This window comes from Paenibacillus macerans (assembly GCF_050565405.1).
GTDB classification, from domain to species: domain Bacteria; phylum Bacillota; class Bacilli; order Paenibacillales; family Paenibacillaceae; genus Fontibacillus; species Fontibacillus macerans_B.
Window position 1 is genome coordinate 1 of the sequence record NZ_JBNYYG010000028.1, and the last position, 57,539, is coordinate 57,539.

Below are 57,539 nucleotides of genomic sequence, written 5' to 3' on the forward strand. Positions count from 1 at the left end.
CGGGGAAGCGGTGGGCGAAACGATGTTCTACGGAGCAGGCGCGGGGGAAATGCCGACGGCTACTTCCAGCCAGGCGTGAAGCCGCCCGGCTCGCTCGGCCATGCCAACGCCCGCGGCGCTGGAGCTGCCCGGCGCTGGAACGCGGCGGAGCCGTTCCAGCGTTTTCGCTTCGCCGCGCAGCCACGCGAGCGGCAGCTGCGGCGTCAGCGTCCGCTCCAGGGAGCCGATGCCGATCACCTCGGCTCCCCCACATCCCGCTTGCTGCCGCAACCGGCAAAACGAATCCAGGCTAGGCTCAGCAAGCCCGGCCTGTACTTCCCTTGGGGCCGGCTGCACCGGCCCCGCCGCCACGCCGATTGGTTCCGCGCCTGCCGGCTCCCCAACCTCCTCCATTCGCTCCTCGGCTGACGCGGTTTCCACGGCCGAGTTGCGTTCCTCAGCAGCGAATGCCTTGCCGATCAACGCCAGTATCGTTTCTCCCGCCGTATCGTCTTCCACGATCGGCAGCGTAAGCCGCTCGCTTAGCGCGAGCAGCGCCAGCTTGCGCGGCCGGCTCCACACCCGGCCGGACGGGCCCGAGCCATGCGGCGTCACGTACACCAAGGCCGGCTGCCCCCCGGCCGTTTTGCATTTTCGCCGCAGATCGTCCGGCAGCATGCCGTCCCGGTCGCACGCTACCGGGACCGCCCGGATGCCGCGGCGGCGCATCAGCTCCAGCGCCTCCGGAGAGGCGGGCGTCTCGACGAGCACCGCCCCGCCGCCGGGCACCAGCGCCCGCAGCAGCAGGTCCAGCGCCCCGTCGGCGCTTTCGGCCAGCAGCAACTGCTGCGGGTCCGTCCCCCCGACTTCGCTTTCGCGATACGCTGCCGCGAGCCAAACCAGCAGCGGGATATCCCCGTCTATCTCCTTCTTCTTACCAGGCAGCGAATCGGCTTGGCCTGCTGCCGATTCCTTCGTGCCAACTCCTTCGGTCGGCGCGACGGCGTCTCCCGGCGGTTCCGCTTTCCCCTTTTTCCCTTCGCTCTGCCTTTCGCTATTTCCGCCACCGGCCGCTCCATTCTCCCGCTCCGGCGGCCAACCGCCTCCGTCCCCCTGCGGGCCAGCCAACGAAATCAAGCTTCCGTCCCGCTGCCGGGTTTCGATCTCCCGGGCAAAGGCCGGCGGAAGCCGGCGCTTCAGCATCTCCAACCCCGTATCCACATGCGCACCCCGTTTCCTTTATATGTTACGGTGATTGTACCTCAGGACAAATTTGCCAGACAACGGGGACCGAGTCGAACCGCGAAATGCAGAATTTGGCGAAGGCCCGCCGAATCTATCGATTTTGCCAACAATATGTCGCCGTGATAGAATGGGAACTGCATATAATAGAGGTTGCTCAAAAAGTCATCTTTCCATCACGCGGCAAAGCATGAAGAGAATTCGGCGGCGAATCTTGAATTCACCCGGGACTTCCGGTGCTCACGTAGGTCTGCCTACGCTCCGCTCCAGAAGTCCCTAGCTTCATCCAACCTTCTTGGTGCTGAAAACCCGACTTTTTGATCTTCCATCTAAACGGTTGCTCAAAAAGCCCGACTTTTTGAACACGCACTACTAGTTTTGAGGTGATTAACCATGTCTTATTCTACGGAGCCTGCAACCGTCAACGAACCGATGCGCAGCAGGAAAACGCGGAGGCCTTCCGTAGCCATGATTCTGCTCATCTGGTTTCTCTTGATCGGCGCCGGAATCACCGCTGCCTATTTCTATAGCGATCATCTGAAGCACTCGATGGTCGAGCAGCTCGATGCCAAATGGCAAAGCGAAACGGCGTTGATGAAAGCGGATTACACGGCCCAGCTAACCGCCTTGTCCGAAGAAGTGACGGCGCTGCAAAGCAAGGTGGATACGTTCAACGAATTGCTGGAGTTTACCAAAGACAACAGCACCGAAAAAACGGACAACAGCAATAAATTATATTCGCAGCTGAATGAGGTCAAGCAGCAGTTGGCCAAACTGCAGAAGCAGATGGACTTATTGAAATGATCACGCCGGCCAAACAAATCAACCGTTTTTTCCTGCTGGCCACCGGCCCTTTGCTTGGCTTGCTGATCGCCATGCTGATCAGCGGAGCCGCCATTGAATGGAACAGCGTGCGGGACAAGCTGACGCCTGAGGCCGAGATTTTGCAGACGACCGCCAGCATTTCCAAAGGCCTCGAGCAGGCCAAAGCGAACGCCAAAACGACTTTATCCTCGATTCGCCAAACGGCCGAATTGTACCGTAAAACGACGACGACGATGAGTTCCATCGTCCACACGGCAACGACGGCGGCCGGTCGGCCCGAATCGATATACAATCGCCGGATTACGTCCAGGTTGGGAACGGCTTACGAAACGATTCAAAGCGATCGCATCCGCATCGAACTATACAAAATCAACCCCGGCAATTATCGCGGATACGCGATGAAGATCCGGTTGAAATCCCCGGATGCCATGAAAATGACGCTGGGCAAGGATAAGCTGGGCGGCGCGGAGACGACGAAGCAAGCCGTGCAGCGGTACGGCGCGGTTGCCGGCATCAATGCCGGAGGTTTCGCCGATTCCCGGGGGAAGCGTTATCCGCTCAGCACCACGGTGTTAAACGGCCAATATCTAAACGGCTTCGAGCCGACCTATAAAGACCTGTTTTTCGTAGGACTGGGCAAGTCCGGCAAACTGATCGGCGGCAAGTTCCAGCGTAAAGCGGATTTAGACCGGCTGCAGCCGCAATTCGGCGCTTCCTTCGTACCCATCCTGCTGCAGAACGGCCAGAGAACGGCGATTCCGCCCAAATGGCAGTCCTCCCCGCTGCGCGCGCCCCGCACGGTGATCGGAAATTACAAAGATGATCAGTTGCTCGTGCTCGTCGTCGACGGCGACGATGAAAACGGGCGTTCCGGGGCAACCTTGGCCGAGCTCCAGAACAAGCTCTGGAAAATGGGCGTGCAGGATGCCTACAATTTGGACGGCGGGGGCTCTTCGTCCCTGGTGGTCAATGGCCGAGTCGTGAACGATCCTTCCGACGGTGCGCTCCGCCCGGTACCTACCCATTTCCTGTTTTTTAGATAGCGTGCCTTTCGCCTCCCGCTCCCAATTCGTCTATGAGATATATCATATAAATGATTTATTTTTGGGGAATAGGCGGGTATAATATAGAGAAGGAGTACAACGTGGAGGTGTTGGCTTTGTCTTTCTCTTTAACGTTTTGGATCATTGCCTTGGTGCTGGCCCTGTTTTTGTGCGGTATTTTGACGGCATCCTACAACGATGATAAAACTAAAGGTCTGTAAAATAAATAAGCTTCCCTCGCGGGAAGCTTATTTATTATTGCCCATCCGACACCATCACCCTATAACAACCCGGCTCCCCCTATTGGAAAACGGGTAGGTCTGCATCAGGACACTTGACTTTAAACGACTAGGACAGTTGGTTCATTTCGACCAGGCACTGATTGCAAATGGAGCGCTCTTTGAAATCGCTAACGCCTTCCATCGATCCGCAGAACACACATTTCGGCCGGTATCTCTCCAAAATGATGTGATCGCCCTGCACCAAAATCTCGACGGGATCGCCCTCGTTCATTTGATATCTTTTGCGCAGCGATTTGGGCAGCACGATTCTACCCAACTGATCCACTTTACGGACCACACCAGCAGGTTTCATAAAATTGTACACCTCTCCTGAAAAGAATAGTTATGTAAAAATAGAACCAAATACCTAATCTATTATATTTCGCTATCATTTTCAGGATTCCTGCTAAATTTCTACGTTTTTAATTATTTTGGCGGGATTGCCCCCTACCACCGCACCGCTTGGCACATTTTTCGTCACAACCGCCCCGGCCGCAATCACCGCGTTATCGCCGGGTCGTAACTCCGGGCACGATGACGGCCCGGCCGCCAATCCAAACGTTATCGCCTATAGTCACGGGTTTGCCGAACTCCGCGCAGCATTTTCGCTTTTTCCGTTGTACGTTGGTCCATGTATCGAATTTCCTTTGGTTATTCCCCGCCTCACTGCATTCCGGGAAAATCAAGCTGCCGCAGCGCCTCGTAAACGATGATCGCCGCGGAATTGGATAAATTCAAAGAGCGAACCTTGTCGGTCATCGGCATGCGCATCACTGTTTCGGGATGGGCTGCCAGAATCTCCGGCGACAACCCTTTCGTCTCCTTGCCGAATACGAAGAAGTCTCCGTCGCGGTAAGTGAAATCCGTATACCGCTTGCTTGCCTTCGTCGTCGCGAAGAAAAAGCGGCTGCCGGCGTACATCTCCTCAACCTCCTGAAAAGAGTCGTGGTATTCGATATGCACCGCGTACCAATAATCCAGCCCGGCCCGTTTCAGCGTTGCGTCGTCCGTCCGAAACCCCAGAGGGCGCACCAGATGCAGATGAATTCCCGTTGCCGCGCAGGTTCTCGCGATATTTCCCGTATTGGCCGGTATTTCCGGCTCCACCAGTACGATATGTAATGCCATGATGATCGATCTCCTCGTCCAAAAATAAAGTTGCCCGCTAAGACAGCACTTGTTCCATTATAGCAAATTATCCTGGGCAAAAAACCTCCATCCCCGCTTTACTGCAAGCGGAGATGGAGGTTCTGTCGCGTTTCGATGAATCAGGCTTACCCGAACCGAACGATTATCCGTGCGTTTTTTGGAACTGGCTCATAAAATCAACCAGGGCTTTAATGCTGTCATACGGAACCGCGTTATAAATCGAAGCCCGCAAGCCCCCGACGCTGCGGTGTCCTTTAAGGCCTATGAAGCCTTCTTGCTCCGATTCTTTGACGAACAGCTTCTCCAGCTCCTCGGAAGCCAGGCGGAACGTCACGTTCATCGTCGAACGGCTATCCGGAGAGACGCATCCGCGGAAAAATCCGCCGCTGGCATCGATCGCTTGATACAGCAAATCGGCTTTCTCCCGGTTTTTCTTCTCGATCCCTTCGAGAGCGCCTTGTTCCTCGATCCATTTCAGCACTTCGTTAACCATATAAATAGAAAAGGATGGCGGTGTATTGTACAGCGAGTTGTTTTCGGCATGCGTGTCGTACCGGAACATCATCGGCAGATGCTTCGGCGACTCGCGCAGAAGCTCCTCGCGGGCGATGACGACGGTCACGCCGGACGGCCCCAGGTTCTTTTGCGCGCCGGCATAGACCATGCCGAACTGATTCAGGTCAAACGGCCGGCACAAAATATCGCTCGACATGTCCGCGATCAGCGGAACGCTGCCGGTATCCGGAAACTGCTGGAATTGCGTGCCTTCGATCGTTTCATTCGAGGTCAAATGCACGTAGGCCGCATTTTCCGGAAGGCGCAGGTTGCCCACGTCCGGGATCGACATATACTTGTCTTCTTCCGAAGTGGCCGCGACGAACGTCTCGCCGATGAGCTTCGCTTCTTTAATCGCTTTATTCGCCCAACTGCCCGATTTCACGTAACCGGCGGTTTTGCCTACCGTCAGCAGGTTCATCGGCAGCATCGCAAATTGCGTGGACGCTCCGCCCTGCAGGAAGATCACCCGATAGCCCGACGGATTTCCAAGCAGCTTCAGTAAGCGGCTGGCCGCCTCATTATGAACCCCTTCATAAACGGCGCCCCGGTGGGACATCTCCATGATCGACATGCCGGTTCCGCGAAAATCGACAAACTCCGCCTGCGCGCGCTCCAGCACCTCGAGCGGCAACGCGGCCGGGCCTGCATTAAAGTTAAAAGCTCTCTTACTCATTGCTCCCCATCCCTTCCTTTCACGTTTCATGTATGGTTTATCGAAATATAGTTATGGATTATCATAGCAACTATTCGATTCCCCAGCAAGCTGTTATTTCGTAAAAATGCGCTAGTTTACAGAATTGACACATTAACGCTTCATCATAGGAAAGGGACTAAACATTTACTCCACGCTAAACTCATAAATTCGGGTCCAACTCGTTCGTTCGCCCGGCGCCAAATTCACTTCCACGAACATTTCCGGGGAAATGACATGGCCATGCCCCCAGACGGCGGCTGCGGACACGGAAAGCCGGCTCCGTTCGCGCACGACGGCGCCGCTGGGCCGATGCCGCAGCTCCCAAAGCCACGGATATGCCTGCCCGTCAAAGCCCTCCAAACGGAAATAAAAATCCTTGATCGGCCGGCGCTCCCAGGATACTCTGTTTCCTTTGAACGCCAATCCCTCCATCGTCGCCGAATCATCGCTCCAGGGCTTGAAGGCAAATGGAAAATTCAATTCATATTCCGGACCGACCGGCTGATCGTCGATCCCGATAAAATTGTGGCAATACTCATCGGTCGTTATCGGCTTGCTCCCCGTATTTTCCACCGCGTATTCAACCGTCAGCCGGTTGCCGCTGATTTCGATCGTCTTCTGCACCCGAGCGGCATACCCCCGGCATTCCATCGGCAAGGCGGTAAAGCAAATCCGCTGCGGATGCTCCTGCTCTATCTGCGTCTCGAAACGCCGGCAGTCGTATTCCCGATAGAAGCGGTATTCCGCAGCGTCCGGACGCGTCAAAAGCCCGACTCCCAGCTTCGGAAACGGATCGCCGATCTCCGTTTCGCCGTAACCGATCGCTTCTTTGATGCCGAACTCGCTGCATAATCCGCTGCCCCCGGTCCCCGATCCGGGGGTCAAGCTTTCGGGCACGCAGAAACGATGCCCGCCTTCGGCCAGCTTCACCCCGGTGATGAAGCCGGTCCAATCAAATCGCTGTCCCCGGTAAGCTTCGCCCAATTCCGCAATTTCAACGATCAAATGATCGTTTTTCAACTCGAATGCCATTCCGATCCCTTCCTGTCCTTTACACGGCTAGCGTGATTTCTATACGGTGAACGGCTTCGTTAGGCAACGCCTCGATAACCTGGCGCGGAATAAGGCAGCCTTGCCCCTGGATGGTACAGCTCAACGGACTGCCATTCAGGGTAAGGCCGTCGATCCGGTACTCGCCGTAATCGGCAAGCTGCGGGTTTCGATACACGACGTCCAGCTTCCGTCCGGCAAATATCGTGACCACCGCCGCCTCTCCGGCCGCATCGAACTGCCCGCCTGCCAGCTTCGGTTCCAGATGCAAATCCCCATAGTGCCCTTTTACTCCATAAACCTCCGTCAGCAGCGTCAGCAGCAGCCAACTGGCCGATCCCGTTAAATAAGTATACATCCCGCGGCCCCGTTCGTTAATATATTCCGGTACCCCGGGGTACATCCGGCTTTTGGCGAAATCGGCGGACAGCTCGTAGACGGAATCCAGCACCTGCTTGCCCGCCTGGACAAACCCGCGTTTGTACAAGGCGTTGGCGTACATGACCGTCATATGGCTGAACATCGCTCCGTTTTCCTTATGACCGAAAGCAAAACCGAACGCCCGGCCCAAGTTTTGCTGGATCCCGCCAAATCGGGAATTCAACCGATAGCCGATCCGGTCATCCTTTAAGTAACGGTCGACTGCGGACGTGATTCTGCCGACCTGTTCCTCGGTAGCAATCCCGCCCATGATGGCAAAAACCTGGCCCGTCAGCGTCATGCGAACTCCTTCCGGATGATCGCCCTCCACCTGCTCGGCATCATTGTTATAATAGCCGTTAAACCACTCATATCCCTCTTGGCTCCGGATCCACTCCTGCTTCCGCAGATGCCGGACGGCCCATTCGGCCTTCCGCCGCAAATCGGCCGCGACCTCTCGGATATCGAGCTTCAGCTTGCGTCCGCTTACCGCGGGCACGATCGATTCGTAATACCGGTTAAGCAAGGCCTGTTTATCCGCGATGCTATCGTAGGTTACCGGCGCATTCAAGCTGTCGAGCAGAACGGCGATTTCTTCGGCAATCTCGATGACGTCCTCGCCCGAAGTACGCTGCAGATGCTCCAGCAGCCCGGACAGCTCCAGCAGGTTGCTGGCATAAAACGCCGTAAACGCCACGCTTTCCCCCCGGGCCGGCGCCAGATCCAGACCATCGTTCCAGTCCGCCCCTTCCAGCTTGATATTCCCCCGTTCGCCCACATTGAAGAACGGTACGATATTTTGCAGCAGGATATGCTCCAGGATGGTTCCTTCATAAACCCGACCGTCTTTCGTCAACAGCTTGTTGCCCGACTCCGGCGACCAGGCCTCGTCCCGTTCCCGGCAGCGCTTAATGAATACGTCGCGGAAATACGTCTGCGGCTGGCGCAAAAAATCCAGGTCCCCGCTCTGATGAATGTACAGCAGCGTCGTCAGCAGCGGCCATGCGCCGTGGTCCATCCAGACCCGCGGAATATTGTTGCGGTCGGCGATGAATTCGCCCGGCTTCGTGCCGATGATGGTCGCGTTGCTTCCATCGATGCGGACGCCCGCATAGTTATTCAGCAGCAGGTAACGAACCTCCGCGGGCTCCATGACCATCAAAGCGAGGCAATCCTGCCACAGATCCCTCCAGCCCCGGCCGCCCCGCCCATAATCGTGGTAAGGAAGAAACGAGTTGCCGAAGAGCCGCCGCAGAATCGGCTGAAGCGTCACCCACTTCATCCACAGATCTTGCTGTTCGTCCCCGGAGCGAAAAGAAATGGCATCCAGTTTATCGCGCCAATAGGCTTGATTTAGTTCCAGCAGATCATCGAAACGCCGTTCCGTCAAATAATCGGCGGCATACCGCTGCACATCGATCCGGTCGTCGGCGATGACCATGGCGACGATGTACGAAGCCGATGCTCTCGGCTGGAGTTCAATTTGGGCGAATCTAAGTGCCCCTACCGCTTCATAGCCTTCCAGTACGACTCCGGCTTCCGCCTTAGGCATCTCGTTGGCAACGACCGCCTGCGGCCAGTCCAGCGCCCCGCCTTCGCCGATAAAATCCTCGGTCACGGGGAAAAAGCCGACCGGAGCCGTCCCGTTCGCCTCAGCGCCCAACACGCTGTACGCCGCCTTATTGACGCGATGCCCCCGCTCGTCGAACGATAGCGACGGCTGGACTTCCACGCCGTGCGACGCCGTGTAGATCCGGTGCAGCAGGGAGGTCACATGCCGATGATCGCGGAGATCGTCGGCGGAACGGCCGTACAGCGGAATGGCCGCAGTAGGGGTGATGCTCAGCGCCCGGGTTCCGGTGTTGGTCAAGCGGACTTTCATCAGCTCGATCCGGTCGTCGGTGACGGGAACGAAATTGACCGTTTCCGCCCGCAGGCCAAGCGCCGCGTTTTCCCGAATGACGGAGTGCCACAGAAATCCGGCCTCCAAGGTCGTTTTCTCCTTGGACCCGGAGAACAACTCGGCGTTTTGTTTCGCCGAATTGCCGCTGGCCGACCAAGCGCCATATCCGTCGATATAGAGCCAGAAATTCCGTGCCGCTTTGGAATTATGCAACGCTTCCACCGAGATCGGCTCCAGTAAAAACGAGTTATGGCCCGTAGCCGTCTGCCCGTGCAAGTGCGGAGATATCGAGGACATCATCCCGGCCTCGTTCACCAGCGGAAAATATAAGTAACTGTTCAGCTCGGGTTGCTCCAGCCGGAACGCGCCCTCTTTTCCATAAAATCTCCAGCCTTTTGGCTCCATAAACAACATCCTTTCGTTTCCGAGTGATACTCCGAAAATTTTCGTAACTCAAACCTAAACATCTCTCTTCGTCAGCCAAATCCGAAACCGGTTTCGGCAAGTTCATTATGCCTTTTAATATGCCGTTTGTAAAGGTTTTAAGCGTTAAAAAGCTGTCAAAATCTTGACGTTTCGCTTCACGGACGTTATGCTGATTTTACGAAATTTTTTTCGGACAATTAAGCGTCGGATTATTGGAGGATTCCATATGAATATGAAGCAAATAGCGGAGCTTGCCGGTGTATCGGTAGCCACGGTCTCCAAAGTCATACACCACTATAGCGACATTTCCCCGGAAACCCGGGTTAAAGTGCTCGAGGTCATGAAGCAAACCGGCTATATCCCGGCGCATACGGCCAAAACGCTGGCTGCCCAAAAAGCGAAGGTGATCGGCGTGATTTTTGCCGGAAAGCGGAACGTGGACTTTGCCCACCCGTTTTTCGCGGAGGTACTGAATGCCTTTCAAAAACAAATGGGGCTGCTGGGCTACGATCTGCTGTTCTTGAATCACGAAATGCCCGGATGGAGCGACGGCGATTATTTGGCCCGCTGCAGGCAATACCCGGTGGACGGGTGCTTGATCGTGACCGGCCAGGAAGTAGAGCCGACAATTCGCGCGCTGGACCAAAGCGAAATCCCCTGCATCGGCGTCGACATCCCTTTAAGCGGGAGAAGCTCCGGGTATGTTATGTCCGACAACTATAAGATGTCGTTCAAAGCGGTGGAGCATTTTTACCTGCTGGGATATCGGGATCTGGGTTATATCGGCAGCGAACAGGAATCGGAGATATCCAACCTGCGGGAGAGGGGCTACCGGGATGCGCTCGACAGCTTTGGCCTGCAGGTAACGGAGGACTGGTTCGTCAACGGAGAGAACTTCTTTGAAGCCAGCGGATATTCGGCCATGTGCCGCATGCTCCAGGCGGGACAGGTGCCGAGGGCGATCTTCGCCGCATCCGACCTGCTGGCCATCGGCGCTATGCGGGCGCTGCGGGAGCACCGGCTAAGCGTCCCAGAGGACTTCGCCCTGATCGGCTGCGACGACATTGAAGCCTGCAAATACATCACCCCTTCACTGACCACCATCCGCCAGAACAAAGAGAAGCTGGGCCGCCTGGCGGCCTCCTTGCTGTACGATTTGATCCACAACCAGTCGGTAACGAGCAGCGTCGTCGTCGAGCCCGAGCTCGCCGTGCGCGAGTCCTGCGGCAGCGCTCAGTGATCCTGCTGTAGCGGACCCTAGAGACCTTATTCGCCGATGTCCCGGCTATTTCTCAACCTAACGGACTCCAGAGACGTTATTGGTATCGAAACGCTTGATTTTTTGCAGGATTGGGGCAAATAAGGACTTCTGAGTCCGTAACAATTTTGAAGCCCAGATTTTGAATCAGATAAGGTCTCTGGGGTCCGCCAATCGCGTGTTCAACCGCTCAAACAAAAAGCCGTCCCCGGGAGTCATACTCCCAGAGACGGCTTTTGATTATAATCCAGTATAATGGCCGGAACGGCTTACAGATCGTAGTAGAGGCCAAATTCGTAAGGATGTACTCTTACGGCTACGGCTCTGGCTTCAGCGCGTTTCAAGTCTACGAAGTTGTCGATGAAGGCTTTCGTGAATACGCCCCCTGCAGTCAGGAATTCATAGTCGCTTTCCAGCGCGCTCAACGCTTCGTCCAGCGAGCCCGGTACGCTGCGGATGCCGGCTTTTTCTTCGTCGGACAATTCATAGATGTTTTTGTCGAACGGCCCGTAACCCAGTTTCACCGGATCGATTTTGTTCTTGATGCCGTCCAGGCCGGCCATCAGCATGGCGGAGAAGGCCAGATAAGGGTTCGCCGTGGAGTCCGGGGTACGGAACTCGATGCGACAGCCTTTAGGCGTTACCGCCGCTACCGGGATACGTACGGCTGCCGAACGGTTGCCTTTGGAATACACCAGGTTAACCGGAGCTTCGAAGCCGGGCACCAAGCGTTTAAACGAGTTCGTGCTTGGGTTGGTGAACGCGATGATTGCCGGCGCATGGTGCAAAATGCCGCCGATGTAATGCAGCGCAGTTTCGCTCAGGTTGGCGTAGGCGCCTTTTTCGTAGAACAGCGGAGTATCGCCGTTAAAGATCGATTGGTGAACGTGCATCCCGCTGCCGTTGTCGCCAAACAGCGGTTTCGGCATGAAGGTTGCCGTTTTGCCGAATTGCGCGGCGGTGTTATGCACGATATATTTGTAAACCATCAGGTTATCGGCGGTTTTCAGCAGCGTATCGAAACGGAAGTTGATTTCCGCTTGGCCGGAAGTCGCCACTTCGTGATGGTGACGTTCTACGCGAATGCCCGCTTCTTCAAGCAGCCGGCACATTTCGCTGCGGATGTCTTGCTGTTTGTCGGTTGGCGCCACCGGCACGTAACCGCCTTTGACAGGCACCTTGTAGCCCAGGTTGCCGCCCTCTTCGGTGCGGCCCGTATTCCAGCTTGCTTCCTCGGAATCGACGGAGTAGAACGTTTTGTTCATCCCGTTCTCGAAGCGGACGTCGTCAAAAATGAAAAACTCGGATTCAGGAGCAAAAAACGCCGCCGTACCTACGCCGCTTTGTTTCAGGTACTCTTCAGCGCGGACCGCTATGCTGCGAGGGTCGCGCTCATAACGATCGCCGTCCGGCGTGTAAATATCGCAAAACACATTCAACGTCGGATGTGCCGTGAACGGATCTACGAAAACCGCGCCATGGTCAGGCATCATGACCATATCGGATTCTTCGATGCCGCGGAAGCCGGGGATCGAGGAACCGTCGAAAGCAACGCCGTTCACGAAAGTATCTTCATCCACCTCTTTAGCCGGAAGCGTGATATGATGCGCTCGTCCCGACAAATCAACAAAACGAAAATCCACCCATTCGATTTGCTTTTCCTTGATTGTTTTTAAAACGAACTCTGCTGACATACTCTTTCCTCCCCAAATCACGAACATTAAATCTTGTTATTGCGATTAACGTTCATCCTTTAGTATTTATTATGTCGTCATTATAGGACTTTGGAGGTCGAGTCGTCAATACTTATGTAAGGTATTTTTATATCTGATGTAAGGTATTATTACACTGAGTACAAATTAATCGACAAAAAGTGTAAAAGCCCACTCCTCGCATGGCGAGTGGGCTCCAAGGTTTTTGCGGGTCCTAAAAGCGCCGCTAAAACTCTCGTTTTCTTACACCTGAAGTGCGGCTTTCGGGGTATCGAAACGTTTGCCGACGAGCGGAGCCAGTTTCTCCAAATCTTGCAGCAGAGCGGCGAATTGGTCGGGGAACAGAGACTGCACGCCGTCGCCGGTCATCGAGTTGTCCGGATCGGTATGCATCTCGATGATCAGCCCGTCGGCTCCGGCCGCAACGGAGGCTTTCGTCATCGGTTCGACCAGCTCGCGGCGGCCCGTGCCATGGCTAGGGTCCGAAATGACCGGCAAATGGCTCAGGCTTTGCAGCACCGGAATTGCCGACAAATCCAGCGTATTCCGCGTGTACGTTTCAAACGTGCGGATCCCGCGCTCGCACAGCATGACGTTCGGGTTGCCGCCGGCCAGAATGTACTCCGCCGCGTTCAGGAATTCGTCATAGGTGGCGCTGAAGCCGCGTTTCAGCAGCACTGGTTTGTTGCAGGTGCCGAGCTTGCGCAGCAGATCGAAATTCTGCATATTGCGCGTCCCGACCTGCAAAATATCGGCGTATTCAGCGCAGACATCCACATATTCCGGCGTCATCACTTCCGTAATCGTCAACAGGCCGTGCTTCTTGCCTGCCTCCGCCATCATGATAAGCCCTTCCACGCCGATCCCCTGAAAGCTGTACGGACCGGTGCGCGGCTTAAACGCGCCGCCGCGCAGCACCTGGCCGCCGGCCGCCTTTACCAATCGGGCGATCTCGTCGATTTGCTCCGGCGATTCCACCGCGCACGGTCCGCCCATGACGACCAGTTCGCCGCCGCCGATGGTTACGTCTCCGATCGATATAATCGTATTCTCCGGATGAAAATCCCGGCTGGCCAATTTGTATGATTTTGAAATTTTGATGACATTCTCTACATCTTTCATCTGGCGGAGGTGCTCAGCAAGCTTCGGTTCGATCAAGCCGATCAACCCGATCACGGTACGGTCTTTTCCGCGGGACACATGGGTTTGCAGTCCTTCCTTCTCGATCACGGCGATAATTTCCTGTACGCGCTCCTCAGGGGTTTGGTTTGAAGTAATAACGATCATGAATTCTTCATCCTTTCTGTAAAAAAACACTTGATTCACGGGCTAAAAACCAATATTCTAACGTACATGCACTATTTCACTTGAACGCTTGTGTGCTTTTAAGCTTTTATCCACTAAAGCAACTATAGCCGATTATGCCTTTTCCGTCAACCCCAAAGAACACAGGCAAGCGCGGAATATTACAGCGCCTCGGGAACCTTTTTGTCTTCGATACTATCCTTACTCAGATAATCTTAAATAAGTGAACACACGTACCGGCCGGCTGCAGGGGTTTTGTGCGAAAAATCGTACCAAACTCTCTTTAGTGATGAATATGTATAAAAAACCGGAGAGTAGAGCTCTCCGGTCTTTCGCTGAAGATCATCGCTTATCTGCCTACAAATTCCTGCGCCCAGTAGCCGTTGTAATAACCGACGCCGATCAGGTTGTAGTTGGCGTTCAAAATATTGGCCCGGTGGCCTTCGCTGTTCATCCAAGCATTCACGACCTCGGCCGGCGTTTTTTGCCCCATGGCGATGTTCTCGCCGGCATAGCTGTATTTGATGCCGAACTTGGTCATCATGTCAAACGGCGAACCGTATGTTGGGGAAGTATGGCTGAAGTAATTGTTTTGGCTCATATCCTGCGCTTTGGCCAAGGCCATGTTGTTCAGCGCGGCATCGCCGGTCACCGGCTTCAAGCCCTGCTTCGCCCGCTCCTGGTTCACCAGCGTGATCACCTGAGTGGCAAACTGCGACTTGTCTGTCGTCGTGCCGCTTTGCGTATTGCCGGTTTGCGTCGTGCCTTGCGTCGTGCCTTGCGTCGTACCGGTTTGCGCCTTGCCGCCGGTTGAGCCTTGGCTGCCGCTTTGTACCGGTTGCGGTTTATAGTACTGGCTCCAAGGGATCGAATAGTAGTAGTTTGTCCAATTGTTAGCGCCATAAGTTGTATAGGTTGTATAATTTCTGTAGGTTGTCGTCGTATACGAAGCCGCCGAAGCCGAAGCCGGCAGAATTACCGCTGCCGCCAGCATCGCCGTCAAACCGCCGGTTACCAAACGTTTCAATCGAGTTGATTTTTTCATTCTGTCATCTCCTTAGTCGTAGTCTACGCCAGTTACATTTTTGTAACTTTTTCTATAAGGAGTATAACATGAATCGCCTCAAGATGGACCCCGCAAATGTTGGTAATCGGCTTAAAACGTTGATAGGACGCGGCTTTGAGGACGTAGAACAGGTTAAAAAAAAGTAACAGGAACCGCAAGCCTAGCGGTTCCTGTTCTATGAATCCGTAACGATATGAACGCGAAACTTTAGTCTTCCTTGTTTTTCGCTCCGACCTTAACCGGCGGCAGCAGCTTTTGCATATTTACCGTGCGCACGATTTCCCAGGTTGCCGGATCCTCCGGAACATATTGCTCCAGGTAATGGATGATTTCCTTCGTAATCGGCGTCGGCGTGGAGGCGCCCGAAGTCACCGCCACTTTGGCGATGCCGTTCAGCCATTCCCGCTTCAGCTCCGTGATGTCGGCGATCCGGTATGCCTTCACTCCGGCGATCTCCTCCGAAACTTGGGCCAGCCGGTTCGAGTTGTTGCTGCGGGGATCGCCGACGACGATGACCAAATCCGCTTGGCTCGCCTGTTCGGCCACGGCCTGCTGGCGCAATTGGGTCGCCAGGCAGATCTCGTTGTGCACCTCGGCCCCCGGATATTTCTCCAGCAGCTTTTTCATAATATGCTTAATGTCCCATTGGCTCATCGTGGTCTGGTTCGTGATTACGATTTTATCGGCCGTCAGGTTCAGGTCTTCGATTTCCTCTTCCTTCTCGATCAAATGTACCTTGCCTGGAGCAACGCCAACGGCCCCTTCCGGCTCGGGATGGCCTTTTTTGCCGATATAAATGACTTCGTATCCATCTACGACCTTCTCTTCGATCAGCACATGGGTTTTCGTCACGTCCGGACAGGTGGCGTCCACGGTCGTCAATCCCTTGTCGCGGGCCAGCTTGCGGACCTCAGGCGAAACCCCGTGGGCGGTAAAAATCACCGTCCCGCTCTCGACCTGGCTCAAAATATCCAAACGGTTCGGCCCATCCAGCGTAATGATTCCTTCGTCCTCGAACGAATTCGTGACATGGCTGTTGTGCACAATCATGCCGAGTATATAAATCGGCCGCGGCAGATCGAGGTTTTTGGCCGCTTGCCGGGCCAGCACCATCGCATCCACGACACCGTAGCAATAACCGCGCGGCGAAATTTTGATGACTTCCATGATTTCTCATCCCTGCTTTCTCGTCCCCCAGATTTCCTGACGGAGGGGAGCTACTATTAGTAAAAGTTCAAAAAGTCAGGTTTTCAGCACCAAGAAGGTTGGATGAAGCTAGGGCCTGAGTAGCGGAGCGTAGTTGGAGACTACGTGAGCATCGGAAGGCCCGGCTGAATTCAAGATTCGATGTCGAATTCACATCTTAAGATGCTTCGTGATTAAAAGATGACTTTTTGAACAACAACTCTATTATAGCTTATTCGGGCAGGGCGTTAAAGACAGCCGGGAGCCAGATGATAAAGGTCGTACCCTCGCCCCGTTTGGTCAATACTTCCACGGAGCCGTCATGCTCGTCTATAATCCATTTGGCGATGGATAAGCCCAGCCCCGTTCCTTGAATGACCCCGCGGGACGGATCGGCCCTATAAAAGCGCTCGAAAATATGCGGAACCTCGCTGCGGTCCATGCCGATTCCCGTATCGGCGATACGGATGCCGATTTGGCTGCCGGCGCGGGCGGCATCGATCGTCACGCTTCCCTCTTCCGTATACTTAAACGCATTTTCAATGAAAATAAACAGCATCTGCTGCAAATAATCCTTGCTGCCCGCCACCGATACGCCATCAAGCGCATTCAAATCGCCTTGAAGCCACTCCGCCTTCCGCGGCAAGAACTGGGCCCGGCGGATCACTTCCTCCACGACGGGCTGAAGCGGGATCCATTCCTTGCTCAGGGTTTGCCCCGCATCGGCCCGGGCCAAAGACAGCATATCGTTGACTAGCCGGCTCATGCGCTCGGATTCGGCGGCGATGTCGCTGACCGCCTCCAAGGAAAAATTACGCACCCGTTCTTCCTCGATGGCCTCGCGTTTTTCCGTATCGGGATTCCACATCTTCTTCAGCAAATCGACGTTGCCGCGAATCGTGGTGAGCGGCGTCCGAAGCTCATGGGAAGCGTCCGACACGAAGCGGCGCTGCGTGGAATAGGCCTCGTCAAGCTCTCTGTAGAAGCCCTCGGTCCGTTCCAGCATGTGGTTGACGGTGCCGATCAGCCGCCCGATTTCGTCGTTGGGCCCGTCGTAGTCGATCCGCACGCTAAGATCGTTGCCCGTCTGTATCCCATTTGCCGCCTCGATGATTTTACCTATGGGCGCCATCGATTTGCGGGCGAGGAATAGCCCGAGCGAGCTGGCGATAATGATCGTAAACAGCGAACCGAACAGCAGCACGGTTTGCATCTGCTTCATCAGCCGGTCCTCGGCGTTGGTATCCGCGGCCAACTGCAGCAGGCCGATGATCGTGTTTTGCAACACAAGGGGCCTTTCATATAAAATATAAGAATTTCCGTTGATCGTAACGGTTTGAAACTTACCGTTTTTTCCGATATCTTGAATATCCGGTACGGGGAACTTGATATCACGATCCAGGAGACCGGGGGAGCGCCGAATAATCCCCTTTACGTAGTTATTGAGCTGCCAAAATATCCGCGCGTCCTCCAAACGGATGATCTGGTCGGGTTCAAGCTGCATATCCCACCCCTGCGTGAGGGTGATGTTTTGCGTACTGAGAATTTGCTCCGCCTGCTCCACGACCCGCTTCTTCACTTCCTGATACGTGTTGTACCGGACTAAAGCGTATAATGACGCGCTAAACAAAATGAGCGTTACGGCCAAAATCCCGGTATACCATGCTGTCAGCCGGAGCCGGATCGACATATTATGCGTCCCCTCTCAGGATATAACCGGCTCCGCGGATCGTCTGGATGATGCGTTTGCCGCCGTGTTCCTCCGTTTTTTGCCGCAGCATGGCGATGTAAACCTCGAGAACGTTGGATTCCCCGCTGTAATCGTAGCCCCAGATCTTATCCATGATCAGATCCCGGGTCAGCAGCCGTTTCGGATTTTGCATAAATAGATGAAGCAGCTCGAATTCCTTGGCGGTCAATTCCAGGCGCTGCCCGCCCCGAACCACCTCGCGCGAATCCAAATCCATCACGATATCCTCAAAAATCAGCCGCTGGCTGCCCGCTTCCCCGGACGGCTCCTTCCGGCGCAGCAAAGCCCTAACCCGGGCCAGCAGCTCCTCAAGAGCAAACGGCTTGACGAGATAATCGTCCGCCCCCAGGTCCAGCCCCTTGACCCGGTTCTCGACCTCGTCCTTGGCGGTCAGCATCAGCACCGGGACGGTGCTCCCGCCCTCGCGCAGGCGCCGGCATACCTCAAAGCCGTCGATCTTCGGCATCATAACGTCCAGGATGATCAAATCCGGATCGGCGCTCAGCATCATGGACAAGCCCTCCGCCCCGTTATTTGCCGTAAATACGTCGTAGCCTTCAAACGCCAGGCCGCGCCGAAGCATCGACGTGATTTTCTCGTCGTCATCTATCACTAAAATTCCCGATCTCACCGAAAAATCGCTCCTTCTCGAGTTTCTATGCCAATATCCGTTAATCCCATTGTACCAAAAGCACCCGCAATGCCGCATCCGGGTACAAAAAAGGCGGCAGGCTGTAGTCCCTGCCGCCTCTACCGCCTTTCGGCCGGCAAATCAGCGTTTGTTACTGCACGTTGGTAAATTCGTTTTTGTCGCCGATCGTGACTTGCAGCTCGATGTTTTTGCCGTCGCGTACGACGTTCAGCGTCACTTTCGTGCCTACTTGCTGCTTCTGAATGTACTCGATCAGTTTTTCCTTGGTCGCGAATTTGGAGCCGTTCGCCCCGGTAATGATATCGTAAGGACGGAGATCGGCATTATAGGCCGGCGACTTGAAGACGATATCGGTCACGATCGACCCTTCCTTCACATCCGTTTCCATTTGCTTGGCGACCTCTTCGGTCATCGTCATCAGCGTGGCGCCGATAAACGGTACCGGTTTCTGCGGAATTTTCTCGTTGTTTTTCAATTTATCGAGCACTTCGGAAATCGTGCTAGTCGGGATCGCAAACCCGATCCCTTGCGAGTCGGAGCTAACGGCCACATTAATGCCGATGACTTCGCCGTTCAGGTTGAGCAGCGGTCCGCCGGAGTTGCCGGGATTGATCGATGCGTCGGTTTGCAGCAAATGTTCGTATTGGCGGTCTTTTTCGCCGTTCTCGCCGGCGATCGTGATGTCGCGTTCTTTCGCGCTCAGCACCCCGGCCGTTACCGTATGGTCAAAGCCCTGCGGATTGCCGATCGCGACCAGCCATTCGCCGACCTGCGTGTTGTCGGAATTGCCAAGCGGAATCGACGGGAAGTTGCTGTCGCCATCGATTTTCAGGACGGCCAGGTCAAGCTCGTAGCTTTTGCCCAGCACCTTCGCTTCATATGGTTTTTCCGTACCTTGAACCGTTACCTGTACGACGTCCGCATTGTGAACCACGTGTTCGTTGGTCAAAATATAACCGGTTTTGTCGAAGATAAACCCGGAGCCAATCCCTGTCGGCACGAGTTGGCCCGAACCGGAAGAGGAACCGCCGTTGCCTTCGTTCCCGGAACCAAACGCGTCGTCACCGAAGAAATACCGGTAGAACGGGTCGCTGCTGTACGGGTTGGATCCGCTTTGTTGCTTGCTGGAATCCGTCAAGGTTTCGATTTTCACCACGGCCGGCCCCGCCTGATTGACGACATTGGTCACGTCGCCGTCATCCGTTACGGGATATACCGCCGTCGTCGCTTTACCGGTAGATTCGGCGCCGTTGTCCGACGAGCCGCCCGATGCAGGCGCTGACGTGGCCGCGGCTTGATCCGGCGTAAACAGATTCTCGCGGTCCGCGAAGAACATCGCCCCGGTGACGATCAGCATACCGGCTAACACGCCGGCCAAAACCGAACGGAACGAGGAGCGCTTCGGCGGTTTGCTGTACTGCCAGTTGCCCCCGCTTTTCACGGCCGGCGCGTTGCGGCCATCGCCGTTATTGCCGCCGGCCGGTTCCGCCGTGTTCCGGATCAGGTCGTAAGCCGAAGGAATCGGCTTGATCGGTTGCGGTCTGGTGATTTCCACCTCTTCGGGCTGATTGCGTTCGTGGGAAGCCCCCGGATTCGATTCCTCGTTTGGTTTGCCGTAGGATTGGAACGGTCCGTAAGAGTAATAATATGAAGAGCCGGACTCCGGAGATTCCTCACGTTTAGGTTCGTTGTCGTCTTCCCCAAAATATTGGCCTGGTTTGTTTTTGTGATCGTCCATTATGGGTCTGCCTCCTTCCCCTGCGTTCTTCAGGGGTCACTTGTTTTCTTGTTTTCATTGTGTACCAGAAACCTTAAACGTACATTAAAAACAATTAAAAAGGAGATAAAAGCTAGAATTGTAGAGGAGACGCGGCATGCAGGCGATTCGGCGACAGTTTGGAAGACGCTCCTACGAACGCGCCACCCAGCCTTGACGATGCGCGTAAATCGCCAGCTGCGTCCGGTCCTCCAGCTCGCATTTCATCAGCAGATTGCTCACATGCGTTTTGACTGTTTTGATGCTGATATGCAGTTCTTCGGCAATGTCCTTGTTGCTTTTGCCCTCGGCGATCAGCAGCAGCACTTCCTTCTCCCGCTCGGTCATCCCCGAATCGTCGCCCTGCACCGTGCGTTGGCGGAGTCCGCGGGTCAATGCCTGGGCCACGTCGCCGGTCATGACCGGCATGCCGCGATAAGCCCCTTGCAGCGCATAGATGAGTTCTTCCGCCGACACCGTTTTCAGCACATAGCTGACCGCCCCCGCCTCAACCGCCTGCACGACGAGATCATCCTCCAGAAAGCTGGTCAAAATTACGATCTTGATCCCCGGGAAACGGCTGAGTACTTCCTTGGTCGCTTCCGCCCCGTTCATGACCGGCATCATCAGGTCCATCAGTATGATATCCGGCATCCCCTCCGGCAGGCCTTGCCCCAATAAATCCACCGCCGCTTGGCCGTCTCCGGCTTCGGCAATGACCTCAAATCCCGGATCCAGCATTAAATACGTTTTGAGCCCCATTCGCACCATGTCATGATCATCGACGATCATCACCTTGATTTTGCTCATTCGCGGCTTCCCCCTTTACCATCCTCGAATTTCGGAATATGCACCCGAATCGTCGTGCCTGCGCCCGGCTTGCTGATGATCTCCGCGTTGCCGCCCAGCTTTTCGGCACGTTCCTTCATCGTCGTCAGGCCGTACGAGCCCTGTTTCTGATACGTGCTGCTGAAGCCCTGGCCATCATCGCTAATGCTGAGAACCACTTGGCGCGAGCCCTCCCGCAACGATAAACTGACCATGTTCGCGCCCGCATGCTTCACGATATTTGCCATCGCTTCCTGGATAATCAGAAACAGCTGATGCTCCTTAGCTTCCGACATATCGCCCTGAATATCCATGTCTTTGATGCCCTTGAGGCCGTTTTGCCGGCAGTAGTCCGGGAACCATTGGTCCAACGCTTCCGCCAGCGATTTGCCCACCAGCTCCATCGGACGCAGTTGGGCGATCAGCGCCCTCATTTGCTTTTGCGCCGTGTTCGACATTTGGATCAACTGGTTCAGGACGGTTTCCGCCTGGGCTTCATTTTTCTCCAACACCTTGGGCAAGGAAGAGGCCGCCATATGTATGGCAAACAGTTGCTGGCTGACGGTATCGTGGAGGTCGCGGGCGAGGCGCCTTCTTTCCTCCAGCACCGCTTTTTCCGCCGCCTGCTCTTTTTCCACGACTTCCTGCTCGCCAAGCTGCTGCAAGAGCTGCATTTTTTTCTCCATCGTATCCGTCATGTTATTGAATTCCTGATAAACCCCGTTAAAGGTCTGATCCACCGTATCCGGCATCCGCACGGATAAATTCCCTTTGGCCACCTGCAGCATGTTCAAGTGGAGATGATCGATTTTGCCTTGAATCCGCCGTCCGGCGATATAGCCGATAATGAGCGCCAAAACGACGATGCCCGCCATATCGTAAATCCACACCCAAGGATCGTTAACCACGATAACCCCGGTGTTGGTTCCGATATAGAAGGCAACCGCCGTCAAACTACCGGTGAGCAGAAAATAACATAACAGCTCCCATTTCGTATTTTTCAATATCCGCTGCACAATCATCTCGTTTATCCCACCATATTGACTTTGACGTCACCGATAAACACGCTGACGATAAGCTTGATTCGTTTGCTAGCCTCGCCGTAATACGGAGATTCGGCCGATACGCTGCTCATGAATCCACCCTGCTTCTCCGTCAGCACCTTCAAATCGCCGATAAAAGCGCTGGAAGAGGCCACAATGCCGATATCCATATCGTCGGGTATAAACACCTTGACGTCGCCTATGAACGACGATACGTTGATTTTCGTCTCGCCGTAAGGGATTTGCGCCTTCGTCAGGTCGATGATCGTATCGCCGATAAAATGCGAGATATTCATCGGTTTCAATTGGAAATAATCCTGCCCCATATGAACATCGCCGATAAAACCGGATTTCTCAATGACCGAGCCGCGGTCCCCCGGTACGCCCCCATGGTGGAAATGACCGTATTTCGGATGCTCCTGGCGAGGTTTCTCCTGCTTTGGCTCCTGTTTCTTCTCCATGGAACCGAAAATCGAATCCAGCGGAGATTCCATTTCCGGATGGAACGTCGGCGGCGGCGGCGGATCCAGCGGCGGTGTTGGCGGCGGAAAATCCGCATGCCGGTGGCGCCGATGGGGATCGCGCGGCTTAAACAGGACGTACAACCCGCCGATGATCAGCATCAATGGAAGAAAATACCGGAAGAAATCGCCCGGATCCAGCGATACGAAGCCCATATTCCGGGCCAGGAAATACCCGCCGACCAGGATCAAAATGACGCTTCCGATAAAGTTTCCTCCCCGCCAGTTGCCGTTGCTGAGATTAACCAGGCCCCCAAGTATCAAAAATACGGGCCAATACGTCGCGAACATTTCGCCGATGCTGATATCGGTCATGCCCATCTGGTTCAACAGGAAAATAACCCCGATCCCGATCAGCACCATTCCGCCAATAAATCTTCCAAAAAAGCCGTTTCTCATGTTGATTTACCTCCAATGGACTGCCTCTTTACTAATGCCAGTTTACCTGAAGCAAGAGCCGATGAACAGCGCCGCAGGATGGAAAGCTCGATCGGTCCCGGGACCGAGCCACAACCCAAAATATGTAAAAAAAGAAAGAGCATCCGCTTGGGACGCTCTCCGATTTTACTTTATGACTATTGTTGTTTGCCTACAGGAGTCGTTGCATTGCGGGAAGCTTTAGCTTTTTGTGCAACGGTTGCAGTGCTTTCCTCAGCAAATTCCTCGTTGAACTTCTCGTTTGGCGTTTTGTAACCAGGAGAAGCTGCTTTCTTTTGATTTGCCATGAACTTTCACCTCCCTCTCGCATACGCCGCGAACTCGTGTATCGCCGGCGTTTTCCGCGGTCTTCTCTCGATGACCACATAGCTTATTATGCGAACCGGACAGGTGAATTATTCGAAAGATGAACCGATTGTCAAATCGCTTTGTCCCAGAGATTTTCGGGAATTTCCTTGCTGACTTCCATCACTTTGCCAAGCTCCCGCAGCATCGCTTCGGTCAGCTTGCCGTCCCCTTTGCGAACCACCTGAACCTCGACTTCCTTCTTGCCCCATTCCTTATAGACCTGTTTGGTGGTGTCGAAATATAGGTCGATTTTGTGGCCGCGAATAGCCGAGCCTTTATCGGCGACGACCCCGTAACCGTATCCCGGAATATAGAGAATGGTGCCGATCGGGAAAACTTTCAAATCTGCGGCGATCGTCGAAACGGTGTTTTTGTCCCGTCGGACCTTGACACCCGAGTACGTGATGCCGTACTGCGGATGGTTTGGCTTCTTCCCGGTGGATTCATAGCCGGCCGTATATCCGGTGGCGAGCACCTTGACCGTTTCCATCGCTTTTTTCTTGCGTTCAGGCTGGGCCTGTTTATGTTCCGGGATCATCATCACCCGCTGATTGCGTTGCCGCGCAGCCCTTTCAGCCTGCTGCTGTTGAATATGATTTTGCTCCAGCCATTCCGAGAAATTCCGGTACTGCCGATTCGCTTGCATCGTTTGTATATTCGGATTTATGCCATGGGCCGGCAAATCCGCAGCCATCGTAAAAACCAGTAATCCGGCAAGCAAAAACCGCTTACCGATTTTTTGCCACAAAATAATTTGGCGCATGAGAAAACCTCCCCCTTATCCGAAGGTTTTCCACATGCGCCCATTTTTATACGCTAGAGGTAGTCAAAAAGTCAGCTTTTGATCAACGATGCTTACGCAAGGGAGCCATCTCGACGTCGAATCTTAAATTCAGCCGGGCCTTCCGCTGCTCAGTCCCTAGCTTCATCCAACCTTCTCGGTGCTGAAAAGCCAACTTTTTGACCTCTATTTTAACTATATCTCTATATCACGTGATTGCGGATGTCGTTTTGCAGCTCGGCGATCACTTCGTCCACCGGTTTAGCGCCAAGGTCGCCTTCGCCGCGTTTACGGACGGAGACAGTGCCGCTGCTTTGCTCGCTTTCGCCGACGACAAACATGTAAGGCAGCTTCTCAAGCTGAGCTTCGCGAATCTTGTAGCCGAGCTTCTCGTTGCGCAAGTCGCTTTCAGCACGGATGCCGGCAGCACGCATCTTGTCTTCCACCTGGCGCGCATACGCGTCGAAGTTGCCGGATACCGGGATGACCTTCGCTTGTACCGGGGACAACCACAATGGCAGGTTGCCGGCGAAGTTCTCCAGCAGAAAGGCGGTGAACCGTTCCATTGTGCCGAGAATACCGCGGTGCAGGACAACCGGGCGGTGTTTGGCTCCGTCATCGCCGACGTATTCGAGCTCAAAACGTTCCGGAAGCAGGAAGTCGATTTGCACGGTCGACAACGTTTCTTCCTTGCCCAGCGCCGTTTTGATCTGCACGTCGAGCTTCGGTCCGTAGAATGCAGCTTCGCCTTCGGCCTCGAAGAACGGCAGGCCCGCTTCTTCCACAACCTCGCGGAGCATCCGCTGCGCCGCATTCCACATCTCGTCGTTTTGGAAGTACTTCTCCGTATCCTGCGGGTCGCGGTAGGATAGGCGGAACCGGTATTCATGGATGCCGAAGTCGTTGTAGACCTGTTTGATCAGATCAAGCACGCGCGTAAATTCATCTTTGATTTGATCCAAACGGCAGAAGATGTGAGCGTCGTTCAGCGTCATGGAGCGTACGCGATGCAGGCCGGTCAAAGCGCCGGACATTTCGTAACGATGCTGCATGCCCAGCTCGGCGATACGGATCGGCAGATCCCGGTAGCTGCGCATGTCGCTCTTGTATACCATCATATGATGCGGGCAGTTCATCGGGCGAAGCACGAATTCCTCGGTATCGATGGCCATTTTCGGGAACATGTCTTCCTGATAATGCTCCCAGTGTCCGGACGTTTTATACAAGTCCACGTTTCCGAGTACCGGGGTATATACATGCTGGTAGCCCAGCCGTTCTTCGATGTCGACGATGTAGCGTTCCAGCGTACGGCGGACGGTTGCCCCTTTCGGCAGCCAGATCGGCAAGCCTTGTCCCACCAAATTGTTGAACGTAAAAATGTTCAGTTCTTTGCCCAGCTTGCGGTGGTCGCGCTTCTTCGCTTCCTCCAGCAGGTGCAGGTGTTCGTCCAGCTCCGCTTTCTTCATGAACGCGGTGCCGTAAATGCGCTGCAGCATTTTGTTGTCGCTGTTGCCGCGCCAGTACGCGCCGGCTACGCTCAGCAGCTTGAATACTTTGATTTTGCCGGTCGAAGGCACGTGCGGCCCGCGGCACAGGTCGAAAAATTCGCCTTGATCATATATCGAAATGACGCTGTCCTCCGGCAGGTCGCGGATCAACTCCAGCTTATACGGATCGCCCAGTTCCGTAAAGATCGCCGCCGCTTCTTCGCGGCTTACCTCCCGGCGGGTAATCGGCAGGTTTTCGCCGATGATGCGCTCCATTTCTTTTTCGATTTTTTGCAGGTCCTCCGGATTGAGCGGATGCTCCAGATCCATGTCGTAGTAGAACCCGTCTTCGATGACCGGACCGATCCCCAGCTTCACTTCCTTGTTGCCGAACAGGCGTTTTACCGCCTGCGCCATCAGATGGGCGCTGCTGTGCCGCATGATTTCCAGGCCGTCCCGGGAATCCCCCGTAATGATTTCCACTTTGGCGCCGTCTACCAGCTTTGCATTCAAATCGACGGCCACGCCGTTAATTTTCCCGGCCAGCGCATTTTTGCGCAGCCCGCTGCTGATCGAAGCCGCCACATCCTCCAAACTGCTGCCTTCCCCATACTCCCGAACCGAACCGTCCGGCAAGAAAATAGATACTGCCACCTTTTTTCCTCCCTAGAAAATTTTGTTTGGTCACCGGAAGCGGACAAAACAAAAAACGCCCGTCCCGGAAAGGGACGAGCGTAATATACCCGTGGTTCCACCCTCATTCGGCCATCCCGCCGCACGTAGGCTGCTCAACGGATATGACCCTTAATTCGGCATTGGGTAACGGCAATGAACCGGCATTCCTTAATACGCAAGGGTTCGGGAATGCAGCTACAAAGGGGTAAACCAAAATCGAAACCGAAGGGAATTCCAGCCAAGTTCCCTCTCTCTGAGCTGCTCTGCACTCTGGTTCATGTCTTTGTCGACGCTATTTAGAGGTTATTCAAAAAATCATCTTTTGATCACGAAGCAACCCATGAAGCAGATTCGACATCGAATCTTGAATTCAGCCGGGCCTTCTGTTGCTCACGTAGGCTCACCTACGCTCCGCTACTCAGTCCCTAACTTCATTCAACCTTCTTGGTGCTGAAAAGCTGACTTTTTGAATTTTCACTTAAAGTGAAGATTAAACTTGAAAGTTATTATAATGCTAACTTCCCGGATCGTCAAGAAACGGGGGAAATCCCAAGTCGAGACTTGGGGGAAACGCCCGAATGCGAAGGGAGCCCTGCATCCGTCCGATACCGGTTACGTCCCCTGGTCAAGACGCCGGTACTCCTGATGAAACAGCTTGCAATGCGGGCAAAGCAGACATAGCTCCACCCGTTCCCCGAAAATGCGCGAGATCGTCGTGATGACCTGCGCGTCGGGATCCTGGGTATGAATCAGAATGCGGTCCGGCGAAAGGGAAATCAAGGTGCTGACGATAACGTCTTCCATCTCCATTTCCTGATCGGCGATCCGCGCCACCACGCCGCCGGGAGCCGGTGCGTGAATCGTCGTAAACTTCTCGTTCAGGATCGCGAATTCATGCCCTTGTTTATGCATCAAATGAACCAACGGCGTTAACGGCTCCTGGAAATAGACGAAATACTGCAACAGCCCGATGAATTCCTCATACTGCTTGTCAAGCAAATACTCGTCGATGGCGAAATCGATAATTTCGCGAAGCTTGGCTTCGTATTCCTTCAGGCGAAAAACGGCGAATCCGTCCAAATGAAGAATAGGTGATTGGCGCAAATAAGAGCGTATCGCCTCCTGAACCAACGCTTTTCGTTGTTCCTCGGCCCTCCCGCCTTCTTCTTCGTCTTCGGCCAACATCCTGTTCACCAGTTGATTTACGTTTTGCATTTCTTCCTGCGAGGCGAAGCTGTATTCCCGATTCATGATGCGGGTCACAAACTCCTCCTCTTTGACGTCCATAATATATTCGGTTAAGCCCCGCGCTAAAAGGTCGAGCAGTTGTTCTCGGGTTTCTTGATCGCCTGCCGTTTCCGCCCGGCGGCCGACGACGGCCTCCAGCCCCCCGTCAAGAGTAGCGCCGTAACTCAGCTCTACATTGCAGGTATGTAAACGACCTACGGTTTCACGTAAATATGCTTTAAACAGTTCCTCCGACTCGGCGGAACCGATATTGACGCGTATTGTAAAAAAATCCATGAACCTGGCCCCCTTCCGCTTCCTTCTCCAAGTATATGGCGGGAAGGAAACGGATATACGGAAACGGTTCATGGAATGAAAGGCAGCTTTTCCATAAAGCCGCCAGCGGATTTGTTAATTTTGCATAATAAAATCGCGTTCGATCGTGCTCTTCTCGTCGAACATGCGCAAAATTTCGTATTTCGTATTGCGTTGAGCCGGGATTTTGCCCGCTTCGCGGATGATCGACAGAATCGACTCGATATTGACCTTATAGGTTGCTCCGGCGGAAGATACTACGTTCTCCTCGATCATGGTGCTGCCGAAATCGTTGCAGCCGTATTGCAGCGACAGCTTGCCGACTTCCGGTCCCATCGTCACCCAGGAAGACTGGAGGTTTTTGATGTTATCCAACACGATCCGGCTGATCGCCACCGTCTTCAGGTACGATTCCGGCGTTTGCCTTTCGGCTTTCAGATTCGTATTGTCCGGCTGGAACGTCCAGGGAATGAAGGCGAGGAACCCTTCCGAAGAGTAGCCGTTCTGGATGCATTCGTCCTGCGCTTCGCGGACGCGCAGCAAATGCAGGGCCCGTTCTTCCATCGACTCGCCGAATCCGATGACCATCGTGGCGGTCGTGTTCATGCCGATTTTGTGCGCGGTCTGCATCACGTCCATCCAGTCCCTCCAGGAGCCCTTCAAACGGCTGATTTTGCGGCGCGTCCGATCGTCGAGAATTTCCGCTCCGCCTCCGGGCAGCGAATCAAGACCAGCGGCATGGATTTCGTGGATCACTTCCTCCAATGAAAGTCCATCCGAAACTTCCTTCATCTTCATGATTTCGGCCGGGGAGAACGAATGCATCGTGATGTCCGGGAACCGCTCTTTGATCGCTTTGAGTAGGTTCGTATAATAGCTGAAAGGCAAATTCGGATTCGTCCCGCCCTGCATCAAAATTTCCGTGCCGCCCACGTCGATCGTTTCCTGGATTTTCTGAAAAATCGCTTCATCCGGGAGCACATACCCTTCCTCGGAGCCGGGACGGCGGTAAAAGGCGCAAAACCGGCAATAAACATCGCAAATGTTCGTGTAGTTTACGTTGCGTCCGATCACGAACGTCGTAATCGGTTCCGGGTGTTTGCGTTCCATCAGGATATTGGCCGTATGCCCCATTTTCTCCACTTCGTCGGATTCGAACAGCCGGATCGTATCCTCCAGCTCCAGGCGTCCGCCCTGCAGCGCCTTGTCTAATATATCGTCGATTGCAGTCATGTTCACTGCCTCCTTAAAACTATGAATGGGAACCGTAATTCCTGTAAAATTTAAGATGATAATTCAATCGTAACACAATCATGGGCAGAAAAACAGACGGGATCGTCCATTGGCAGCGTCGGATACAACAAAGGAGCCACCTCTGTGGCTCCTATAATATTTGGCTTGTATCAGCTGTTGCGCAGCGCCTCGTCCAAATCGGCGATCAAATCGCCGATGTCTTCAAGGCCCACGGAGAAACGCAGCAGGCCGTCGGTAATGCCCCGCTCTGCGCGGACCTCCTGCGGCATCGAAGCGTGCGACATCATCGCCGGGTAGGAGAGGATGCTCTCGACGGCGCCCAGGCTGACCGCAACGAGCGGCAGCTTCACCAGGTTCAGCAGCCGCTTCGCCCGTTCGCCCGAGCCTACGTCGAAGGAGACGACCGCGCCGTAGCCGGTCGATTGCTTCTCCTGCACCTCGCGGCCGGGATGATCCGGCAGGCCAGGGTAGAATACCGCGTCGATGTCGCTGCGGCTGCTTAACCAATCGGCCAGCTTGCGGGCGCTGACCTCGCTGTGCGCCATCCGCGCGCCCAGCGTTTTCATGCCGCGCATAAGCAGCCACGAATCCTGCGCGCCGAGGACGGTGCCCAGCCCGTTCTGCACGTATTTCAGCTGGCGGGCCAGCTCATCGGTACGGGCAACCGCCAGCCCCGCCAGCACGTCGCTATGCCCGCCGAGGAACTTGGTCGCGCTGTGCAGGACGATGTCGGTGCCCAGTTCGATCGGGCGCTGGTAGTACGGCGTCATGAACGTGTTGTCCACGATGCTAAGCAACCCATGCTCGCGCGCCCAGGCGGAAATATCCGCGATATCGGTGATTTTCAGCGTCGGATTGGAAGGCGTCTCCATATATACGGCTTTCGTATTGGCTTTAAGCGCCGCCTTCACCTGCTCCGGCCGCGTCATGTCGACGAACGTCGCCTCGATGTTCATCCGGCTCAAAATGGTCGTCAATAGTCGGTATGTACCGCCGTACACGTCCTCGGTCACGATGATATGGTCGCCGGCCGACAGCAGCATAAACGTGGTCGAGATCGCCGCCATGCCGCTGGCGAACGCAAACCCCTGCACGCCGCCTTCCAGAACGGCGATATAATCCTCCAGCGCCTGCCGGGTCGGATTGCCGGAGCGGCTGTAATCATGCAGCGGCGGATTGAAAATATCGTGATGGTGGAACGTCGACGCCTGATAAATCGGTACGCTGGACGCGCCCGTCGCGGCGTCCACCTCGTTGCCGAAATGAATCAGTTTCGTTTCGAATTGGTTCTCCCGGTTGTCCTGCGTGCTCATATGCCTTGTCCTCCTTCAATTTCCCGCCGGGCCGATTCGAGCGCGCCGTTCAAATCGGCGATCAAATCGTCCACGTGTTCGATGCCGACGGAGAAACGCAGCAGCCGATCGTCCACGCCGACCGCTTCGCGGATTTCCGCCGGAATGTCGGCATGCGTCTGCACCGCCGGATAAGTCATCAGCGACTCCACGCCGCCCAGGCTCTCCGCAAAGGCGATCAGCTTGAGATGGCGCAGCACCGGCTCCACATAACGGGCATCCGTTACTTTAAACGAGAAAATCCCCGTGTTGCCGCTCGATTGTCGGTTTTGCGTGGCGTAGCCCGGATGATCCTCCAGCCCCGGATAAAACACCTCCGCCACCTGCGGGTGGGTTTGCAAATATCGGGCGATCGCCGTCGCGTTGCTTTGGTGCCGCTCCATCCGCAGCGCCAGCGTCTTCATGCCGCGCATCAGCTGGTAGGAATCGCTTGGGCTCAGCACCGCCCCGATCGAGTTATGCAAAATCCCGATCTCCCGGGACAGCTCCTCCCCTTTGGTGACGATGAGCCCTGCCAACACGTCGTTGTGTCCGCCCAAATATTTGGTGGCGCTGTGCACGACGATATCCGCCCCCAGCTCCAGCGGCCGCTGAAAATACGGCGTCAGCAGCGTATTATCCACGATCGTCAGCAATCCGTGCGTACGCGCCCAGGCCGATACCGCCTCGATATCGGTCACCATCATCAGCGGGTTGGTCGGCGTTTCGATAAACACCGCCTTTGTGTTGGGCTTCCGCACGCTTTCCAGCGCGTCGAGATCGTTCGTATCCACATAGGAGGCCGTCACGCCGAATTTGGACATGATCCGCTCCAGCAGGCGGTAGGTCCCTCCGTACAGGTCCAGCGAAACGACGAGATGGTCCCCCTGCGAAAACAGCGTAAACACCGTTTGCAGCGCGGCCATCCCGGAGCTGCAGGCAAACCCGGCGTCGCCGGATTCCAAAGCCGCCGCCGCATCTTCCAGCACCTTGCGGGTGGGGCTTTTCGTGCGGGCATAATCAAATCCCGTGCTTTGTCCGAGGCGCGGATGACGAAACGCCGTTGCCTGATAAATCGGATAGTTCACCGCTCCGGTGACCGGCTCCTCGATCGAACCGATTTGCGCCAAAATGCTCTCGATGCGCCATTCTTTTCTATGCTCCCCCACCTGCTATCCCTCCACCTTAAATTTCATATACAAAGTCCGCCGTCTGGTCGATATCATATGGCGTTTCTTGATACACATAGTAGTTTAGCCAATTGGAAAATAATAAGTTTGCATGGGCCCGCCAGGAAGATACCGGCGTCCGGGTCGGATCGTCGTTCGGAAAATAGTTGACCGGCAGTTCGATCACCATTCCTTTCGCCGCATCGCGTTCATACTCCCATTTCAGGGACGTCGGGTCGTACTCCGAATGGCCGGTGACGAAAATCTGTTTGCCGTCGCGGCTTGCCACGAGATAGATGCCGGCTTCCTCGGATTCGGCCAAGATTTGCAGCTCCGGCACCCGCTCGATGTCCGACCGCTCCACGTCCGTATGGCGGGAATGCGGCACCTGGAATATTTCGTCAAACCCGCGCAGCAGCTTCACCTTCGGATCGTTGACGGTATGGGGGAAGACGCCGAAGCATTTTTTCTCCAGAGGGATCTTGCGTACGCCGTAATGGTAGTAGAGGCCCGCCTGGGAAGCCCAACAGATGTGCATGGTCGAAGTGACGTGGGTTTTGCTCCAATCGAAAATTTCCTTCAGCTCATCCCAATAGTTCACGTCTTCGAAATCCAGCTGCTCCACCGGAGCTCCCGTCACGATCATCCCGTCGAAACGATGCTTTTTGATTTCGTCGAACGTTTTATAGAACATCTCCAAATGCTCCGCCGGGGTGTTTTTCGAGGTATGGGAGCTCGGATGGAGCAGGACGATTTCGACCTGGAGCGGCGTATTCCCAAGCAAACGCAAGATTTGCGACTCCGTCGTTTCTTTGGTCGGCATCAGGTTCAGGATCGCGATCCGCAGCGGGCGGATGTCTTGATGGTAAGCGCGGCTTTCGTCCATGACGAAAATATTCTCGCTGGTCAGCACTTCCTTCGCCGGCAAATGATCCGGTACTTTAATCGGCATGTGGGCTCACTCCTTGTCATCGATTTTTGGAAATCCTATCGCTTCGAACGGGCCATAACAAGAATGACCTCTCTCACGGGGAGAAAGGTCATTACGTATCCTGTATGCGCCTCTCTCATCTCTCAGAAGCCGCTTCGTAAGCTTATAGCTTACGCGGTTCTGCAAGAATTAGCACCGCTGCGATTATGCATCGCCGGTTGCCGGGTATCATCGGGCTAGTCCCTCCACCTGCTCTTGATAAGATTTCGCTATATTTAATTGGTAAAAAGGATGGGCGTTACGCGCCTACTCCCTGACATCACTTTAATGTATCCGGCGGCATTCCGTCAAGAACCTGAGAGAAAAATCACACGACTTTTCATGGACCGCTTTCGCCCGGTGTACATAGTATACTTTTGGGTTGAAACATTTCATTCGCTGGCGTTATACTAGACAAGTGCCTTTAGGCCCAGACGGGCTGAGGCCGAATGATTGTTCCGTTCAACCTGAAAAATAGCGAGGTGAAACCGAGAATGGAAGGCGACCCGAGTCCGCAGAGGACCACCCAGGAAGACCAATTGCATAGGAAACCGAACCGCTGGGTGCCTGCGGAACGTTCAGGGCACTTTCGTTTCCCGGTGTTTGCATAAACGCCTTATTGGGCGTTCACGAGGACAAACAGCTGGTCTCTTTCCTATGCTCCAACCAAGAGCATACCCTGGCGACAGCGCCCGGGGAAAGGGAGTGAAAGCAAATGAAAATCCGTCATGTCAAAGCCGGCGTGTTCACGACCGTAGAGGATGTGGAATTGACCACCACCGCTCCGGAGGAGGGCTTCTACTGGATCGACGCCGATGTGGACGATCTCGCCCTGCTGCAGCCGTTGTTTTCGCTGCATGATCTGGCCGTGGAGGACTGCTTGACCGAAGAGGAGCAGCGTCCGAAAATCGAGACCTACGACAATCACTATTTCATTGTCGTCAACAGCATCCGTTATGACGATGAAGAAATTTTTCTGCGCGCGTTGAACCTATTTTTGGGACGGCATTATATCATTACGGTTACTAAACAGAAAATCAACGAGCTGCGCGCCGTGAAGCCGATTCTGTGGGAGCAGGAGGTCAGCGAGCCCGACCGGTTCCTGTATCTGCTGATCGACCTCGTGGTCGACAACTATTTCACCGTCGGCGACCGGATCGAAGTGAAGATCGAAAAACTCGAGGAAGACATCCTCATGCATACGAAACGTTCGCACCTGAACGAAATCATCGGGCTGCGAAGCGAAATTTTGTGGCTGAAGAAAGTGCTTGGTCCGCAAAAAGAAGTGATTAACATTTTGAATAAAAAAGATCTCCGGCTGATCGACGACCAGTTGCAAAAATATTTCAGCGACATTTACGAAAATGCCGTAAAGATCTCCGAGAACTTTGACACGTTCCGCGAGCTGGTAGGCAACTTACGCGAGGCCTACCAGGCCGCCATCGCCAACCGGGCCAACGAAATCATGCGCGTGTTTACCGCAATTACGACGATCTTTATTCCGCTGACGCTGATCACCGGCATTTATGGGATGAACTTCGACCATATGCCGGAGATTCATTCGCGTTACGGCTACTTCATCGTCCTTGGCGTGATGTTCGTGCTGGGTTTAGGCATGTTCTATATCTTCCGGAAACGGGATTGGATATGAAGAGGAGAAAGTGCGGCGAAGTCTTGGGGCAGGCCGGTGATTCAGACTTACGATCGCTGTTGCCGACGGATTGCTTTGATTTCCGATCCAAAAGGATGCAATCCGCCGGAAAAGGCGAAACGCTTCGCTTCTTCGATTCTGAATCCCCTCTCTGCCTTGGACTTCAACGCACTTTTCGGAGAGTAAGTTAGGCTAACGCGGGCTGGGTTCGCGTTGGCCTTTTTTGCATGAAGTGACGAGGCTCAGTTCAGTTTTAGCCCTTTCGGGGCAATAACCTGCATTTTTGCAGGTTTTCCCTGGCATTTGCCGGTAACCGGCGCACGGCGGTGCCGCTAATAATCCTGGTTTCGTTAACAGCGCAAAGGAAAAGCGAGGACAGTGGTTGGCTATCCTCATTTCCCCGATTGCGGCACGCCGCGCCTTACCCCGCGTGCCGGGCGCTGTCGCGGTGGCGGCGGTAGCGGATCCGGATGAGGCGAAGCCGTTCGTACAGCATGTCGAGATTGCCGCCGTCCGGCGCTTCGGAGCCGTACACTTTTTGCAGCACCGGCTTCAAAAGTGCGTCCCCCAGCTCTTCGTAGGCTTGCCATACGGCCGTCTGCTCTCCCTCAGGCATTTCCTCCAGCTCGGAATTGACCAAATCGTCGGTGTTGTAGCCCTCCTTCTCCAAATCTTCCAGCAGTTCCACGGCCTCTCTTCGCTCGATGCCGGCCCGGGCGCAAATATCCGCTACCTTCAGCCCTTCGGCCAATGCTTCGAGGACGGCGCGGCGTACGCTGTATTTCTCCATCTCCACGCGGAATTTGGCTTCCTTCTGCTTATATAGCCAGGAACGGAATACTTCGGGATCGGTCGCCCCTTCGACCCAATCCAGCGGGAAATCCCGGGCCCGCTCCCCATTCTTGGTGATTTCCAGAAGCTCGGCGCCATATTCGCTCGCCTTGTTCTCCCCCACGCCCGGCAACTGAAGCAGCTCTTCCACCGTACGCGGCAAAAACACGCTGATCATCCGCAGCAGCCGGTTGCTGGCGATCAAGTATGGAGCCTTGCGCTCCGCCGACGCTTTCTTGCGCCGCCAGGCCGCCAGCTCGTTGTACATCGATTCATTCCCGTTCATCTCACTGTAGCAGAACAGCTTCTGAGCGGCCATGCCGCGCCCGCTCAGCTCCTCTTTCTCGTCCCAGATACCTTCCATCACGGGGCGAAATCCCTCCCCGAGTTTGGACGCCAGGCGATGCCGGTAAATATGAAGCATCTCCGACCAGGAGGCCCCCTCATACCAGAGATCCTCCTGCCCTCCATCGGCGCTCAGCTCGTTCCAACCCATCCGCCATACTCCGTCCTCCTCGCCGATCCATACCTGGGCTCCTTTCAGCATAGCCCCGTCATCCTTCTTCTCCAAACTGTTCAAAAACACGATCCGCATTGATCCTTTCGCCTCCTTTGGTCTTCAGTTACGAAGGAGCTTCAACGTCGCGCAAAACGCAAAAAAGCACCTCTCCGCGACAAGCGCAAGAGAGGTGCTTCCTCCAAACGTATACTGTTATCCCTAATAATACCATGTTCAGGCAAGCTGTCAATGCGGATTTTTCAATGTGCCATGTCCTGCATGTTTCCGGTATAATAAACAAGATAACCAGAGATATTCCCATTTCAGGAGGCATGAAGAATGAGCGATCCCCATAAAGAACTTGATTTCCTGTCCGACAGCACCGAAAGCACTTCCACCCGATTCGTTACGTTTATCGGCGGTTCGCTGAAACGGTTTGACCTGGCCGTCACGACCACCAACCGCTTTTACGGGAAAAAGCTGGTGGCCGATCTGCAGAACGGCCGAACCGCCATTTTAGGCACCGACGATCTGGACGAAGAAGGTTATGTTGAGCATATCTTCAATTTGAATGAAGAGGAAGGCGCGGAGCTGCGCACTTTTCTATATCAAGTCGTCGGTGACCCCTACTTTACCGATTAATGGGCTGAAATCCGTGAGCGACGGAAGGCCCGGCTGAATTCAAGATTCGACGTCGATTACGCTTCCCTTCAAAACATCGCTTAAACCACGCCCAACCAGGCGCTGACACTGGCCATTTCCAGTTCCTCGAACTTAGAAACCACGAGTGCCGGGTTCAGTTCGAACCGGCAGGCATCGACGGGGCATTCCAGCTCGATGTCGCAGCGGATCGTCGCGAGCTGCCGGGAATGGTGCAGCATGTCCAGGTCGGCTTCGATTTTGGCGCGAACCGATTTGGACAGCTGGCCAAGGTTGGCTAGGATGCCTTCCACCGAGCCGTATTCCTGCACCAGCTTCAGCGCCGTTTTCTCCCCGATCCCCCGAACGCCGGGATAGTTGTCGCTCGTATCGCCCATGAGGCCTTTCAGATCGACGATTTGCCCCGGAGCCAGCTGTTTTTCCTCCATCAAAGCCTCCGGCGTGTACACCATGTAGTTGCCGTGGCCTTTTTTCATAATGATCACGCTAGTCCGGTCGCTGACCAGCTGCAGCATGTCATGGTCGCCCGTCAGCACCAGCACGTCCATGTCCCGGCCAAACCGGGCCGCCAGCGTCCCGATGCAATCGTCGGCCTCGTATCCCGGCGAGCTGACGTTCGGGATGCCCAAACTGTCCATCACCTCGCGGATCATCGAAAATTGCGGAATCAGTTCGTCCGGCGCTTCCGAACGATTGCCTTTATACTCGGCAAACTGCTCGGTACGAAACGTTTTGCTGCCCAAATCCCAACAGCAGGCGATATGCGTCGGACCGAACTTTTGCACGGCATCCCAGAAATAACGCATAAACCCGTACACCGCGTTGGTCGGAACGCCGGCTTTCGTGCGCCGGATATATCCCGTAGCCGCCGAGGCGTAAAAAGCGCGGAACATGAGCGCCATGCCGTCCACCAATAAGATCGTATCTTTACTGCTCTGTACCAAATTCACGTTTTTTCATAACCACCTTCCTGCACGCGATCCGATCCGGAGCGCGAAACTTGTTCTACTTGCCCCAAACTCTTTCGTATTCTTCTTCCTTATAACCAACGGTCACGGTTTTTCCGTCAGTGACGATCGGGCGCTTGATCAACATGCCGTACGACGACAGCAGCGCGAGCTGTTCCTCCCCCGTCATCCCCGCCAGCTTGTCCTTGAGGCCTAGTTCTTTATAAACCTCGCCGCTGGTATTAAAAAACTTCTTCAACTCCAGCCCGCTTAACTTCACCAGCTTGTCCAACTCGGCTGCGCTCGGCGGAGTTTCCTTGATATGACGCAGCTCCAGTTCATGCCCTTTTGACTGCAGAGACTTGATCGCAATGCGGCACGTGCCGCATTGCGGATATTGGTAAACAACCAGCTTGCTCACGTTGAAAATCCTCCTAAGCGATTTATGTTCATAACCTGCTGATATATTTTATTGCGGAATCCCAGTCACCGTTGTATTCCTGAACAATAATACTCAAGCAACCCATTTCGAGATGAAGTTGGTTATCATCCCATCTGTCGCTTATTCCGGCAACTACATTTTTGTTAATAAGTTCATCTTTTACGATATTCAGCCGCTCTGCCAGTGTGGGTGCCAAATAGATTTCACCGTCGGGAAAATGATTTGTTTTAATCCATTGCTTTGTGGTTTCCAATCGTTTCGGTGAACGTGCGCCCCTTTGTTCCGCTATTTTCCTGCGTTTAACTTCTCTGACGGAGCAACGCCTCCAACTTCCGCATATCCGCCGGTAAATCCGACGTAAAGGTCAGCGCCTCGCCCGTTAGCGGATGGCAAAAGCCCAACTCGGAAGCGTGCAGCGCCTGGCGGCCGATCGCCCCGTCCCAGGCCGCGACCGCTTCGCGTTCCGCCTCCGACAGCCCCTCGAGTCCCGGCATCCCGTAAAATTTGTCCCCGATCAGCGAATGGCCGATCGAGGTCATATGCACGCGGATCTGGTGCGTACGCCCCGTACCAAGGCGCAGCTCGACCCGGGCTCCCGCCCCCAAACATGCCGAGACGTGGTAAAAGGTCAACGCCGGGTAGCCCGACGGGGTTACGATCCGGCGGTGGGGCTCGGCGGGATCGCGGTCGATCGGCCCATCGATGCTCCCTTCCGTCGCCGCCGGGCAGCCGTGCACCAGCGCCGTATACTTCTTCGTCACTTCCCCGGCGATCAGCTGCTCGGAAATATGCTGATGCACGTAGGCGTTTTTGGCGATGGCGATCAACCCGCTCGTCTCCTGATCCAGACGGTGCACCGGACGGAAACGGTATTGCTCGCCCTTCTCCCGCCAATAGTGCACGACGCCGTTGGCGAGCGTCCCGGTATAGTGGCCGTGCGTCGGATGCACGATCACTCCTGCCGCTTTGTTGACGATCAGCAGCGCTTCATCCTCGTACACGATGTCGAACGGGATCGGCTCCGGCAAAATGTCCGTGGACGTTTCCTTTTCCAGGGACACGCTGACCGTATCCCCGACCTTGACCGGGACGCTGATGAACACCCGCTCGCCGTTGAGCTGCACCCCGCGCTCCGTCAGCTTGATTCGCGACAGCAGCTTGCGGGATACGCCCAACCGGCGCTGCAGCACGCTTTTGACCGTCCAGCCCTCTTCGCTTTCGGTCACCTGATACTCGATCGGATCGTAATATTCGGTCATGATTTGTTGCCAAACACCTTCCTGCTGCGGATGTATTCGATATCCGGTACTTGCCGGCGCGCATTCGCGGTACGGGCGGCAGCGAAGAAATAGTCCGAGAGACGGTTCAAATATTTCAGTACTTCCGGATTGACATCCTTGCCATGACTAAGCGTAATCGCCCGTCGCTCGGCGCGGCGGCACACGGTCCGGCAAATATGCAAGGCCGAAGCCAGCGGCGTCCCGCCCGGCAAAATAAACTTCTCCAGGGGCGGATTTTCCGCCTGATGCAGGTCGATCCAGGCTTCTAAATGCTCCGCGAGCCCCGGCGTCACCTTGTAGCGGCTTTCGGACAGCTTGACGTAAGCGAGATCGGAGCCGCAGTCGAACAATTCCTGCTGAATTTGCAGCAGTTGCTCCCGCATATCGCCGAACGTTTCCTCGTCCGTCAAACCGGCCGCTTGCCCAACGAAGCTGTTCAACTCGTCAATCGATCCGTAAGCCTCGACCCGAACATCGTCCTTATCGACTCTCCCGCCAATGACCGAGGTTTGTCCTTGATCTCCGGTTCGTGTATATATGGGCATAAGCCATCCTCCTAAATTGCATACAGATTTGCATTCCAAAGACCAAACTAAATACCATCTTACCATAAATCGAGGCCGCTCTGGGCATGAACTCATAGCAAAAAGGAGATCCGGAAGATCCCCTTGATAAATCAGGTATAGAGCTAACCCTATTTATTTGTTCTTTTGGTAGACTTTCATGAATTCATTGATCTTGAGGTCCAATAAACTGCTGATTTCAATCACGATATCCGAAGTAAAGGATTTTTCCTGAAGAAAAATCTTCTCCATTTTACGGCGAAGCAGGTGAATCTCGTCCTCCAACGTTACTGCATGTGGTGAATTCGGCCGATTCTCTCCGTCCATCCATTGATTCGTTTCATTGACTTCAGCGATTAAAGTATTTTCGAATGGCAGGTTGTATCCACCACAGCGCAAAAGAAATCCCTCCCTGAGAAACTAAAACCTTCTTCCAAAATCAAATTATACCATGTTATTTGACCATTAATCAATTAGAAAATGAAAGAATTGTTAATTAACTCCATTTCTCTTTTGAGGGGCTGCTTTTAACCCTGCTGCAGTTTGTGGACGAACTGCCCCATGCGGTGCAAAGCCTCATTCAGTTGGTTCACTCCCGTCGCATAGGAGCAGCGGAGGAAGCCCTCGCCTCCGGCGCCGAACACATTGCCGGGAACTGCGGCCACCTTGGCCTCGAGCAGCAGGCGCTGAGCGAACTCGTCCGAGCCGAGTCCCGTCGACGCGATGCTCGGAAAAGCGTAGAAAGCCCCCTGCGGCTCATGACAGGTCAGGCCGATATCCCGTAAACCCTGGACGATCAACCGCCGGCGCTGGTTGTAGGATTCGACCATTTGGTCTTTCTCCTCGAGCCCGTTCTTCAAGGCTTCGAGGGCGGCGACCTGGCCCATAACCGGAGCGCACATGACGGTATACTGATGAATTTTGAGCATGGCATAAATCAGATCCGGATGCCCGCAAGCATAACCCATTCGCCAGCCCGTCATGGCAAATGCTTTGGAGAACCCGTTCACGAGAATCGTGCGATCCTGCATTCCCGGAATCGCCGCGAAGCTGACGTGCTTCTGCCCGTAAGTCAGTTCCGAATAGATTTCGTCGGAGATGACGATCAAATCGTTCTCCTCCACGACCTTGGCAATGGGCAGCCAGTCCTCGTAAGTCATGATACCGCCCGTTGGATTGCTTGGATAATTTAAAATAAGGACCTTCGACTTCGGCGTAATTTTGGCTTTCAGGTCTTCGGCCTGCAGCTTGAAGTCTTGGCTTGCGTACGTTTCAACCTCAACCGGCACCCCGCCTCCGATCGAAGCGATCGGCGAATACGAGATATAGCAAGGAACCGGCACGAGGATCTCGTCGCCCGGTTCGATCAGCGCCCGCAAGGCGAGGTCGATCGCTTCGCTGCCGCCCACCGTCACGAGAATTTCATCCTTCAGGTTATATTTCACGTCATAGCTGGTATACAAATACTCGGCGATCGCTTCCCGCAGCTCGGGAGTTCCCGCATTGGACGTATAGCTGGTATAGCCGCGCTCCAGCGAATAGACGCAGGCCTCCCGCACATGCCAAGGCGTGATAAAATCCGGTTCGCCTACGCCAAGCGTAATAATATCTTTGCTCCCGCTGGCCAAATCGAAGAACCGGCGAATGCCGGAGGGCTGGATTTCCCTGACCCGGGGAGCCAAATACGACGTCATCGTTTTCCCTGATTGTTCGGCACGCTGTGATTGAATGCTCATAGCCATTACTTCCTTTACGGAGAGATCAACAAGCGGCGGTCCTCTTCGGGATCTTCAAAAATAACGCCGTCCTGCTTGTATTTTTTGAGAATAAAATGGGTTTTCGTCGACAACACCGATTCCAGCGTGGACAATTTGTCGGAGACGAAGCTTGCCACATCCTTCAGGTTTCGGCCTTCTACCTCCACGAGCAGATCGTAGGCCCCCGACATCAGATAAACGGACTTTACCTGAGGGAACAGGTAGACCCGCTCCGCGATCGCTTCAAAGCCCCGTCCCCGTTCAGGCGTGATTTGCACCTCGATCAGCGCGGTTACTTTCTCGTCGTCCAGTTTGCCGGAATTGATCACCGTCGCGTATTTTACGATCACATGGTCTTCTTCCATTTCCTTGATCGCTTCCGCCACTTCCTCCGCCGCAACGCCTACGAGCGTCGCCAATAATTCCGCATCGCGGCGAGCGTCCTCTTTCAGGAGGTCCAGCAGTTTGAGCTTCAGTTCGCTAAGTTGTTTCATCCCTCATCCTCCAGCGTTTGCTTCCATTTGGAATAAATTTAATACCTATATTACATGAATTTGCGGCGTCTGCATAGAAAAACCGTCCATTCCAGGGAAGCTTTCGGGAACGGACGGTCTTGCGGCGGCAGACGCTTATGCCTGCGTTCTGGCGGCCAAGACAGTGCTCAATTATAGTAAGGGGGCTGCACGTTCGGCTGATGGGCGGCCACGTTCGCCGGATGCGCATGGGCGTTCCATCTTGCCGTCAGCTGCTGGGTAAACCGATGCACCTCTTGCTGCGTTTGTTCCGCTTCCTGAATTTTTTTGTCCAGAAACTGACGTGGGGCCGGTTCCGGTGCCGTATAAATCTGCTGCTTCTTCATCAGCTCGTACAATTCTCCCTGCAAACGCAAGGAGCTGTTGGTCAGTTCCGTAAACAATTGCCGCACGGACAGGCAAGATGCTTCCGTCGTCGCTGTCGTATACTCCCGGACCGTGCGGCGCAAATCGGCCAAGATCGATTTAAGCAAATCGTTCTGCGGCAGAAGCTCCTGGGTGTATGGCTGATTCATCATGGTATATCCTCCTAATCACTTATCGTAATGGTTGCCGATCCCTCGGCTTAATGCATCGTAGGCGCCATCATCTGATGCTGGCGCAGCGATTCCGTCAGCATTTGGAGATGGCGCTCGTGAACCCGGATATGCTCCAGCATCGACTGCCCGATTTCCATGTTCTGGGACAAGGCCGCTGCGGCCGTACACAATTTGCATAACATGTCCTCATTCGAAATCGAATCGGCGATATAATCCAGCTCTTTCATGGATAAAGGCTGCATTAGCGAATGATTCATCAGTTGGTCCCTCCCGTTGTGGTTGCATGCTTCGCTTATTATGTCCCTCCGTTTCTACGTTATGTAAATGCCGCGGGCCCCGTCCACTTTTAGAACAGGTCCCGATGGATATAATGATAGAATCCCCACAAGATCGAAAGGAAGAATACCATTCCTATGAATCTACATACCGGCCATGTCTTTTGGCCAGACACGCTCCCCACGGCTCCATCCTACCCCTCCCTTCACGGGGAGCTTAACTGCGAGATTCTCGTGGTCGGCGGCGGCATCAGCGGAGCGTTGTGCGCTTATCTGCTCGCCGAACGGGGCATCGATACGATCCTTGTTGAACGAGGGCGGATTGCCGGCGGCAGCACCTTGGCAAGCGCCGGTCTGTTGCAGTATGCCAGCGACAAAATGCTTACCTCCTGCATCCGGACCTTCGGCGAAGAACCGGCGGTGCATTTTTACAGGCTGAGCCGCCGGGCGCTGGAGCGCTTGAAGCATATTGGAAGCGGCCTGGAGGAAGCGGCTCGCCTGACCGAACGCACAAGCCTTTATCTGGCCAGCACCGTGCAGGATGCCAAGACGCTTAAAGAAGAATGCGAAACCTTGCAGAAGTTCGGTTTTCCGGCCATCTGGTGGACGGAGGACGAGATCGCAAGCAGGTTCCCGTTTCGTTACCCGGGCGGCATTTGTTCCGAAGGCGATGCAGAGATCAATCCATACGCGTTCGTACGCGGACTTGTTGGGGCGGCAGCCGGAAAAGGGGTTCAGATCTATGAACAAAGCCCGGTTCGCGGCCATGAAGCGGTAAACGGCGGCCGCATCCTTTGCCGCTGCGGCGAAGGGAGCATTTCCGCCAAACACGTCATTTGGGCCACCGGGTACGATACGCAGCAGTTCAAGAAGGATAGCGGAGCCGGCCTTACCGCGACCTACGCCGCGGTGACGGAACCGGCCGGGTCCTTTGAGGACTGGTTCGAGCGCTGCCTGATTTGGGAATCGGCAAGGCCTTACCTTTATTTGAGAACGACGAAGGACGGGCGGATTCTGGCGGGGGGCCTGGACGAGTCCCTTTCCGGAGGGAGGTTGCAGGAAGGCCGCGAAACGCATCAGAGCCAACGGCTGCTGGACTCGATTTACCGCCTGTTTCCAGCGAAAAGCGGGTTAAAAGCAGCCTACGCCTGGGGAGCCGTATTCGGCGAAACCCGCGACGGCCTGCCTTATATCGGCCCCCATCCGAATTTCCCCGGGTTTACCTTTTTGGAGGGTTACGGGGGGAACGGAACGGTTTGCAGCATGATCGCCGCCGAGATGATCGTCGATCAACTGACCGGAACTGCGCGCCGGGACATGGCCTTATTCGCCTTGACGAGAACGACCAAGCCCGCCCCGGACCGGACGCTGCGTTAGCCTAGCCGCCCGTCTATAGCATCAGGCGGCCTTGGTTGCCTGCTTCAGCCATTTGCGCAAGGTCAGCCAGCTCAGCACCGGTGCGGCTCCCAAGCCGAACATGAGCCAGGTGATCGTCCGCATATGGGGGTAAAGGGAATACACCAGGATAAACAGCAGCGTGCCGGCTATACGTCCGACGGTAATGCTAAGCTCCCGCAAAACGATGAGTTCAACCCGCTGCTCCACGCTCTCCTCGCTGTTGCCGATCAGATCGAACACCGAGGATGTGACCGGAATCAAATACAAGGGCAGAAACAGCGACGTTCCGATGCCCATGAACATCAGCGTACCGTAATTCACTTTCCATAACAGTGGCCCGGTCACCGCGGTAATCAAGACGGCGCCGATCAGCATACCGTAGTAACGGGAGCTGAGCTTCATCCACTTCCCCGCCGCCCAGAAGCTGACCAGCGAAACCAGCGAGGTAATCAGCGAGAACTGACCGATGCGCCATTCCGCGGAGGTGCTGATAAAAATCAACAAATTGATGAGAAACGAAAACACGCCTTCCCGCAAACCGTGGGCGGCCGATGCCGGCGCCGCTTGCCGCCAGGGGCTTCCCTCCCGCAGTCTGCGGACCGGCTCAAGCCAGCTGTAGCGCCTGCCCCTTTTTCGTTTTTTGAGCCAGAAGCTGAGCAAGATGCCTACGCCGTAAACGATGAGGGAAATCGTAAAGATCAGCCGGTAACCGGCCTCCCCGTGCTTGGCGGAGATCAGCCAGCCGGAAATCCACGGACCGCCAATCCCGATCATTGAGCCCAAAATGCCGACCCAACCGTTAAAGCGGTCCCGGGTCTCGATGTCGGTCACTTCGAAATAAACGACGTTAAAGGCTAACCAGAACAACCCCGACCCCGAACCGAACAGCAGGCCGAGCGGCCATATGTAATCCACCGTATGTTTTCCCGTCCACAGGACTAGCAAATAGAAAATTCCGGAGACGATGATACCCAGCCGCAAAAAGATCATTTTATCGCGTTCCTTGACCCATTTTCCGGCAATCCAAAAGGTTAGGCCCAGCGTTATCTGCTGGCTGAACGTAAACCAGGCGATCAGGTTGAAATCGGGCTTCACCTTCCAGATGTATACGTTCAGGAACGTCCCCGACAATGCGCCGGCGAGCACAAACAATCCGTTTACCATCAGCAAAAGGATGGACTGGCTGTTCAGTTGTTTTCTCATGAGTTCGCTCCTCCAGGTACTAAAGTTCCCCCTGTAAGATACCCAAAAACGGCTGAACCATGAGCAACATTTACAGCCAACGGCCCCCCATCGAACCGGTTCGATGAAAATAGCCCTGTCCACCGAGGACAGGGCTTAGCTCAAAAGCATTCCAACCTATTCAGTTCGCGTCGTCTTCGCCGCTAATGGAACGGATCAGGGAAATGCGGTCCTCTTCTCCAAGAAAACGGCTTACATGGAAGCAAGCGGAGCATACGTATACGTTTAGCTTGACGGAGTCCGGCAGCAGCGGGCGATCCAGTCCTTCCGGCACCACCGCGTCGAAACTTCCCGCCGCCGCCATCGTTTGCTTACCGGCATAAATCATGTACTCCCGGCAATGCGGACATTCCGGCACTTCCTCCTGAACGTCCAGCAGCATTTCCACGCCCGTTTCGTAGGCCAGCAGATCGCCGCCCGCAGCCGTAAACGCTTCAACCCGGCGCACGGCCCCCAAATGGGCAGGGCCTTCCTCCTCCTCCCCCCAGTAGAGATCGCCATCCTCTTCGGCATCCTCAAGATCATGAGGATGAAGCGACTTGCGATCGTTAAAAGGATGATCATCGTTCTCTTCTTCCAGATCCTCCTCATGCCCGAGGTTGATGGTCATCGTACGATAACCTTTAAGCTCGTTGTGGCAATAGGGGCATTCTTCCTCCGGCCCCAATTCTTCGTCCCACACGATTTCCGTCTGGCACCATGGGCAGATCGTCGTTTCCATTCCTATTCGTCCTTTCGTTGCCAAATTAAGCGTTCCATAAGCTCTCTCGAGTCTCACTGATAACTTAAGTAAATAATGCCTGCGGCCATAAACAGAACGGCGGCTACGAACAACACTCTGATCAGTTTTTTCATGTTCGTTTACTCCCCCTAAACCAGCCTAACCTATACATGCACCTATCAAAAAGGACACCGCAACCGAAACTGCCATGGATATAAAGCCCACGCTGGTGTTCCCGGCGGCGATTTCTTGATCGATGCGGAACACCGGCGTCAGAAATTCGAATAACAGATAGGCTGCGAACAGCAGCAGGGCACCCACTGCGGACCAGATCATAAAGTCGTATATGGACGGATGAGCCGCGGCGTACCGAATGATATGGGCCAGCCCGAATATTTTCCCTCCGGTCGCCAGCGAAGCCGCCATATTCCCTCGTTTGATCTCTTGCCAACAACGGTATTTCGTGAACAGCTCAAAGCAGGAAAGAAACACGATCAACTCCAACACCGCGACCGAGAAATAACCGACCATCAATCCGAAAGGCTGCTCCAGCAGCGGATCAATGCTTTCCTTCAATTGCGCCCTCTCCTCTCCGTCCCTTCAAATTCCGGCCTTATTTCAGTTCGGCTACCGTAACCCCGGTTCCGCCTTCCCCGTAGTTGCCAAGGCGGTAGCTTTTGATATGCTTGTGCTTCCGCAAATAGTCCGAAATCCCCGTGCGCAGGATCCCTGTCCCCTTGCCGTGGATGATGTAAATTTGTCCGAGATTGCCGAGATAAGCTTCGTCGATGAACCGGTCGACCTCGATCAGCGCCTCCTCAAGGTTGGCGCCACGGAGATCAAGTTCGCTGCGGACGTTATCGTCCCGCGTACGCTTGACGTTCGTAGCCGTGCGTTGTACCGGCTTGCTTGCCGGAGTTGCGGCGATCAGCTCCATATCGTCCAGGCTGACCTTCATTTTCATGATGCCAAGCTGAACGATCGCTTCCTTGCTTCCGGAAAGCTCGACGACGTGGCCTTTCTGATTCAGGCTGTACACCATCACTTCGTCGCCAGATTCGATTTGCCGCGGTGGTTTGGCGGCTTTGCGGACCGCCCCGGACTTCTTCCGGCCCTGCGGCAAGGCATCGTCCAGCTGTTTGCGGGCGGCGATCAACTTGTGCTCTTTGACCGCCGCTCCTTCCTCCTGGGCCAGCCGGCGCAAATCCTCGATGATCTTCTCGGCCTCCTGACGAGCCTTGGCGATGATCGCGGACGCCTCCGCCTCCGCCTTCTCAAGGCGTTTGTCCCGCTGCTGCTCCAGTTTCTCCAACTCGGCCTCATGACGGCCACGCAATGCCTCCAGCTCGCGCCGCAGCTTCTCGGCGGTTTCCCGCTCCTGCTCCGCGCCAAGGCGGTTTTGCTCCAGCGAGGCGATCATGTTCTCTACCCGCATGTCCTCTTCGGTGACCTCGCCGCGGGCATATTCCAGGATCTGCTCCGGCAATCCCAGCCGCTCGGCGATGGCAAACGCGTTGCTGCGTCCCGGTACGCCTACCAACAGACGATAGGTCGGACTTAACGTATTCACATCGAACTCCATGCTGGCGTTGATGACGCCTTTCCGTTCGTAGGCATACGCCTTGAGCTCGCTAAAGTGGGTCGTCGCCACCATCCGGCTGCCCATGGCGTGGATATGCTCCAAAATCGCCACGGCCAGGGCCGAGCCTTCGGCAGGATCCGTGCCCGCGCCAAGCTCATCCAGCAGGACCAAGCTTTTGGGCGTCATTCTGGACAGAATGGAAATAATATTCGTCATATGGCTGGAAAACGTACTAAGGCTTTGCTCGATGCTTTGCTCGTCGCCGATATCCGCATAAATCGCGTCGAACACGCAGAGCTGGCTGCCGTCCTCTGCCGGAACGAACAGCCCGGACATCGCCATCAGGCTGAGCAGGCCGATCGTTTTGAGCGTAACGGTTTTCCCGCCGGTGTTCGGACCGGTCACGATGATCGTCGTATATTGGTTGCCCAGTTCCACGTCGATCGGGACGACCTGATCGGGCGAAATGAGCGGGTGGCGTCCCTTCTTCAGCTTCAGGAACCCCCGGTCGTTCATGCGCGGCAACGTCCCTTTCAGTTCCCGGGCCAACCGGGCCTTGGCGAAAATAAAATCGAGCTGGCCGAGCACGTCGCCGTCGTACAGCAGCAATTCGGCTTGTTCGCCTACCAGGGAGGTCAATTTCTGCAAAATGACCTCGATTTCGCGCTCTTCGCGCAACCGCGTTTCCCGCAGCTTGTTATTCATTGCCACGATGGATTCCGGCTCGATGAACAGCGTAGCCCCCGATCCGGACTGATCGTGCACGATGCCGCCGAAGTGCGAGCGGTATTCCGCTTTGACGGGGATGACGAAGCGATCGCCGCGGATCGTGATCAATTGGTCCTGCAGCATCTTCGACACCGAAGACGAGCGGATCATCGCGTCCAGCTTCTCGCGGATTCGGACCTCGCCGCCCCGCAGCTCCCGGCGGATTTGCGCCAGCTCCGCGCTGGCCGAATCCAGCACCTCGCTGCTATCGTCGATGCAGCGTTTGATCGCGTCCTCCAGCGGCTTCTGCTCGCTAAGCCCGTCGCTTAACGTAAACAGCAACGGGACTTCATGTTCCTCATGGGTCGAAGCGAGATATCTCTTGATCCGGCGGGCAGCTTCCAGCGTGGTCGCCACGCCCAGCAGCTCGTGCGGGTTGAGCGTCCCGCCGATGCGCGCGCGCTTCGCGGCCGGCGTCATGTCCACGATCCCGCCGAATCCGGGCGCCCCCTTAAGCCGATCCACTTTGAACGATTCATCCGTCGCCTGCAGCCGCCGTTTGACGTCTTCCAGTTCGCTGCTGGGCTGCAGCGCTTCTGCCACGCTTTTCCCCATCGGCGTTTGGGAATAATGAGCCAGTTGATCTATAATTTTTCGGTACTCCATTGTTTTTAAAATTTTCTCGTCCAAGAACGTTCACAACTCCCCTCGGGCTATGATCCCATTATAACGAAACGATTCATTTTTCGCCATTTGCCCCGCCGGGCACATAAGAATGACTCCCGCGGAACATGATAATTACGTATAGCCAAACGTACTTACTACTAAAAGGAGGCTATGTACCATGCATTTTCTGGGACACGTCGTACGATTCATCGTCTCCGCCTTGGTTCTGCTCGTTGTGGGATGGCTTGTTCCGCAATTCAGCATTGGCGGTTTCGGCAGCGCCCTGTTGCTGGCTTTGGTCATCGCTCTGTTAGGTTGGGCGATCGAGGGCATTTTCGGGAAAAGGGTTACCCCTTTCGGACGCGGGATCGTCGGTTTTCTAACGAGTGCGCTTGTGATCTGGCTCGCCCAGTTCATTATTGCCGGCGTATCCGTCTCCATCATCGGCGCCTTGCTTGCCGCTCTGGTGATCGGGATCATCGACCTGTTCATCCCTGTAGCCACGCCGTTTGACGCAGGCAAAGACAAAGCCACCCGTTGATGGCCGGACTTCAGGCTAAGAGGTTGTCCTTCCGCAGCGATCGCTGCGGTTGGGCGACCTCTTGTCTTTAGGGCCAAAATGGAGCCTCTCGCAGAAGTTCAAGAATTAGTCAAACCTGGAACGTCTCATCCCTCGCAAAATACGGTATGATATTCTTAAAATTGTCACAAATACACTGTATCGCGAGGGATAATTGTGAAGAAAAGCATAGCTATCGTCGCAAGCTCGGTTTTGTTATTGCTTGTTACCGCTTGCAGCAGTGGAAATGCCGCAGAAACGGCCGGCTCTGCTGAAAGCGATGTTAAGCCCGAAGCCGAACTGGTCATCGAAGCGACCGATTACGAGTTTGATCAAACGGAATACCGCTTAAAAAAAGACGTTCCCGTCAAAATCACCTTTAAAAACGCCGCCGGCAACCACGGCGTGCTCGTTCCCGGCTTGAAGCTGCAGTTGGACCGCAAACACGACTCCGCAGTGATCGTTCCGACCGAAGCCGGCGAATATGAGATGTCGTGTTCGGTCATGTGCGGCACCGGCCACAGCGCCATGATCTCCAAAATCATCGTCGAATAAGCAGGAACAAAGAGCCCGCGGCCATGCAGCCGGGGCTCTTTGTTGTAATATACGGCTAGCTCCGATCCTGTTCGATCAGTTCGATCCACTCATTGAATTCCGTCTGCAGCTTCGCATAATCGTCGCGCAGGCGTCGGTATTCCTCTTCCTGTTTGGAAATGTTCTCCCGTTCGGTCTCCCGCTCGAGCTGAAGCAGCCGATACTCGTGCGAGACGATTTCGTAGCTGTCCGTAATTTGCTGGAGCTGCTCCGCCAGCCGACGCTTTTCTTCTTCCAGCGTTTCATAATCGCTGGATAAAGACAGGGCGCGTTCGCTGCCGGCCGCGCTTTCCTGCTGCCATTCATCGAGCTGCCGCTGCAGCTCGGCTTCCTTCTCGCGCCACGAGTTTAACTCCCGCTCCGCCGACGCCCATTGCTTGCGCCATTCCTGCTCCCGCTCCTCGGCGGATCTCCGGTAGCGCTCGAGCTCTTCCTTCAAGGCCGCAGCCTCTTGCAGGTTGTCATCCACCTCCTGCAAACGGCCTTGGGCGGCATTCAGCTCTTCCTTCAGCCTGCGCTGCTCTTCTCCGGCCGATTTCGCCGACAGCACCGCGTTCTCCCGTTCGCGTGCCGCCTGGTCGAGCTTGTAGCGAAGCGATTCCAGCTCCGCCGCCAAGGCATTCGCCTTATCCTGCTCGGCCTTCAACAGGTGCTTGGCCTCTTGCAATTCCTTGCTCCCGGCCTGGAGTTGTTCCGCCAGTTGTTCGCCGCGCCCCTCGGCCTCCAGCACGCTGATTTCCAGCTTGCTTAATTCTTCGTTGCGCCGCTCGGCCAGCTTCTGCCACGACTTCTCGTTCTGGATCGCGGCCGTCATTTCGGAACGAAGCTTATCCTCGCGGTCCTTGGCTTCCTGCAGCTGCCGCTGAAGCTTCTTCGCCTCAGCCTCCGAGGCCAGCGCCGTATCCTGCAGCTTCTTCGCCTGCTCTTCCAGCTTGGCGCTGCTGCTTAACGCCCGCTGCTCGGCCTCTTTGGCGGCTTGCTCCCGCTGCTCCAATTCAAGCAGCCGTTTCTGCAGCTTGACGCCTTCTTCTTTCTCCTTGGCGGCTTGCTGCTCCGCCTGGCGCAGCTTGGCCTGCAACTGCGAGTTGCTGCCGCGCTGCTCCGTCAGCTGACGTTCCTGCTCCTGCAGCCGGCTTCTCAGCTTGCGGGCTTCCCCGTCCTGACCCTGCAGGGAAACCTCAAGCTTCTCTATCTGTTCGGTCAACTGCTTCTTCTCGTTCTTCAACGGCTGCAGTTCTTCCTGAAGCGCTTTGTACATATTCTCCTGCTTGGCGTGAAGGCCTTGCAGAACCGAATTTTCCTGAACGAGTACGGCTTTCTCCTGCTTGGCATTTTGCAGCTCGTTCTGCAGTTGCTCCGCTTTGATCGCTTCTTCAGCCATACGCACCGCCGCCAGCACGGCCAAACGCGGTGTATCCAGATGGGCGTACATTTGGGAGATGCTGCGCATATGTTCATCCACTCGACGCGCAACCTGCTTCATGTATTCCGCGCTGCTGCCGACGATTTTATAGGAAGTTCCGTAAATTTCCACATTAACGCTAATCCGGCCTGGGTTACTCAAAGCTTTGTGCCTCCTTCGGTCCTGTGTTCGTCTCTGGGTGTCTGATAATTACACGAAAGTCACATCGAATCGGTTATCATACAATGATTCGATGTGACTTCGTCCAATTCCTGCTATTTTCTAAGCTCGGCCGCAAAAGATTGCGACAGCCGGGCAACCACTTGATCGTGGACCGCAGCCACCTCTTCATCCGTCAGGGTCCGTTCTTTATGGCGATAGACGAGGGACAAGGCGACGCTTTTCTTGCCTTCTCCCAGCTTGGAGCCGGTAAATACATCAAACACCTGCACCGCTTCCAGCAGCTCGCCCGCCGTTTCGCGGATGGAGGCAATCAGAGCGCCCGCTTCGACCTCGGCCCCGACGACGACGGCAATGTCGCGCTGCATTGCCGGATATCGCGGAAGCTCCCGGTATGCCACGGTTTCCCCGGCATATCGGTACAACGGCTCCAGCAGCAGCTCGGCCGCATACGTATCGTCCAGATCCATTTCGCGCTGCAGCTCCGGATGGAGTTGCCCCAGGGAACCGATTCGCTCCTTGCCTGCCGATCCGGTCAGATAAACCGAAGCCGAACGTCCCGGATGGAAGCCCTTCGGCCGGTCCGCTTCATAGCTGATCCGCTCGCCAAGCCCCAGGTAAGCAAACACGCTTTCGAGCGCGCCCTTGAGATCGAAGAAGTCGATCTTCTCAGCCGGCGCGTTCCACCGCTTCTCCGCCCGTTCGCCGGCGAGCAGCAACCCTAACACCGGAAGCTCTCGCGGCTGCACGGTCAACTTTGCTTCTCCCGTTAGAAAGACGCTGCCGATTTCGAACAAAGCCAGATTATCCTGCTTGCGGTTGCGGTTGTATACGGCGATATCGATCAATCCGGGCAACAGGCTGGAGCGCAGGACGCTGCGGTCTTCGCTCATCGGCATGGCCAGACGGATCTCCTTGTCTTCTTCGCCGAGACGAGGGAAGTTTCCGCCCGCTCCCTCGCGAATGAAGGAGTAGCCCATAACTTCCTGCCAGCCGCCATGCACCAGCATGCCCCGCATGGAACGGCGCAGCGCTTGCGGCTTCGTATAACCTCCGGCCGTCGTTTGTCCCTCGATCATCGTTGTGGGGATATGATCATAGCCGTAGAGACGCGCTACCTCTTCGATCAAATCCACGTCGCGGGTAATATCGCCGCGCCGCGTCGGAATGCGTACTTCCAGGACGTCTTCGGAGCCTGCGCTCTCGAAGTGAAGGCGATTCAGGATCGTTCTGGCTTCCAGCGTGGAGATGTCCGTGCCCAGGTAATCGTTCAGCTTCCGCAGGGACAGCGAAATCACCCGCTCTTCCGGCTCGCGGTTTACGATTTGCACGATGCCTTGGCTCACGCTGCCGCCGGCATGGGCCGCCATCAAGGCGGCTGCCCGGTTCAAGGCCGGGATCACGGCCGCCGGATCGACCTCTTTCTCAAACCGCTGCGAGGCTTCCGAGCGAAGCCCCAGCGTCCGCGACGTTTTGCGGACAGTCCCCCCGTCGAACTTCGCCGACTCGAGCACGATGTTGACGGTTTGGTCCGTCACCTCCGATTCGAGTCCGCCCATCACGCCGGCCAATCCGACCGGCTGGTCGCCCCCATCCACGATCAGCAGGGCACCTTCTTCCAGCTCGCGCTCCTGGCCGTCCAGCGTAACCAGCTTCTCCCCGGCTTTCGCCCGGCGAACCCCGATCGCGCCGCCGGCGATTTTATCCGCGTCGAAGGCGTGCAGCGGCTGGCCGTACTCGAGCATCACGTAGTTGGTGATGTCGACGATGTTGCTGATCGGGCGAATGCCGGCGGCGATCAGGCGGTTTTGCATCCATAGCGGCGAGGGGCCGATCTTTACGCCGGAGATGTAGCGCACCGCATAACGGCTGCACAGCTCGGGAGCGTCGATCTTGACCTTGATCCGCTCCCCGGCGGGCTGATTCGATTCGTGCAGCTCTTGATCAGGCTGCGGCAGGTTCACGTCCCGCCCCAGAATCGCTCCAACCTCGTAAGCCGCCCCAAGCATGCTCAGGCAATCGGAACGGTTCGGCGTCAGGTCAAAATCCAGCACCTTATCGTCCAGCCCAAGCACCCCTGTAATGGGCGTACCGATCACCGCATCCTCGGGCAATACGAGGATCCCTTCCTGCTGCTCCTTCGGCAGGAGCTTGTCGTTCATGCCGAGCTCCTTGGCCGAGCAGATCATCCCCTGCGACAGGGCGCCGCGCAGCTTGGCTTTCTTGATTTCCAGCCCGCCCGGCAGCTTGGCGCCGACGAGCGCGACCGGAACCTTCTGGCCGGCGGCCACGTTTTTGGCGCCGCAGACGATTTGCAGCTCCTCTTCCCCGCCCGCGTCGACGATGCAGACGTTCAGCTTATCCGCGTCGGGATGTTTCTCTTTGCTTTTCACGAAGCCGACCACGACGTCCGTGACGCCTTGGTTGCGGTTTTCGACCGAATCGATCTCGATGCCGGAACGGGTAATTTGCTCCGCCAGCTTCTCGATATCGACCTCTTCCAGCGAAATATAGTCGGACAACCATTCGGTTGATACTTTCATGTAAGTTCCCTTCCCTCTTCCGAAAATTAAACTCTGGCAAATTGCTGCAGGAAACGCAGATCGTTGTTGTAGAAATAACGGATATCGTCGACCCCGTATTTCAGCATCGCGATCCGCTCCACGCCCATGCCGAACGCGAAGCCGCTGTATTCCTCGGGAGCGTAGCCGCTCATCTCCAGCACGCGCGGATGCACCATCCCGCTGCCGAGAATCTCCAGCCAGCCGGACTGTTTGCACACCCGGCAGCCTTGGCCGCCGCACTTCATGCACGTTACGTCGACCTCTACGCTTGGCTCGGTGAACGGGAAGAAGCTCGGGCGCAGCCGGATTTGCGTGTTCGCCCCGAACATTTTGCGGGTGAATTCCAGCAGCGTGCCTTTCAGGTCGCTCATGCGGATTCTTTTGCCGACCACAAGCCCTTCGATTTGGTGGAACTGGAACGAGTGGGTCGCATCGTCGTCATCGCGCCGGAACACGCGCCCCGGACAAATGACCTTGACCGGCACCTCTCCCTGCATCGCTTCCATCGTACGCACTTGCACCGGCGAGGTTTGCGTCCGCATCAACAGATCCTCCGTCAGGTAAAAAGAGTCCTGCATATCGCGGGCGGGGTGGTTTTTCGGCAAATTCAAAGCTTCGAAATTGTAATAGTCGGTCTCGACCTCAGGCCCTTCCGCAATGCGGTAGCCCATGCCGATGAAAATATCCTCGATCTCCTGGATCACCTGATTCAGCGGATGGATGCTCCCCTGCTTCAGCGGACGCCCCGGCAGCGTCACGTCCACTTGCTCGGCCGCCAGCCGCGACTCGGTTTCAAGACGCTGGAAATAGGCTTGCTTCTCCTCGATCACGGCTTCGATTGCGGCTCTCACTTCGTTGCCCGCCTGACCGATGACCGGACGCTCCTCCGCGCTTAATGTCCCCATGCCGCGCAGAATTTCCGTCAACGCGCCCTTTTTGCCCAAATATTTGACCCGAAGGTCGTTCAAATGCACGGCATCCGCCGTTTTGCCAAGCTCCTCGAGCGCTTCGGCTTTGAGTGCTTCCAGACGTTCTTTCATGAATAGCTCCTCCTATAAAATGTTATGAGCGCTGCTTCTCGATTCGGTTTCTTACAAAACCGTTCCGAGCCACAAGCGCCAGTTCAAAAAGTCAGGTTTTCAGTACCGAGAAGGTTGGATGAAGCTAGGGACTGAGTAGCGGAGCGTACATAGAGGTACGTGAGCAACGGAAGGCCCGGCTGAATTCAAGATTCGACGTCGAAACCGCTTCTTGACCTACTTCGTGATGAAAAGATGACTTTTTGAACAGCCTCTTAAGGCAAAATAAAAAGGCCTTTTCTCCCGTAAGGGACGAAAAGACCGTGGTACCACCCTTGTTAGAGCGCCATGAACCAAAGCCGGACGAAATGCCGGCGCGGCATGCGCTGCTCTCACTTTCACGAGATAACGGCTCGTAACCGGTATCCCCTACTGCCCCGGCCGGCTTGCGGACCAATAGGATCCGCCGCCTGACGGCGGTTCAAGGAACTGCTCCGGAGCGAACTTCGGCAGGACCGGTTCCCTGGAGACGCTCTCAATCTGCGGCGTCCCTTCCCTGTAAGGAGGCTTCTGCTTACTCTTCTCCATCGTCGCATTTCGTTCATGGACAATCTGCTTCGTCGCGGCCCATGCCGGAGCATGACCTTCGACTTTAACTGCTATTATATGATAAAGCGGCGGCCGTTGGCAAGCCGACATGCAAATATGGTATCTTTAATCGTGCCAGGCTATTCAAACCTAAGGAGAGACATCGATATGAACGGCAACGAACGTAAAAACATCGCTCCCGGCCTAACCGTGGACATCGTGCTAAAAAAAGACCAGCCCACCGGCAAGCTGACCCGCGGCGTGGTCAAGGATATCCTGACCAACTCCGCTACCCATCCTCATGGCATCAAGGTTCGGTTACAGGACGGCCAGGTGGGCCGGGTGAAGGCGATTCATTCGGCTAAAGCAGACTAGACGGCGCGGAGAATCGCCTTCACCCGGTTCCCGCAGCCTCGCCGGCCCGGCCCCTCCCGCCCGGCCTAAATCGACGTCACGCCCGCCTTACCGGATGGCGCAACACCGTCTTCATGTTCTCCGGCACGGTTTTACGCGGGTCCGACAGATAGATTTCGTGATGCTTACGCAAGGAATCGAAATCCTCGGTCAACCCGTTCGCTTCAAGAAACGAAGCCATTCGGGCGATCGAAGCCGGTTCCGTAGCGTACGGTCCAACGTGCAGCATATGTACGCATAGTCCTTCCTCGAAGACGGATAAACGGACGGCGCCCCTCCATATTAGTCCCGCTTCCAGCGCTTCAGCGTTGGAAACCAGGCCTGCATCGTTGCCTTGGCCTTGGCCTTATCCGCAAACATGCCGGAATCGCCGCCGTATTCGAGGCATTGCTCGATCATTTCCTCCATCGTCACGTCGCTCGTGAAGCGGCCATGCTCGTAGCAGTAAATGCAGTACTCCCGGTTCTTCTCTCCGTCCCGCTCCGTGCCCAGCACCTCTTCGTTCGCCAGTGGCATGCCGCAGCTTTGGCAAAACGTTTGTTCCGCATTCGTCATTTCCATCGATAACACTCCTTTCTTCTAATGATTTCATCGTAACTTAAGAAGTTGACAACTGTATGTCATATTAAGAAAGGCCTTTATACAATTCGGCAATTTTTTGGGCTTTTTGCTGTAAAATACTTTGGATATGCGGCGGAGAAACGACCCTTACGTCTTCGCCGAAAGACAGCAAATACCCGTAAACCCAGCCGTCCTCAGGAAAGCTCACGAACACCCGGTAACTCCCGTCCTTATTGAGCTGCACTTGGGACCGGTCAAACTCGTCATAGATCCGGAAGGCCATCCGCGGCGTAAATTCCAGTTCAAGGTCGACGTATTGGAAATGCTCCGCTTGCCCGACATCCTCCAGAACAGGCACCGGGATATCCCGTCGTTCAAAAAACGCCGCCGTCACCTCCAGATCCTCGATCCGGCTGATCTTGAACGTGCGGAGCTGCTCGCTATGCAGGCAGAAGCACTGCAAATACCAGGCCCGGTTTTTGAACTGCAGCTTCAAGGGCTCAACACGCCGGCTGCTTTTTTTGCCATAAGAGCTGTAGTAGGTAAATGTCGCGACCCGTCTCTCCAAAATAGCGGTTTTCAACAAGCCGAACTTGGTTCTCTCCGCCTCTCCGCTGTTCCATCCCGAGAAGTCGACATCGATCCAGTTCACCTCGTCCTTCTTGAACGAGGCGCTCAGTTTGGCCAGTACCTGACTCGTTTGCAGGGCATTGGTCGCCTCCA

General features: G+C 55.3%; 54 protein-coding genes, 1 pseudogene and 1 riboswitch (1 of these 56 running past the window's edge). Of the genes and pseudogenes, 9 read left to right on the forward strand and 46 right to left on the reverse strand.

Going from position 1 to position 57,539, the window contains the following annotated elements; translation table 11 throughout:
- Positions 1-27: 27 nt before the first annotated feature.
- On the reverse strand, positions 28-1,200 hold the full coding sequence (locus ACQ4N8_RS16755) for a hypothetical protein (RefSeq protein ID WP_430705496.1): 1,173 nt from the start codon (positions 1,198-1,200) through the stop codon (positions 28-30).
- Positions 1,201-1,614: 414 nt separating this feature from the next.
- Here ACQ4N8_RS16755 and ACQ4N8_RS16760 point away from each other — a divergent pair, with 414 nt between their 5' ends.
- Together ACQ4N8_RS16760 and ACQ4N8_RS16765 are read left to right on the forward strand one after the other, a co-directional pair.
- Entirely contained in the window at positions 1,615-2,025 is a 411-nt protein-coding gene (locus ACQ4N8_RS16760) for a hypothetical protein (RefSeq protein ID WP_430705497.1), read from the forward strand.
- The gene (locus ACQ4N8_RS16765) at positions 2,022-3,089 is read left to right on the forward strand and encodes a phosphodiester glycosidase family protein (RefSeq protein WP_430705498.1); all 1,068 of its coding nucleotides are present in this window, start codon (positions 2,022-2,024) and stop codon (positions 3,087-3,089) included. Before ACQ4N8_RS16760 ends, ACQ4N8_RS16765 begins: the two co-directional genes overlap by 4 nt.
- Positions 3,090-3,437: 348 nt before the next feature.
- Here the strand turns inward: ACQ4N8_RS16765 and ACQ4N8_RS16770 are convergent, their stop codons facing one another.
- The 6 genes and pseudogenes from ACQ4N8_RS16770 to ACQ4N8_RS16795 all read right to left on the reverse strand — a co-directional run bounded on the left by ACQ4N8_RS16770 (position 3,438) and on the right by ACQ4N8_RS16795 (position 9,549).
- On the reverse strand, positions 3,438-3,683 hold the full coding sequence (locus tag ACQ4N8_RS16770; protein ID WP_430705499.1) for an AbrB/MazE/SpoVT family DNA-binding domain-containing protein: 246 nt from the start codon (positions 3,681-3,683) through the stop codon (positions 3,438-3,440).
- Positions 3,684-3,776: 93 nt separating this feature from the next.
- Positions 3,777-3,966: pseudogene (locus ACQ4N8_RS16775) on the reverse strand (DapH/DapD/GlmU-related protein); the annotation flags it as partial.
- 67 nt (positions 3,967-4,033) lie between these two features.
- Entirely contained in the window at positions 4,034-4,498 is a 465-nt protein-coding gene (gene trmL, locus ACQ4N8_RS16780) for a tRNA (uridine(34)/cytosine(34)/5-carboxymethylaminomethyluridine(34)-2'-O)-methyltransferase TrmL (protein WP_430705500.1), read from the reverse strand.
- 163 nt (positions 4,499-4,661) lie between these two features.
- On the reverse strand, positions 4,662-5,750 hold the full coding sequence (gene serC, locus ACQ4N8_RS16785; RefSeq protein WP_430705501.1) for a 3-phosphoserine/phosphohydroxythreonine transaminase: 1,089 nt from the start codon (positions 5,748-5,750) through the stop codon (positions 4,662-4,664).
- Positions 5,751-5,915: 165 nt separating this feature from the next.
- The gene (locus tag ACQ4N8_RS16790) at positions 5,916-6,803 is read right to left on the reverse strand and encodes a hypothetical protein (RefSeq protein ID WP_430705502.1); all 888 of its coding nucleotides are present in this window, start codon (positions 6,801-6,803) and stop codon (positions 5,916-5,918) included.
- 19 nt (positions 6,804-6,822) lie between these two features.
- Positions 6,823-9,549, reverse strand: a complete 2,727-nt coding sequence (locus ACQ4N8_RS16795; protein WP_430705503.1) for a GH36-type glycosyl hydrolase domain-containing protein — start codon at positions 9,547-9,549, stop codon at positions 6,823-6,825.
- A 247-nt stretch (positions 9,550-9,796) separates the two neighbouring features.
- On the opposite strand from ACQ4N8_RS16795, the gene ACQ4N8_RS16800 reads away from it, so the two are divergent.
- Positions 9,797-10,810, forward strand: coding sequence for a LacI family DNA-binding transcriptional regulator (locus tag ACQ4N8_RS16800; protein ID WP_430705504.1), 1,014 nt, complete (start codon positions 9,797-9,799; stop codon positions 10,808-10,810).
- A gap of 287 nt (positions 10,811-11,097) precedes the next feature.
- Here ACQ4N8_RS16800 and glnA read toward each other — a convergent pair whose 3' ends face one another.
- The 18 genes from glnA to metA form a co-directional block, all read right to left on the reverse strand.
- Positions 11,098-12,522, reverse strand: coding sequence for a type I glutamate--ammonia ligase (glnA, locus tag ACQ4N8_RS16805; RefSeq protein WP_430705505.1), 1,425 nt, complete (start codon positions 12,520-12,522; stop codon positions 11,098-11,100).
- 261 nt (positions 12,523-12,783) lie between these two features.
- Positions 12,784-13,827, reverse strand: coding sequence for a 3-deoxy-7-phosphoheptulonate synthase (gene aroF, locus ACQ4N8_RS16810; RefSeq protein ID WP_430705506.1), 1,044 nt, complete (start codon positions 13,825-13,827; stop codon positions 12,784-12,786).
- Positions 13,828-14,194: 367 nt separating this feature from the next.
- Complete coding sequence (locus ACQ4N8_RS16815; protein ID WP_430705507.1) at positions 14,195-14,890, reverse strand: CAP domain-containing protein; 696 nt, start codon at positions 14,888-14,890, stop codon at positions 14,195-14,197.
- Positions 14,891-15,118: 228 nt separating this feature from the next.
- Complete coding sequence (locus ACQ4N8_RS16820) at positions 15,119-16,078, reverse strand: 4-hydroxy-3-methylbut-2-enyl diphosphate reductase (RefSeq protein WP_430705508.1); 960 nt, start codon at positions 16,076-16,078, stop codon at positions 15,119-15,121.
- Positions 16,079-16,328: 250 nt separating this feature from the next.
- Positions 16,329-17,786, reverse strand: coding sequence for a sensor histidine kinase (locus ACQ4N8_RS16825; RefSeq protein ID WP_430705509.1), 1,458 nt, complete (start codon positions 17,784-17,786; stop codon positions 16,329-16,331).
- 1 nt (position 17,787) lies between these two features.
- Positions 17,788-18,477 carry a response regulator transcription factor gene (locus ACQ4N8_RS16830; RefSeq protein WP_430705510.1) on the reverse strand — a complete coding sequence of 230 codons (690 nt, stop codon included), beginning with the start codon at positions 18,475-18,477 and terminating at the stop codon, positions 17,788-17,790.
- A 151-nt stretch (positions 18,478-18,628) separates the two neighbouring features.
- Positions 18,629-20,236, reverse strand: coding sequence for a S1C family serine protease (locus ACQ4N8_RS16835; RefSeq protein ID WP_430705511.1), 1,608 nt, complete (start codon positions 20,234-20,236; stop codon positions 18,629-18,631).
- A gap of 171 nt (positions 20,237-20,407) precedes the next feature.
- Positions 20,408-21,064, reverse strand: coding sequence for a response regulator (locus tag ACQ4N8_RS16840; RefSeq protein WP_430705512.1), 657 nt, complete (start codon positions 21,062-21,064; stop codon positions 20,408-20,410).
- Entirely contained in the window at positions 21,061-22,104 is a 1,044-nt protein-coding gene (locus ACQ4N8_RS16845) for a histidine kinase (protein WP_430705513.1), read from the reverse strand. The genes ACQ4N8_RS16840 and ACQ4N8_RS16845 overlap by 4 nt, the downstream gene beginning before the upstream one ends.
- A gap of 5 nt (positions 22,105-22,109) precedes the next feature.
- The gene (gene liaF, locus ACQ4N8_RS16850) at positions 22,110-23,045 is read right to left on the reverse strand and encodes a cell wall-active antibiotics response protein LiaF (protein WP_430705514.1); all 936 of its coding nucleotides are present in this window, start codon (positions 23,043-23,045) and stop codon (positions 22,110-22,112) included.
- Between the two features lie 176 nt (positions 23,046-23,221).
- Positions 23,222-23,371 carry a hypothetical protein gene (locus tag ACQ4N8_RS16855; RefSeq protein ID WP_430705515.1) on the reverse strand — a complete coding sequence of 50 codons (150 nt, stop codon included), beginning with the start codon at positions 23,369-23,371 and terminating at the stop codon, positions 23,222-23,224.
- Positions 23,372-23,502: 131 nt separating this feature from the next.
- Positions 23,503-24,195, reverse strand: coding sequence for a 3D domain-containing protein (locus ACQ4N8_RS16860; protein WP_430705516.1), 693 nt, complete (start codon positions 24,193-24,195; stop codon positions 23,503-23,505).
- A 221-nt stretch (positions 24,196-24,416) separates the two neighbouring features.
- Positions 24,417-26,354, reverse strand: coding sequence for a threonine--tRNA ligase (gene thrS / locus ACQ4N8_RS16865; RefSeq protein ID WP_430705517.1), 1,938 nt, complete (start codon positions 26,352-26,354; stop codon positions 24,417-24,419).
- 633 nt (positions 26,355-26,987) lie between these two features.
- Positions 26,988-27,899: a putative sporulation protein YtxC gene (locus tag ACQ4N8_RS16870; protein WP_430705518.1), complete on the reverse strand. Its 912-nt coding sequence runs from the start codon at positions 27,897-27,899 to the stop codon at positions 26,988-26,990.
- A gap of 114 nt (positions 27,900-28,013) precedes the next feature.
- Positions 28,014-29,150, reverse strand: a complete 1,137-nt coding sequence (mqnC, locus tag ACQ4N8_RS16875; protein WP_430705519.1) for a cyclic dehypoxanthinyl futalosine synthase — start codon at positions 29,148-29,150, stop codon at positions 28,014-28,016.
- 170 nt (positions 29,151-29,320) lie between these two features.
- Positions 29,321-30,484, reverse strand: coding sequence for a trans-sulfuration enzyme family protein (locus ACQ4N8_RS16880; RefSeq protein WP_430705520.1), 1,164 nt, complete (start codon positions 30,482-30,484; stop codon positions 29,321-29,323).
- Positions 30,481-31,671: a PLP-dependent transferase gene (locus tag ACQ4N8_RS16885; protein WP_430705521.1), complete on the reverse strand. Its 1,191-nt coding sequence runs from the start codon at positions 31,669-31,671 to the stop codon at positions 30,481-30,483. Before ACQ4N8_RS16885 ends, ACQ4N8_RS16880 begins: the two co-directional genes overlap by 4 nt.
- Before the next feature lie 16 nt (positions 31,672-31,687).
- Positions 31,688-32,623, reverse strand: a complete 936-nt coding sequence (gene metA / locus ACQ4N8_RS16890) for a homoserine O-acetyltransferase MetA (protein WP_430705522.1) — start codon at positions 32,621-32,623, stop codon at positions 31,688-31,690.
- 112 nt (positions 32,624-32,735) lie between these two features.
- Positions 32,736-32,867: riboswitch (SAM riboswitch) on the reverse strand.
- 489 nt (positions 32,868-33,356) lie between these two features.
- Here metA and corA point away from each other — a divergent pair.
- A complete protein-coding gene (gene corA, locus ACQ4N8_RS16895; protein WP_430705523.1) occupies positions 33,357-34,292 on the forward strand; it encodes a magnesium/cobalt transporter CorA in 936 nt (311 codons plus the stop codon).
- A gap of 421 nt (positions 34,293-34,713) precedes the next feature.
- Here corA and ACQ4N8_RS16900 read toward each other — a convergent pair whose 3' ends face one another.
- On the reverse strand, positions 34,714-35,718 hold the full coding sequence (locus ACQ4N8_RS16900; RefSeq protein ID WP_430705524.1) for an HRDC domain-containing protein: 1,005 nt from the start codon (positions 35,716-35,718) through the stop codon (positions 34,714-34,716).
- A gap of 243 nt (positions 35,719-35,961) precedes the next feature.
- Here ACQ4N8_RS16900 and ACQ4N8_RS16905 point away from each other — a divergent pair, with 243 nt between their 5' ends.
- Complete coding sequence (locus ACQ4N8_RS16905) at positions 35,962-36,264, forward strand: DUF3055 domain-containing protein (RefSeq protein WP_430705525.1); 303 nt, start codon at positions 35,962-35,964, stop codon at positions 36,262-36,264.
- Positions 36,265-36,344: 80 nt separating this feature from the next.
- Here ACQ4N8_RS16905 and ACQ4N8_RS16910 read toward each other — a convergent pair whose 3' ends face one another.
- From ACQ4N8_RS16910 to ACQ4N8_RS16950, 9 genes are all read right to left on the reverse strand, one after another.
- Entirely contained in the window at positions 36,345-37,226 is an 882-nt protein-coding gene (locus ACQ4N8_RS16910) for a 5'-3' exonuclease (protein ID WP_430705557.1), read from the reverse strand.
- Between the two features lie 61 nt (positions 37,227-37,287).
- The gene (locus tag ACQ4N8_RS16915; RefSeq protein ID WP_430705526.1) at positions 37,288-37,650 is read right to left on the reverse strand and encodes an arsenate reductase family protein; all 363 of its coding nucleotides are present in this window, start codon (positions 37,648-37,650) and stop codon (positions 37,288-37,290) included.
- Between the two features lie 320 nt (positions 37,651-37,970).
- Complete coding sequence (locus ACQ4N8_RS16920) at positions 37,971-38,930, reverse strand: RluA family pseudouridine synthase (protein WP_430705527.1); 960 nt, start codon at positions 38,928-38,930, stop codon at positions 37,971-37,973.
- A complete protein-coding gene (locus tag ACQ4N8_RS16925; RefSeq protein WP_430705528.1) occupies positions 38,927-39,496 on the reverse strand; it encodes a cob(I)yrinic acid a,c-diamide adenosyltransferase in 570 nt (189 codons plus the stop codon). The genes ACQ4N8_RS16920 and ACQ4N8_RS16925 overlap by 4 nt, the downstream gene beginning before the upstream one ends.
- 153 nt (positions 39,497-39,649) lie before the next feature.
- The gene (locus ACQ4N8_RS16930; protein WP_430705529.1) at positions 39,650-39,913 is read right to left on the reverse strand and encodes an aspartyl-phosphate phosphatase Spo0E family protein; all 264 of its coding nucleotides are present in this window, start codon (positions 39,911-39,913) and stop codon (positions 39,650-39,652) included.
- A 128-nt stretch (positions 39,914-40,041) separates the two neighbouring features.
- The gene (locus ACQ4N8_RS16935; RefSeq protein WP_430705530.1) at positions 40,042-41,250 is read right to left on the reverse strand and encodes an aminotransferase class I/II-fold pyridoxal phosphate-dependent enzyme; all 1,209 of its coding nucleotides are present in this window, start codon (positions 41,248-41,250) and stop codon (positions 40,042-40,044) included.
- Between the two features lie 14 nt (positions 41,251-41,264).
- Positions 41,265-41,765, reverse strand: coding sequence for an Lrp/AsnC family transcriptional regulator (locus ACQ4N8_RS16940; protein WP_430705531.1), 501 nt, complete (start codon positions 41,763-41,765; stop codon positions 41,265-41,267).
- Positions 41,766-41,932: 167 nt separating this feature from the next.
- Entirely contained in the window at positions 41,933-42,322 is a 390-nt protein-coding gene (locus ACQ4N8_RS16945) for a spore coat protein (protein WP_430705532.1), read from the reverse strand.
- A gap of 47 nt (positions 42,323-42,369) precedes the next feature.
- Positions 42,370-42,600, reverse strand: coding sequence for a hypothetical protein (locus tag ACQ4N8_RS16950; protein ID WP_430705533.1), 231 nt, complete (start codon positions 42,598-42,600; stop codon positions 42,370-42,372).
- 156 nt (positions 42,601-42,756) lie between these two features.
- Between ACQ4N8_RS16950 and ACQ4N8_RS16955 the strand changes: the two genes are divergently transcribed.
- Positions 42,757-43,995 (forward strand): NAD(P)/FAD-dependent oxidoreductase, encoded by a 1,239-nt coding sequence (locus ACQ4N8_RS16955; protein ID WP_430705534.1) that lies wholly within the window; start codon positions 42,757-42,759, stop codon positions 43,993-43,995.
- A 21-nt stretch (positions 43,996-44,016) separates the two neighbouring features.
- Here ACQ4N8_RS16955 and ACQ4N8_RS16960 read toward each other — a convergent pair whose 3' ends face one another.
- The 4 genes from ACQ4N8_RS16960 to ACQ4N8_RS16975 form a co-directional block, all read right to left on the reverse strand.
- A complete protein-coding gene (locus ACQ4N8_RS16960) occupies positions 44,017-45,219 on the reverse strand; it encodes an MFS transporter (RefSeq protein ID WP_430705535.1) in 1,203 nt (400 codons plus the stop codon).
- A 160-nt stretch (positions 45,220-45,379) separates the two neighbouring features.
- Positions 45,380-45,979, reverse strand: a complete 600-nt coding sequence (locus ACQ4N8_RS16965; protein WP_430705536.1) for a hypothetical protein — start codon at positions 45,977-45,979, stop codon at positions 45,380-45,382.
- A 159-nt stretch (positions 45,980-46,138) separates the two neighbouring features.
- The gene (locus ACQ4N8_RS16970) at positions 46,139-46,555 is read right to left on the reverse strand and encodes a DUF350 domain-containing protein (RefSeq protein ID WP_430705537.1); all 417 of its coding nucleotides are present in this window, start codon (positions 46,553-46,555) and stop codon (positions 46,139-46,141) included.
- A 37-nt stretch (positions 46,556-46,592) separates the two neighbouring features.
- Positions 46,593-48,959: an endonuclease MutS2 gene (locus ACQ4N8_RS16975; protein ID WP_430705538.1), complete on the reverse strand. Its 2,367-nt coding sequence runs from the start codon at positions 48,957-48,959 to the stop codon at positions 46,593-46,595.
- A 154-nt stretch (positions 48,960-49,113) separates the two neighbouring features.
- Between ACQ4N8_RS16975 and ACQ4N8_RS16980 the strand changes: the two genes are divergently transcribed.
- Together ACQ4N8_RS16980 and ACQ4N8_RS16985 are read left to right on the forward strand one after the other, a co-directional pair.
- Positions 49,114-49,476, forward strand: a complete 363-nt coding sequence (locus tag ACQ4N8_RS16980; RefSeq protein ID WP_430705539.1) for a phage holin family protein — start codon at positions 49,114-49,116, stop codon at positions 49,474-49,476.
- Between the two features lie 195 nt (positions 49,477-49,671).
- Complete coding sequence (locus ACQ4N8_RS16985) at positions 49,672-50,049, forward strand: cytochrome C oxidase subunit II (RefSeq protein ID WP_430705540.1); 378 nt, start codon at positions 49,672-49,674, stop codon at positions 50,047-50,049.
- A gap of 55 nt (positions 50,050-50,104) precedes the next feature.
- Here ACQ4N8_RS16985 and ACQ4N8_RS16990 read toward each other — a convergent pair whose 3' ends face one another.
- The 4 genes from ACQ4N8_RS16990 to ACQ4N8_RS17005 form a co-directional block, all read right to left on the reverse strand.
- The gene (locus tag ACQ4N8_RS16990) at positions 50,105-51,652 is read right to left on the reverse strand and encodes a cell division protein ZapA (RefSeq protein WP_430705541.1); all 1,548 of its coding nucleotides are present in this window, start codon (positions 51,650-51,652) and stop codon (positions 50,105-50,107) included.
- A gap of 113 nt (positions 51,653-51,765) precedes the next feature.
- Positions 51,766-54,213, reverse strand: coding sequence for a phenylalanine--tRNA ligase subunit beta (gene pheT, locus ACQ4N8_RS16995; protein WP_430705542.1), 2,448 nt, complete (start codon positions 54,211-54,213; stop codon positions 51,766-51,768).
- Between the two features lie 26 nt (positions 54,214-54,239).
- Positions 54,240-55,274 carry a phenylalanine--tRNA ligase subunit alpha gene (gene pheS / locus ACQ4N8_RS17000; RefSeq protein ID WP_430705543.1) on the reverse strand — a complete coding sequence of 345 codons (1,035 nt, stop codon included), beginning with the start codon at positions 55,272-55,274 and terminating at the stop codon, positions 54,240-54,242.
- A gap of 408 nt (positions 55,275-55,682) precedes the next feature.
- Positions 55,683-55,841, reverse strand: a complete 159-nt coding sequence (locus ACQ4N8_RS17005; protein WP_430705544.1) for a hypothetical protein — start codon at positions 55,839-55,841, stop codon at positions 55,683-55,685.
- A gap of 168 nt (positions 55,842-56,009) precedes the next feature.
- On the opposite strand from ACQ4N8_RS17005, the gene ACQ4N8_RS17010 reads away from it, so the two are divergent.
- Positions 56,010-56,216, forward strand: coding sequence for a YwbE family protein (locus ACQ4N8_RS17010; RefSeq protein ID WP_430705545.1), 207 nt, complete (start codon positions 56,010-56,012; stop codon positions 56,214-56,216).
- A gap of 76 nt (positions 56,217-56,292) precedes the next feature.
- On the opposite strand, the gene ACQ4N8_RS17015 is transcribed toward ACQ4N8_RS17010, so the two are convergent.
- The 3 genes from ACQ4N8_RS17015 to ACQ4N8_RS17025 all read right to left on the reverse strand — a co-directional run.
- A complete protein-coding gene (locus tag ACQ4N8_RS17015) occupies positions 56,293-56,574 on the reverse strand; it encodes a GyrI-like domain-containing protein (RefSeq protein WP_430705558.1) in 282 nt (93 codons plus the stop codon).
- Positions 56,538-56,816: a zinc ribbon domain-containing protein gene (locus ACQ4N8_RS17020; RefSeq protein ID WP_430705546.1), complete on the reverse strand. Its 279-nt coding sequence runs from the start codon at positions 56,814-56,816 to the stop codon at positions 56,538-56,540. The genes ACQ4N8_RS17015 and ACQ4N8_RS17020 overlap by 37 nt, the downstream gene beginning before the upstream one ends.
- A gap of 64 nt (positions 56,817-56,880) precedes the next feature.
- Positions 56,881-57,539, reverse strand: the 3' portion of a protein-coding gene (locus ACQ4N8_RS17025; RefSeq protein ID WP_430705559.1) for a helix-turn-helix transcriptional regulator. Its footprint extends 253 nt past the window's final position; 659 of the gene's 912 nt are visible here — the last part of the coding sequence; the start codon falls outside the window, past its right edge; its stop codon occupies positions 56,881-56,883.

Bases quoted from the DNA above. Each gene is read 5' to 3' on its own strand.
- ACQ4N8_RS16800 (WP_430705504.1), top strand. From the start codon at position 9,797: ATGAATATGAAGCAAATAGCGGAGCTTGCCGGTGTATCGGTAGCCACG.
- ACQ4N8_RS16965 (WP_430705536.1), bottom strand. From the start codon at position 45,979: ATGGAAACGACGATCTGCCCATGGTGCCAGACGGAAATCGTGTGGGAC.
- ACQ4N8_RS16920 (WP_430705527.1), bottom strand. From the start codon at position 38,930: ATGACCGAATATTACGATCCGATCGAGTATCAGGTGACCGAAAGCGAA.
- ACQ4N8_RS16840 (WP_430705512.1), bottom strand. From the start codon at position 21,064: ATGAGCAAAATCAAGGTGATGATCGTCGATGATCATGACATGGTGCGA.
- ACQ4N8_RS16855 (WP_430705515.1), bottom strand. From the start codon at position 23,371: ATGGCAAATCAAAAGAAAGCAGCTTCTCCTGGTTACAAAACGCCAAAC.
- mqnC (WP_430705519.1), bottom strand. From the start codon at position 29,150: ATGACTGCAATCGACGATATATTAGACAAGGCGCTGCAGGGCGGACGC.
- ACQ4N8_RS16960 (WP_430705535.1), bottom strand. From the start codon at position 45,219: ATGAGAAAACAACTGAACAGCCAGTCCATCCTTTTGCTGATGGTAAAC.
- ACQ4N8_RS16925 (WP_430705528.1), bottom strand. From the start codon at position 39,496: ATGCCCATATATACACGAACCGGAGATCAAGGACAAACCTCGGTCATT.
- ACQ4N8_RS16770 (WP_430705499.1), bottom strand. From the start codon at position 3,683: ATGAAACCTGCTGGTGTGGTCCGTAAAGTGGATCAGTTGGGTAGAATC.
- liaF (WP_430705514.1), bottom strand. From the start codon at position 23,045: ATGAGAAACGGCTTTTTTGGAAGATTTATTGGCGGAATGGTGCTGATC.
- ACQ4N8_RS16845 (WP_430705513.1), bottom strand. From the start codon at position 22,104: ATGATTGTGCAGCGGATATTGAAAAATACGAAATGGGAGCTGTTATGT.
- metA (WP_430705522.1), bottom strand. From the start codon at position 32,623: ATGCCGATTAAAGTACCGGATCATTTGCCGGCGAAGGAAGTGCTGACC.
- ACQ4N8_RS16955 (WP_430705534.1), top strand. From the start codon at position 42,757: ATGAATCTACATACCGGCCATGTCTTTTGGCCAGACACGCTCCCCACG.
- ACQ4N8_RS16905 (WP_430705525.1), top strand. From the start codon at position 35,962: ATGAGCGATCCCCATAAAGAACTTGATTTCCTGTCCGACAGCACCGAA.
- ACQ4N8_RS16765 (WP_430705498.1), top strand. From the start codon at position 2,022: ATGATCACGCCGGCCAAACAAATCAACCGTTTTTTCCTGCTGGCCACC.
- ACQ4N8_RS16880 (WP_430705520.1), bottom strand. From the start codon at position 30,484: ATGAGCACGCAGGACAACCGGGAGAACCAATTCGAAACGAAACTGATT.
- pheS (WP_430705543.1), bottom strand. From the start codon at position 55,274: ATGAAAGAACGTCTGGAAGCACTCAAAGCCGAAGCGCTCGAGGAGCTT.
- ACQ4N8_RS16900 (WP_430705524.1), bottom strand. From the start codon at position 35,718: ATGCGGATCGTGTTTTTGAACAGTTTGGAGAAGAAGGATGACGGGGCT.
- ACQ4N8_RS17010 (WP_430705545.1), top strand. From the start codon at position 56,010: ATGAACGGCAACGAACGTAAAAACATCGCTCCCGGCCTAACCGTGGAC.
- ACQ4N8_RS17005 (WP_430705544.1), bottom strand. From the start codon at position 55,841: ATGGAGAAGAGTAAGCAGAAGCCTCCTTACAGGGAAGGGACGCCGCAG.
- ACQ4N8_RS16825 (WP_430705509.1), bottom strand. From the start codon at position 17,786: ATGTCGATCCGGCTCCGGCTGACAGCATGGTATACCGGGATTTTGGCC.
- ACQ4N8_RS16760 (WP_430705497.1), top strand. From the start codon at position 1,615: ATGTCTTATTCTACGGAGCCTGCAACCGTCAACGAACCGATGCGCAGC.
- ACQ4N8_RS17020 (WP_430705546.1), bottom strand. From the start codon at position 56,816: ATGGAAATGACGAATGCGGAACAAACGTTTTGCCAAAGCTGCGGCATG.
- trmL (WP_430705500.1), bottom strand. From the start codon at position 4,498: ATGGCATTACATATCGTACTGGTGGAGCCGGAAATACCGGCCAATACG.
- ACQ4N8_RS16795 (WP_430705503.1), bottom strand. From the start codon at position 9,549: ATGGAGCCAAAAGGCTGGAGATTTTATGGAAAAGAGGGCGCGTTCCGG.
- serC (WP_430705501.1), bottom strand. From the start codon at position 5,750: ATGAGTAAGAGAGCTTTTAACTTTAATGCAGGCCCGGCCGCGTTGCCG.
- ACQ4N8_RS16940 (WP_430705531.1), bottom strand. From the start codon at position 41,765: ATGAAACAACTTAGCGAACTGAAGCTCAAACTGCTGGACCTCCTGAAA.
- pheT (WP_430705542.1), bottom strand. From the start codon at position 54,213: ATGAAAGTATCAACCGAATGGTTGTCCGACTATATTTCGCTGGAAGAG.
- aroF (WP_430705506.1), bottom strand. From the start codon at position 13,827: ATGATCGTTATTACTTCAAACCAAACCCCTGAGGAGCGCGTACAGGAA.
- ACQ4N8_RS16820 (WP_430705508.1), bottom strand. From the start codon at position 16,078: ATGGAAGTCATCAAAATTTCGCCGCGCGGTTATTGCTACGGTGTCGTG.
- ACQ4N8_RS16790 (WP_430705502.1), bottom strand. From the start codon at position 6,803: ATGGCATTCGAGTTGAAAAACGATCATTTGATCGTTGAAATTGCGGAA.
- ACQ4N8_RS16980 (WP_430705539.1), top strand. From the start codon at position 49,114: ATGCATTTTCTGGGACACGTCGTACGATTCATCGTCTCCGCCTTGGTT.
- ACQ4N8_RS16945 (WP_430705532.1), bottom strand. From the start codon at position 42,322: ATGATGAATCAGCCATACACCCAGGAGCTTCTGCCGCAGAACGATTTG.
- ACQ4N8_RS16935 (WP_430705530.1), bottom strand. From the start codon at position 41,250: ATGAGCATTCAATCACAGCGTGCCGAACAATCAGGGAAAACGATGACG.
- glnA (WP_430705505.1), bottom strand. From the start codon at position 12,522: ATGTCAGCAGAGTTCGTTTTAAAAACAATCAAGGAAAAGCAAATCGAA.
- ACQ4N8_RS16950 (WP_430705533.1), bottom strand. From the start codon at position 42,600: ATGAATCATTCGCTAATGCAGCCTTTATCCATGAAAGAGCTGGATTAT.
- ACQ4N8_RS16815 (WP_430705507.1), bottom strand. From the start codon at position 14,890: ATGAAAAAATCAACTCGATTGAAACGTTTGGTAACCGGCGGTTTGACG.
- ACQ4N8_RS16860 (WP_430705516.1), bottom strand. From the start codon at position 24,195: ATGCGCCAAATTATTTTGTGGCAAAAAATCGGTAAGCGGTTTTTGCTT.
- ACQ4N8_RS16835 (WP_430705511.1), bottom strand. From the start codon at position 20,236: ATGGACGATCACAAAAACAAACCAGGCCAATATTTTGGGGAAGACGAC.
- ACQ4N8_RS16870 (WP_430705518.1), bottom strand. From the start codon at position 27,899: ATGGATTTTTTTACAATACGCGTCAATATCGGTTCCGCCGAGTCGGAG.
- corA (WP_430705523.1), top strand. From the start codon at position 33,357: ATGAAAATCCGTCATGTCAAAGCCGGCGTGTTCACGACCGTAGAGGAT.